Raw genomic sequence first — 54,635 nt, 5'->3', positions numbered from 1 at the left:
GGGCCAGTCGAGACGCTGGTGGTGATGGAGGCGCTCGGCAAGGGGCTGGCGCTGGAACCCTACCTTGCGAGCGTGGTGCTCGGCGGTGGCGCCCTGCGGCTCGCCGGCTCGGCCGAGCAGAAGCAGCGGCTGATCCCGGCCGTGGTCGACGGCTCGCTGCGGCTCGCGCTCGCCCAGACCGAGAAACAGGCGCGCTACGATCTCAACGACATCGCCATGAGGGCACGCAAGGCCGAGGGCGGCTATGTGCTGGACGGCGCCAAGAGCGTCGTGCTGGGCGGCGACAGTGCCGGGCTCCTGGTGGTCAGCGCCCGCACCTCCGGTGGGCGCCGCGATGCACAGGGCATCAGCCTGTTCCTGGTGCCGGCCGATGCGCCGGGCCTGCGGATCACGGGCTATCCGACGCAGGATGGCGGGCGGGCGGCCGAGATCGCCTTTTCCGGGGTGCGGGTCGCCGATGCCGATCTGCTCGGGGAGGAGGGCGAGGGCCTGCCCGTGCTGCAGCGCCTCTCCGAATACGCGATCGCGGCGCTTGCCGCCGAGGCTGTCGGCGCCATGGCGGCCCTGCACGCGCTGACCGTCGACTATCTCAAGACCCGCACGCAGTTCGGCACGCCGATCGGCAATTTCCAGGTACTGCAGCACCGGGCCGTCGACATGCTGATCGCGCTCGAACAGGCGCGTTCCATGGCTTTCTATGCGGCGATGATGGTCGAGCATCCCGAGGCGCAAGAGCGCGCCGCGGCGCTGTCGGCGGCCAAGGTCCAGATCAACCGCTCCTGCCGCCTCGTCGGGCAGGAGGCGGTGCAGCTTCATGGCGGTATCGGCATGACCATGGAGTATATCGGCGCTCATTACTTCAAGCGCCTGACCATGATCGAGAGCCTGTTCGGCGACACGCCGCACCATCTGCGCAGGGTCGTGGCGGCCGACGGGCTGGTGGCCTGAGCCGGGTTCAGCGTCCCTCGGCAGCAAAGCCGAGCGGGATCGCGCTGGTCGATTTCAGCTCCTCCATCGCGAACATCGAGGTGACGTCGCTGAGGTCGATGCGCGAGATCAGCTTCTTGTAGAGCGCGTCATAGGCGGCGATGTCCGAGACATAGGCCTTGAGCAGATAGTCGATCTCGCCGCTCATCCGGTAAAAGTCGACGATCTCGGGCAGATCGTGCACCGCCGTGTGGAAGCGCTCCAGCCATTCCATCGAATGCCTGGAGGTCTTGACGGCGATGAAAACGGTGACGCCGGCGCTGAGCTTGTCGCGGTCGAGCAGCGCGACCCGGCGCCTGATATAGCCGGCGGCTTCGAGCTTCTGGATGCGCCGCCAGCAGGGCGTCGAGGAAAGCCCCACGGCTTCGGCGATGTCGGCCAGTGGCAGGCTCGCATCCGCCTGCAGCAGCGCAAGGATGCGCAGATCGAAGCTGTCGAGCTTGGCCAAAGGGATTCTCCGAGGCTGGAATGAAAAGTGTCTGAAATTACCTGTGTGAGAATCTGATGCTCGTTGCAATTTGATTATTGGTATCAGTTTTTAATTTTCACGGATTTCGGCGTCAGGTAGCAAATCCTTCCCCATGAGCTCGACCTATCATGCCCCGGCGTTCGAGACCGGGGAGATCAGGACATGCAGGGTTACCTCAGCGAGGAGCGGCGCGGGGCGGTGCTACGCGATCTGCGGACCCATGAGGGCACCTGTTCGCGCGACTATCTGGCGGCGGCGCGCAATGTTCTGCGCGAGCTCGTCGCCATCCCCGATCTGGTCCAGCGCCTGCCGCTGGTGCGCAAGCCCGGCGGCTATGCCCGCAACCTTCTCGCCGGCAACGACGCCGTCAGCGTCTGGGCGATGGTCTGGGCCGAGGGCGCGACGACCTCGATCCATGATCATCACTGTTCCTGCTGCTTCGGCGTCGTCTCCGGCACGGTGTCGGAAACCTGGTATCGCGCCGTCGACGCGGCCCGTGCGGTGCCGACCGAGGAACATGACCGGCAGGCCGGCTATGTCGCCTGCATGCTGCCGACCGGCCCGAACATCCACCGCATGCAGAATCGCGGGCGGGGGGAGGCGATCTCGATCCACATCTACGGCTTCGACCACGAGGCGCACAGCTCCTCGATCGAGACAGAATACACCGCTGTCGCCGGCTGAGGGGCCGCTGGCGCCGAGGGTCAGTCCAGCCAGCTCGTAAAGCCTTCGACCGGTTCGCGCTCCGGCACCAGCCGGTTGGCGGGGGCGTCGGGATCGGCCTTGCCCAGGGCGATGCCGCAGACCACGACCTCGCTCTCGGGGATCGCGAGTTCACGCCGCACCACCGGGTGGAAGCGCGCGAAGATCGCCTGCGGGCAGGAATCGAGGCCATGCGCCTGCGCCGCGATCAGGAAGGTCTGCACGAACATGCCGAGGTCGAGCCAGGAGCCGATCTCGAGGTCACGGTCGATCGTCACCATCAGCGCCACCGGCGCCCCGAAGAAGCGCAGATTGGCCTGGGTTTGGCGCTTCATGCCTTCATGATCGCCGCGGACCACGCCGAGCAGCGAGTAGAGGTCCCAGCCGACCTTGCGGCGGCGCGAGAGATAGGGCTCGCGGAAGGTCTGCGGATAGTAGCGGTATTCTTCCTCGATCGGCAGGTCGGGGGAATCCAGCGCCGCGATCAGCCCCTGTTCCAGCCGGGCGCGCGCCTGCGGGCCGAGCACGCGCACGCGCCAGGGCTGCATGTTGGTGCCGCTCGGCGAGCAGGCGGCAAGTTCGAGCAGGCGACGGACCAGCGCCGGATCGACGGGATCGGGCAAGAAAGCGCGAATGGCGCGGCGGCTCTCGATGGCGTGTTCGACAGTCGCAGCGTCAGTCATGCGGGGTCCTCGACTTCCTGTCCTCAGCCCGCTTTGCGGGCCGCGACGAAGTCCTCATGCTCGCGCAGGAGATCGCCGGCGAGCGCCTTGGCGATCAGCTTGCGGGTGTTCTCCAGTCCGTAGATCGCCGCGAAGGAGCCGAAGCGCGGGCCCTGCTCCTCGCCGAACAGCACCTGATAGATCGCCTTCCACCATTCGCCGGTGACGGCGGGGCGCTCGGGCGTCGCGCTCTTGGCCTGGAAGTTCTGGTAGCGCGGGATGGTGCGGGCGATGTCGAGGGCGGTGTCCTGCACGGTTTCGGCCGAGGCGTCGGCCGGCAGGGCGGCGAGCGCGTCGGCGAGCGCAGCGAAGGCCTCGCGCTCGACCTCGTCAGGCAGACGGTAATGCTTCGCCGGCTTAACGAAGTCGCGGAAATAGGCGATGGCGTAGCCGACGAGCGCATCGAGGCGCGGATGGGTCTGCGCCGAGACATCCGGCGCATAGCGCTGCAGGAAGGCCCAGAGCACTGCCTTGTCCTCGGAATTGGCGACGGCGACGAGGTTGAGCAGCAGGCCGAAGGTGATCTGCGTGCGGGTGGCGTTCTCGCCCGAACCGGCCTGCGCCACCAGCTCCGGAGCCGGCGGATTGCCGGCATGGATGTGCCAGGCCGGGTTGCCGAGCCGGTTCTTCCAGTCCTGGCGCTCATAGCCGCCGAGGAACTGCAGATACTCGTCGACGGCGCGCGGGATCACGTCGAAATGCAGCTTCTTGGCTTCGCGCGGACGCGAATACATGAACAGCGCCAGGCTTTCCGGCGAGCCGTAGTCGAGCCATTCCTCGATGGTCAGGCCGTTACCCTTCGACTTCGAGATCTTCTGGCCCTGCTCGTCGAGGAAGAGCTCGTAGTTGAAGCCTTCAGGCGGCATGCCGTCGAGGGCGCGGGCGATCTGCGAGGAGACCTTGACGGAGTCGATCAGGTCCTTGCCGGCCATCTCGTAATCGACGCCGAGCGCGACCCAGCGCATCGCCCAGTCCGGCTTCCATTGCAGCTTGGCATGGCCGCCGGTGACCGGGGTGGTGAAACGCTCGCCGGTCGCGGGGTCGGTCCAGGTGATGGTGCCGGCCTCGACGTCGCGCGCCTCGATCGGCACCTGCATGACGATGCGGGTCTTCGGATGGATCGGCAGGAACGGCGAATAGGTCGCGGCGCGCTCCTCGCGCAGCGTCGCCAGCATGATCGACATGACCTTGTCGAAGCGCGCCAGCATCTTGAGCAGGGTCGCGTCGAACTCGCCGGCGCGATAGGCGTCGGTCGAGGATTTGAACTCGTAGTCGAAGCCGAACTGGTCGAGGAACGCGCAGAGGCGGGCGTTATTGTGCCGGCCGAAGGAGTCATGCGTGCCGAACGGGTCCGGCACCTCGGTCAGCGGCTTGCCGAGATGCTGCGCCAGCAGTTCCTTGTTCGGGACGTTGTCCGGGACCTTGCGCAGCCCGTCCATATCGTCCGAGAAGGCGATCAGCCTTGTCGGGATGGCGTCGTCCGTCAGCACGCGAAAAGCGTGGCGCACCATGGAGGTGCGGGCGACCTCGCCGAAGGTGCCGATATGCGGCAGGCCCGACGGGCCGTAGCCGGTCTCGAACAGCGCCTCCTTCTTGCCCGATTTCTGCAGCCGCGCGACGAGCTTCTTGGCTTCCTCGAACGGCCAGGCGGCCGAGACGCGGGCGGCTTCGATCAGCGCGGGTTCGAAAGCGGACATTTGGCCTGAGGTCCTCGCAAATGCGGCAGGGGAGCGGGCGGTTTCGCAGATATGCGTGGGCGGCGTCAATGCGCTGTCGCGCCTCGGCTGCCCCCGCAAGGACGCCTTGCCGGAGCAGGGGAGGGGTATAGGCTGTGCCGGCCCAAGCCTTACGGGCACAAGCCTGAAAGGATGCCGCATTGGACCGCGATCTGCACGACACACTCACCGCCTGGCGCCAGCACCTGCACGCCCATCCGGAACTGTCGCTGCACGAGCAGAAGACCAGCGCCTTCATCCAAGAGAAGCTCCGCGAGCTCGGCGTGCCCTTCACCGCCAATATCGGCGGGCACGGCGTGGTCGCGACGCTGAAACGCGGCAGCTCCGACCGCACCGTCGGGCTGCGCGCCGATATCGACGCCTTGCCGATCCAGGAGGCCAACGACCTGCCCTATGCCTCGAAGACCGCGCGGGTGATGCATGCCTGCGGCCATGACGGCCACGCGGTGTCGCTGCTCGGGGCGGCGGCGCTCCTGCTGCGCGACGAGAGCTGGAGCGGCACGGTGCAGCTGATCTTCCAGCCTTCCGAGGAGAACGGCGCCGGCGCGCGGGCGATGATCGCCGACGGGCTGCTGGAACGCTTTCCGATGGAGCGGGTCTTCGGCTTCCACAACTGGCCGGGGCTGGAGGCCGGAACGGTGCAGGTGCATCGCGGCCCGGTGATGTCCGATCCCGGCAAGTTCGAGATCACGCTGCATGGTACGGCCGGCCATGCGGCGAAGCCCGACCTGACGCGCGACCCGATCGTCGCTGCCGGCCATCTCATCGTCGCCTTGCAGACCATCGTCGCCCGCAATGTCGAGCCGATCGACAGCGCGGTCGTCTCGATCGGCGCGATCACGGGCGGCACGGTGCACAACCAGATCCCGGACAGCGTCACGCTGAAGGGTACGTTCCGGACCTATCGCCTGCCGGTGCGCGAGCGCGTGATGGCGCGGATCAGGCAGATCAGCGAGGGCATCGCCGAAACCTTCGAGATGCGGGCCGAGGTGCTGCTCACCGCGATGGGGGCGCCGACGGTCAACAGCGAGATCGAGGAGGAGCTGGCGATCGCGGCGGCGAAGAGCTCCGGGCTCTCGGTCCGGCGCGACCTGCCGCCGAGCACGGCGTCGGAGGATTTCCCGATGCTGACGCAGGATCGGCCGGGCGCCTATGTCTGGATCGGCAACGGCCCGGCTCAGGATGGCGGCGAGCTGCACAATGAGCGCTACAACTTCAACGACGCGATCCTGCCGGCGACGGCGGGCTGGATGGCGGCGGTGGCGCGCCAGGCTCTGCAGGGCGAACGGAGCAATGCTTCGGCCGCGACCGCCGGGGATTGATCAGAACGGGCTTACCGGAAAGAAGCGGATGAACAGGCGCGCATAGGTGCCGTCGTCCCAGAGCGATTGCAGCGCATAGTCGATGGCGCGCTTAAGCGGCAGCTCGTCCTTGCGCAGCAGGAAGCTGACACCCTCGCCGAAATAGCGGGACTCCAGATAGGGGCCACCGGCAAAGGCGAGCTCGTTGCCGCCGCGGCCGGCCAAAGCGAGGGCCAGGGCAAAGCCGTCGCCGAAGACATATTCGGCGTCGCCGCTGCGCAGCAGGGTCAGCCCGGCCAGCATGTCGGCGACCTCGCGGCGCTGCACGAAAGGCGCGAGCTGCTCGAGGAAAGCCTGATGGGCGGTGCCGGCGATCACGGCGACGCGCTTGCCCTGCAGGGCGACGAGGTCGAGATCGGCGCGCGCATTGCCGCGCGTCGTGACGAAGCGGGCGGGCGAGCGGTAATAGAGATGGCTCGCTGCGAAGCGCTCGCGCAATTCGCGGGTGACCGGGATGGCGGCGGCGAGCACATCGCCGCGGCCCTCGGCGAGCGAGTCGAGCAGGGTGTCGAAGCGCCGCGCCTGGACCGTGCAGGTCATTGCCAGCTTCTCGCAGACCGCGCGGGCGAGCTCGACCGAGAAGCCGGTGACGCCGCCTTCGGGCGTCGCGAAGTGCATCGGCGGGAAATCGTCGTCGGTGAGGAAGCGGATCACCCGCGGCGGGCCGGGATCGGGCCGCTCGAGCCGGACATTCGGATCCCAGAAGTTCGGCACGACATAGGAGGAGGCCGGCTGCGCCTGGGCCATCGCTCCGCCCGTGGGCAGGAGCAGCAGCGCGGCGAAAGCGCTCATGGCAAGTGCTTTGGTGAAGCGGGCGAACATCGCCTGTATCTGGCGTCAGGGTGAGGTGGGGATCAAGGGGCAGTTGCCGTCATAAAGGGCGCGGGATCCCCTCTCCTGTAAGGAGAGGGGTAGGGGTGAGGTGTTCGGGAGAGAAAACGCTCGCCGCAACGCAGCCGCGGTCAGCGCTCACGCAACTGGTCTTGCCGCCAACACCTCACCCTGCCCTCTCCTTACAGGAGAGGGTTCCCCGAGCTCGGCTCGGCAGCGTCGAGCGTTCATCCCAGCGCCGCGGCCGTCGCCTTCGCGCCCTTCTGGAACAGGCTGCCGAGATGCCCCGCCACGGCCTGCGTAAAGCGCTGCTCGCGCGGCAGGTCGTCGCCGAAGATCGCGCCGATGCCGAACAGGGCCGTGCTCAGCGCAGCGGCGTCACGGCCGGCGGCCTTGGCGCGCGTCGCGAACTCGGCGGCGAGGGGATCGCGCACGTCGATCGCGGCGCCCTTCTCGTCGGTGCCGGTGACATAGGACATCCAGGCGGCGACGCCGAGCGCGAGATGGTCGATCGGGGCGCCGGCCTTCAGCCGCTCGCGGATGGTGCCGAGCAGGCGCTGCGGCAGCTTCTGCGAGCCGTCCATGGCGATCTGCCAGGTGCGGTGGCGGATCGCAGGGTTCTGGAAGCGGGCGAGCAGATCGCGGGCATAGATCTTGAGATCGACGCCCTGCGGCGCCGGGACAGTCGGGATGATCTCGCCCCAGAGCCCCTGCAGGAAGTGCGCGAAGACCGGATCGCGGCTGGCATCGGCGACCGTCTCATGCCCGGCGAGGTAACCGAGATAGGCAAGGCTCGAATGCGCGCCGTTGAGCATGCGCAGCTTCATGAACTCGAAGGGCGCGACCTCCGAGACCATCTGCGCGCCGACCGCGTCCCAGCGCGGCCTTCCAGCGGCGAAGACGTCCTCGATCGCCCATTGCCGGAAGGGCTCGCCGATCACCGGTGCGGCATCGTCCAGGCCGAGCAGGCTCGCGACCTCGGCGATGTCGGCCTCGGTGGTCGCCGGGACGATCCGGTCGACCATGGTCGAGGGGAAGGCGCCGTTGGCCTCGATCCAGGCGGCGAGCTTGTCGTCGCGCAGCGCGGCGAAATCGCGGACGAGGCCGGCCAGCACATGGCCGTTGGACGGGAGGTTGTCGCAGCAGAGCGCGGTGAAGGGGCCGAGGCCCGCGGCCTTGCGGGCTGCGAGGCCGGCGACGATCAGGCCGATGGCCGAGCGCGGCGCGGCGGGATTGGCGAGATCGTGGACGATGTCGGGATGGTCGGCCTTGAGCCTGCCGGTCGCCGGGTCGTGGCAATAGCCCTTCTCGGTGACGGTGAGCGAGACGATCCTGGTCTCCGGCGCGGCGAGCTTCGCGACCAGTGCCTGCGGGTTCTCGGGCGCGACCAGGACGTCGAGCACCGAGCCGATGACGCGCAGTTCCGGCCCGGCGGGCGCGCGTTTCAGGAAGGTGTAGAGCCCGTCCTGCGGCTTCAGCCGGTCGCGCTGGTCGGGCCTTTGCAGGCTGGCGCCGGTGATGCCCCAGGCGCCGAAATCCTTCTCCAGCGCGTCGTCGGTGAACTCGCAGAGATGGGCGCGGGCGAAGGCGCCGAGCCCGAGATGGACGATGCCGGGCTCGAGCTTGCTGCGGTCATAGCCCGGCCTCCTGACGGCAGCAGGAAGGGAAGCGAGCGTGGCGGAGGACAGACGGGTCAATGGAACAGCCTCGGCAGCCAGAGGGAGATGCCGGGCACATAGGTCACCAGCAGGAGCACGGCAACCGATGCGCCGTAGAAGGGCCAGATCGTGCGCATGGATTCGCCGATCGAGATGCGGCCGATGGCACAGGCGACGAACTGCACCGAACCGACCGGCGGGGTGTTCAGCCCGATGCCGGCGTTGAGGATCAGGATCACGCCGAAATGGATCGGGTCGACGCCGAAGGCCTTGACCACCGGCAGGAAGATCGGCGTGCAGATGATGATCATCGGCGCCATGTCCATGAAGGTGCCGAGCACCAGCAGGATGATGTTGATCATCAGCAGGATGGTGAGCGGGTTGTCGGAGACTGCCTTCATCGCCGCGATCGTTGCCTGCGGGACCTGGAGAAAGGCCATCAGCCAGCCGAAGGCGCCTGCCGTGCCGATCACCAGCAGCACCATGGCGGTCGTGCGAACCGCGCCGAGCGTCGCCTCGACGAAGGCCGTCCAGGTCAATTGGCGGTAGACCAGGATGGTGACGAGGACGGCGTAGACCACGGCGACGCAGGAGGATTCGGTCGCGGTGAAAACGCCGGAGCGGACGCCGCCGAAGATGATGAAGATCAGCAGGATGCCGGGCGTGGCGACGACGACATAGCGACCGACGGCGGCGAAGCCGGGAAAGGCCTCGCGGGGGTAGCCGCGCTTCACCGCGACCGCCCAGGCCGCAACCATCAGTGCGCCGCAGAGCAGCAGACCGGGGACGATGCCGGCGGTGAACAGATCGGCGATCGAGAGATTGCCGCCGGCCGACAGCGAATAGATGATCATGTTGTGGGAGGGCGGGATCAGGAGCGCGATGATCGCCGCGTTCGCCGTGACGTTGACGGCGTAGTCGGCGTCGTAGCCGCGCTTCTTCATCTGCGGGATCATCAGGCCACCGACGGCCGAGGCGTCGGCGACGGCCGAGCCGGAGATGCCGCCGAAAAGCGTGCAGGTCACGACATTGACCTGGCCGAGGCCGCCGCGCAGATGGCCGACCAGGCTCGCTGCCATCTGGATCAGCCGTTCGGCGATGCCGCCGCGGATCATCAGGTCGCCGGCATAGATGAAGAACGGGATCGCCATCATGGCGAAGGCGTTCATGCCGGAATTCATCTGCTGGAAGACGACGACCGGCGGCAGGCCCATATAGGCGACGGTAGCGACCGAGGCGATGCCGAGGCAAAAGGCGACGGGCACGCCGATGAGGAGCAGCAGCGAAAAGGTGCCGAACAGGATCCAGAGTTCCATCGCTCAGACTTCCTGCTCGGAGCCGAAATGGCCGAAGCCGAGTGGAGCCTGCGTCAGGCCTGTCACGAAAATCAGCATCTTCTCGAGTGCGAACAGGGCGATCAGCGCGCCGCCGGCGGCAATCGGGACATAGTCCCAGCCGCGCGAGATGCCGATGATCGGCATGCGGTCGCTCCAGGTGCCGATGGCGAGCTGCGTGCCATAGACCAGCATGGCGAGGCCAAAGGCGCAGACCAGGCCCTCGCCGATCAGGATCAGCGCCGTGCGCAGCGGCGGCGGCGACATGACGAGCCCGACCTCGAAGCCGAGATGGTCGCTCTCGCGCACCCCGACCGCGGCGCCGAGCAGGATGAACCAGGACATCAGGAAGAGCGAGCCGGCCTCGACCCAGATCGGCGTGTCGTTGAGGACGTAGCGGCCGAACACCCCCCAGGCGACCATGATGGTCATCAGGACGAGGCCGGTTCCGGCGGTGAACAGCGCGTAGAGGCTGAGCTTGGCGCCGAGGCGCGTGAGAGACGCTGTGAAGGCGTGCATGGGATGTCCGAGAATGGGTGCCGGTCGTTCAGGCTCGGCCCTCATCCTGAGGAGCCGCGAAGCGGCGTCTCGAAGGATGGCTCCAGCGATCCCCGGATCATCCTAGCGGGGCGCGATCTGCGATCGCTCCTGAGGATGAGGGCCTGCTCGATAAAAGAACGGGGCAGCCCGGAGGCTGCCCCGCCATTCAGCTCACTTCACCGCCTGGATCGCGGTGACCATTTCCTTGAGCTTCGGGTCGGTGACGAACTTGTCGTAGACCGGCTTCATCGCGTCGATGAAGGGCTGCTTCTCGACCGCGTTGATCTGGGCACCGCCGGCCTTGACCTTGGCTTCCGAAGCCTTCTCGCGGGCGTCCCAGAGCTCGCGCATCTTGGCGACGGATTCCTTGGCGGCCGTCTTGATCAGCGCCTGGTCGGCGGCGTTGAACTTGTCGAAGGAGCGCTTCGACATCACCAGCACTTCCGGCGAGAGCGAGTGCTCGGTCTGCGAGTAGAACTTCGAGACCTCGAAGTGCCGGGTCGATTCATAGGACGGCCAGTTGTTCTCGGCGCCGTCGATGACGCCGGTCTGGAGCGCCGAATAGACCTCGCCGAAGGGCATCGGCGTCGCATTGGCGCCGAGCGCCGAGACGAGGGCGACGAACATGTCCGACTGCTGGACGCGGATCTTCATGCCCTTCATGTCGGCGGGCGTGTTGATCGCCTTCTTGGAGTTGTAGAAGGAGCGCGAGCCGGAATCGTAGAAGGCGAGGCCGATCAGGTCGTGCTTCTCGAAGTCCTTCAGCAGGTTGTCGCCGATCGGACCGTCCATGACCTTCCGCATGTGGTCGACCGAGCGGAAGATGAAGGGCAGCGACGGCACGTTCGTCGCCGGGATCAGATTGTTGAACGGCGCCATGTTGATGCGGTTCATGTCGATGACGCCGAAGCGCGTCTGGTCGATCGTGTCCTTCTCCTGGCCGAGCTGGGCCGAGTGGAAGACGTTGATCTTGATGCGGCCCTGGGTGCGCTCGTCGAGCAGCTTGCCCATGTGGCGGACGGCCTCGACCGTCGGATAATCTGTCGGATGGATGTCGGTGGAGCGTAGGGTGACGTTCTGCGCCTGCGCCGACAGGCTGAAGCTGGTGATGAAGGCCGCGCCCGCAAGCGCGGCGAAATGCCGTCTCGTGATCATGTTGAAGTCCCTCCCGTTGAAGTCCGCCGGATTTTCCGGTCGTTTTTGCCCGTGATGGGCGCCCTGCCGGCAGAGGCCGGCGCGGCGATGTCTAGAGAAATTCCTCCCGCATCGGCGTGAAGGAATCGACGAGCTGCCCGGCCTCGACGGCGACGACGCCATGGACGAGGTTTGCCGGCACGAAGAAGCTGTCGCCGGCGGAAAGCCGGCTGGACTTTCCATCGATGGTGACGTCGAAGACGCCGCTCTCGACGAAGCAGGCCTGGCGGTGCGGGTGCTGATGCGGCTTGCCGACCGCGCCCTTCTCGAAGGCGACGCGCACCACCATCAGATCGGGCCCATAGCCCATGATCTTGCGCTTGACGCCGGGATCGGTCGCCTGCCAGGCGATGTCCGCATCATGCTGGAAGAAGGAGTTGAGACGGTCGGTCATCGCGCGAGCCAGCCTCCGTCGACAGGAAGGATCGCGCCGTGGACATAGCAAGCGGCGTCGCTCGCCAGGAACACCGCCGCGCCGCCGATATCCGAGGGCCTGCCCCAGCGCCCGGCCGGAATCCGGCCGAGGATCGCGGCGTTGCGCTCGGGATCGGCACGCAGAGCTTCGGTGTTGTTGCTCTCGACATAGCCGGGGGCGATCGCATTCACATTGATGCCCTTGGCCGCCCATTCGCAGGCGAGCAGCCGGGTCAGGCCGGCCAGCCCGCTCTTGCTCGCCGTGTAGGAGGCGACGCGGATGCCGCCCTGGAAGGAGAGCAGCGAGGCGATGTTGACGATCCGCCCGGTGCGGCCGGCTGCGAGCGCTGCCTTGGCGAAGGCCTGGGCCAGGAAGAAATTGGCCTTGAGGTTGAGGTTCATCACCTCGTCCCAGTCGCTCTCGCTGAAGTCGAGCGCGTCCGCCCGGCGGATGATGCCGGCATTGTTGACGAGGATGTCGAGCGGGCCGGCGAGGGCCTGAGCCTCGTCGATGACGCGGGCGGCGATGCCGTTCTGCTGGAGATCGACCTGGAGCGGCAGGCAGGTTCCGCCGGCCTCGACGATCAGCTTCTGCGTTTCGGCCATGCTCGAGCGGCCGGCGGCGACCACGGTCGCGCCGGCTTCTGCCAGCGCCAGGGCGATGCCCTGGCCGATGCCGGTATTGGCGCCGGTGACCAGCGCCCGACGGCCTTCCAGCGAGAAGGGCGAGCGCGTCACCATCAGCGCAGGGTCTCCACCGGGGCGGCGTCCATGTCGGTGAACTCGACATTGTCGCCGGCCATGGCCCAGACGAACGAGTAGTTCGAGGTGCCGCAGCCGCAATGGATCGACCAGTTCGGCGAGATGATCGCCTGCTCGTTGGCGACGAGGAGGTGCCGGGTCTGCTGCGGCTCGCCCATGAAGTGGAAGACGCGGTGGGCCGGGTCGAGGTTGAAGTAGAGATAGGCCTCCATCCGCCGGGTATGGGTGTGGCAGGGCATGGAGTTCCAGACCGAGCCCGGCTCCAGCGCCGTCATGCCCATCACCAGCTGGTTGGTGCCGGTGGTGTTCGGCATGATGTATTGCCGGATAGTGCGCTTGTTGGAGGTCTCGGCCGAGCCGAGATGGATGGTGTTGGCGTCTTCCTTGCGGATGAGCTGGTGCTTCGCCTCGCGATGCGCCGGGGCGCTGGTGAGGTAGAACTTCGCCGGGTTCGCCGGATCGGCGCTGGCGAAGGAGATCTCCTTCGCGCCGAGCCCGACATAGAGCGCATCGAGGCTGGGCAGCTCGAAGCGCTCGCCATCGACGGTGACCGACCCCGCGCCGCCGAGATTGATCACGCCGAGCTCGCGGCGCGCCAGGAAGAAGGGCGTGCCGGTCGGCGGGAACGGATCGAGAGTCAGGGGCTTGGCCGCCGGCGTCGCGCCGCCGACGATCATGCGGTCATAATGGCTGTAGGTCAGCGCGACCTCGCCAGGCACGAAGATGCGCTCGATCAGGAAGTCCTGGCGCAGCGTCTCGGTGTCGTAGCCGCGCACATCACGGGGATGGGCGGCCTGGCGTTCGTCGATGGTCTTGGTAGCGCTGGTCACAGCCGGTAGGCCTCCTTGGCCAGGCGATAGGCGAGATCGTGGGCGACTTCGGCAGCCTCGTCCTCGTCGAGACGGTGCTCGGCGACGAGCTTGGCGAGGTAGTGACAGTCCATCCGGCGGGCGACGTCGTGGCGCGCGGGGATCGAGAGATAGGCGCGCGTGTCGTCGTTGAAGCCGACGGTGTTGTAGAAGCCGGCGGTCTCGGTGGTGAGCTCGCGGAAGCGCAGCATCGCCTCGGGGGCATCGAGGAACCACCAGCCCGGTCCGAGCTTCAGCGCTGGATAATGGCCGGCGAGCGGGGCGAGCTCGCGCGAATAGCTGGTCTCGTCGAGGGTGAAGGCGATGACGGTGAGGCCGCGCTCGTTACCGACCGCGTCGAGCAGCGGCTTCAGCGCCGAGACATAGTCCATGCCGCGCGGGATGTCGCAGCCCATGTCGCGGCCGAAATGCTCGAACAGATGCGGGTTGTGGTTGCGGTAGGAGCCGGGATGGATCTGCAGGACGAGCCCGTCATCGAGGCTCATCTTGGCCATTTCGGTCAGCATCTGGCCGCGGAAGAGGTCGGCATCCTCGGCCGAGAACTTGCCCTTCAGGATCTTGGCGAAGAGCTTCTCGCATTCGGCCTGGGTGAGGTTGGCGGTGCGGGCCGTGGCATGGCCATGGTCGGAGGAGGTCGCCCCGCGCGCGATGAAATAGGCGCGGCGCTTGCGATGGGCCTCGAGATAGCCGTTCCAGCTCACGGTATCCTCGCCGGTCAGCTCGCCGAACTGCTCGAGATTGCCCTTGAAGCCCTCGAATTCGGGATCGACGACGCTGTCGGGCCGATAGGCGGTGACGACCTTGCCGCCCCAGCCGGAGTCCCGGATCATGTCGTGCCATTTCAGCGGGTCGAGCGCGCCTTCGGTGGTCGAGATCGCCTCGATCTTGAAGCGCTCGAACAGGGCGCGCGGGCGGAACTCGTCCTGCTCCAGCTGCTCGGCGATGCGGTCATAGATCTTGTCGGCATTCTCGGCGCTGAGCCGCTCGCGGATGCCGAAGATCGTGTTGGCGGCGTGCTCGAACCAGAGCCTGGTCGGCGTGCCCCTGAACAGGTGCCAGTTGCTGGCGAAGAGCTTCCAGATCTTGCGCGGATCGCTCTCGACCTCGCCGCCATCCTTGCGGGCGATGCCGAGCTCTTCGAGCTTGATGCCCTGGGAATAGAGCATGCGGAAAATGTAGTGGTCGGGCTTGACGAACAGCGTCGCCGGATCGGGAAACGGCTTGTCCTCGGCGAACCAGCGCGGGTCGGTATGGCCATGCGGCGAGATGATCGGCAGGTCGCGAACGCCGGCATAGAGGCGGCGCGCAATGCCGCGCGTCACCGGTTCGGCGGGCAGAAGACGATCGTCGTGCAGCAGCATTGCTGGCGTTTCCTCTTATGGCCGTGACCATAGGCACGGCGCTGTGTCGTGGTCAATATACTAATATACTAGTACGTCAAACGGAGTCGTGTTAGTCGATGTCAACGACAGGCGTCGACTCGCGTCATGTCCTATTCGGGAGGCGACAATCATGGCCGGGGCGAGGCGATGTCGGAAGCCGTGAGCAGCCGCGAGACCGGTGCGGGTCGCCGCGAGCGGCGGCCGCAGCGCATGGCCGCCGTTCCCGGGGGGCGTGCGACCGCCGCCGCGATGGTGCAGGACGAACTTCGGCGCGAGATCCTCGACATGGAGCTGCGGCCGGGTGCGCCGCTCTCGGAGAAGGAGTTGACCGCCCGCTTCGGGATGAGCCGCACGCCGGTGCGCGAGGCGCTGATCCGGCTGAAGGAAGAAGGCCTCGTCGAAATCTTCCCGCAGGCCGGTACCTTCGTCGCGCGCATCCCGGTCGGTGCGATTCCCGAAGCGGTGTTCATCCGGCAGGCGCTGGAATGCGCCACGGTCGAATTGCTGGCCGAGCGGGCGAGCGCCGAGGACGTCGCCCGGCTCGACGCGACGATCGCGCGCCAGCACGAAGCTTTCGACGCCGGTGATCAGGAGAGCTTTCACCGTGCCGACGAGGCTTTCCACGAGGCGCTGGCGCAGGGCGCCGGCTATCCCGGCGTCTGGAAACTCGCCCAGGCTGCCAAGAGCCAGATCGACCGCTGCCGTCGCATGACCCTGCCGGTGCCCGGGCGCATGGAAATGGTGATCCGCGAGCATCTCGCCATCGTCGACGAGGTCCGGCGTCATGACACGCAGGCCGCGATCGCGGCGATGCGCCAGCATCTCGGAACGCTCCTGCCCGATCTCGTCCATCTGCAGGCCAGCAATCCGGATTATTTCGTCTAGAAGCCTCCGCGAGCCCTCATCCTGAGGAGCCGCGAAAGCGGCGTCTCGAAGGATGCTCCAGATGCCCCCGGCGCCTTATGTACCATCCTTCGAGACGCGGCCTTGCGGCCGCTCCTCAGGATGAGGGCTGATAGGTAACCCCGCTCTTGCCTCCCGCTTCGTTCCCGCGCCATCTTGCGCCGCCAAATCAGGGAGGCGGACGATGACGACGCGGCGCGATCTTCTGGCGGGGGCGGGTGTCGCCGCGCTCGCCACCCAGTTTCCGCTGCGGGCCTACGCGCAGGCGAAGGACAGCGTCGTGATCGGCATGACGCTGGAGCCGCCGACGCTCGATCCCACCTCCGGCGCGGCGCAGGCGATCCGCGAGGTCGTACTGCAGAACATCTTCGAGGGGCTGGTCGCGATGGACCGCACCGGCAAGATCGTGCCGGCGCTGGCCGAAAGCTGGACGGTTTCGCCTGACGGCCTGACCTATACCTTCAAGCTGCGCGGCAATGCCCGCTTCCATGACGGCACGCCCTTCTCGGCGCATGACGTCAAGTTCTCCTTCGAGCGCGCCGTCGCGCCCGACTCGACCAACGCCCAGCGCTGGATCTTCACGCCGATCGCCGCAATCGAGGCGCAAGATCCGGTGACGGTCGTGATCAGGCTGAAGCAGCCGACGGCGAATTTCGTCTACGGCCTCGCCTGGGGCGACGCGATCATCGTCTCGCCGGCGACCGCGGCGGACAACAAGACGAAGCCGGTCGGCACAGGACCGTTCAAATTCGCGCGCTGGAACCGCGGCGACCGGCTCGAATTCGAGCGCAATGCCGACTACTGGGGCCCGAAGCCGGCGCTGGCCAAGGCCGTGTTCCGCTTCATCGGCGATCCGCAGGCCCAGGTCGCGGCGCTTCGCGCCGGCGACATCGACGCCTTCACCAATCTCTCGGCGCCGGAGGCGATCCCGCAGCTCAAGGCCGATCCGAAGCTCAAGGTCACGCTCGGCAAGACCGAGGGCGAGACCATCCTCGCCATCAACAACGCCAAGGCGCCGTTCAGCGATGTCCGTGTCCGCCAGGCGATTGCGCATGTGCTGGACCGCAAGACCATCGCGCTCGGCGTCTACGGCTTCGATCTCGACTATATCGGCAGCCATTTCTCGCCGCTGCACCCGGCCTATGTCGACCTGACCGGCACCTACCCGGTCGATATCGCCAAGGCGAAGAGCCTGCTCGCGGCGGCGGGCTTCCCGAACGGCTTCTCCTGCACGCTGCGCCTGCCGCCCCCGGCCTATGCAAGGCGTGGCGGCGAGATCATCGCGGCCTTGCTGGCGCAGATCGGCATCAACGCCGCAATCGAGCCACTGGAATTCCCGCAATGGCTGGAGCGCGTGTTCCGGGGCCGGGATTTCGACCTCACGGTGATCGCCCATACCGAGCCGCTCGACATCGGCAACTACGCCCGCGACGACTACTACTTCCAGTACAGGAACCCCGAGTTCAAGGCGCTGATGGCCAGGATCGACACGACGCTCGACGAGGCCGAGCGCAACAAGCTCTATGGCGAGGCGCAGCGCATGCTGGCGCGCGATGCGGTCAACGGCTTCCTCTTCATCCTGCCGAAGCTGACGGTGACCAAGGCTGATCTGGAGGGCATGTGGACGGACTGGCCGCTGCCGCTGACGCCGCTGGCGGAGGTGCGTTGGCGCTGAACTCCTTGGCGCCCCGAGATGTCAGCCCTCATCCTGAGGAGCCATTCCGAACGGAATGGCGTCTCGAAGGATGCTTCAGGGTGCTCCGGAGCCTGCTGGAGCATCCTTCGAGACGCCGCTGCGCGGCTCCTCAGGATGAGGGCTGAGGGAATGTCGACTGGGAACGCCCTGTGACCGCCTATCTCCTGCGCCGGCTGCTCGCCCTGGCGGCGACGCTGCTCGGCGCTGCGCTGGTGATCTTCCTCGTGCTCGAAATCCTGCCGGGGGATCCGGCGGCGGTGACGCTCGGCCTCAACGCTGCGCCCGAAGCGCTGGCGGCGCTGCGCATGGAAATGGGCCTCGCCCGGCCGGCTCCGCTGCGTTTCCTCACCTGGATCGGCGGGCTCCTGACCGGCGATCTCGGCCTCAGCTACACCTATCGCGTGCCGGTGACGCAATTGATCGGCGAACGTATGGTGGTGACGCTGCCGCTCGCCGCGATGGCGATCGTGCTCGCAATGGCGATCGGTATTCCGCTCGGCGCTGTCGCGGCGGCGCATCACAATCGGCCGGGCGATGCGGCGGTGATGGTCTTCGCGCAGGCGGGCCTCGCGATTCCGAACTTCTGGTTCGGGCTCCTGCTGGTGCTGGTCTTTGCGGTCGGTGCCGGCTGGCTCCCGGCCGGCGGCTTCCCCGGCTGGAGCGCCGGGCTCGTGCCCGCCTTCAAGGCGCTGCTGCTGCCGGCGATCGCGCTCGCCTTGCCGCAGGCGGCGATCCTGGCGCGCGTCACCCGGGCGGCGATGCTGGAGACGATGCAGGAGGATTATGTCCGGACCGCCCGGGCCAAGGGGGTGAGCCGGCGCCGGACCATGCTGCGCCATGTGCTGCGCAATGCGCTGATCCCGGTCGTCACCATTCTGGGCTTGCAGTTCTCGGTGCTGATTGCCGGCGCGATCATCATCGAGAACGTCTTCGCCCTGCCGGGACTCGGGCGGCTGGTCTTCCAGTCGATCGCCCAGCACGACCTGATCGTCGTCAAGGACCTCGTCATGCTGTTCTGCACGCTGGTCGTGCTGGTCAATTTCCTGGTCGAGCTGCTCTACGGCGTCATCGATCCGCGCCTGCGGCAGGCGGATTGACGCGATGGCGCAGCTTTCAATGCCAGCCGAGACCGATGCGGGCGGCGCCAGCCGGGACGAAGGGGCGCGGCTCGATATCGGGCAGCTCTACCGGCACGATGCGGACCGCCTCGACGATATCCTCGGCGAAATCCGGATCGACGCGCAGTGCCGACAGAGGGCGCGGCTCGGGAACGGCAAGCCCGTCCTCGACCATCGCGGCGAGATGCCGGGACAGCGCGCGGCTGCCGCGGCGCACGGCTTCGTCGAGGCTGTCGGCGGAGCAGATGCAGCCCGGAAAATCCGGGAAGCTGATGCCGAAAACGCCGGCCGACTGGTGAATGAGCGCGATGACGCGCGGCATAGCCTGAACCTCCTCTCGAACGGACGAATGCTCAGCCCATTGGCTTGCCCGACCATAGCCCAGTTCGCCCGGCCGAGGGGGCGCAACTGCGGCAGGAGCCGTGCGACATGAGGCCGCCGCCGCTCGTTGTTGCGGGGCGTCCGCGGCGCTGGTGGGCCAGCCCATCCTTCCTTGTTGGTCTCGCCCTCGCCGGGCTCGTCGTCGCCGCGGCGCTGATTTCTTACGTCTGGACGCCCTATGATCCCAAGCAGATGGCGATCCTCAAGCGTCTGCGGCCGCCTTCGGCCGAGCACTGGTTCGGCACCGACCAGTTCGGCCGCGACATCTTCTCGATGATCATGGTCGGCGCGCGCAATTCGCTGGCGGTGGGGCTTGGTGCAGTGGGGCTCGGCCTGACCGTCGGCAGTGCGCTCGGCCTGCTCGCGGCGATGCGACGCGACGGGCTGCTCGACAATCTGATCATGCGCATGGCCGATTTCAGCCATGCCTTCCCGGCCGTGCTCTCGGCGATCATGATCAGTGCCGTCTGGGGGCCGGGCATGATGAACGCGGTGATCGCCATCGCGATCTACAGCCTGCCTTACTTCGCCCGGCTGGCGCGGGGAGCGGCGCTGCAATGCTGGGCGTTGGACTATGTGCTGGCGGCACGCGCTGCCGGGCTGAGGGAGATCACCATCACCCGGCTGCACATCCTGCCGAACATTGCGGGGGTGCTGGTGGTGCAGGCGACGATCCAGTTCGCGCTCGCCATTCTCGCCGAGGCCGGCCTGTCCTATCTCGGGCTCGGCACGCAGCCGCCGAACCCGTCCTGGGGGCGCATGCTCAACGAGGCGCAGACCTTCATGGCGGCGCAGCCCTGGCTCGCTATCTTCCCGGGCATGGCGATCGCGCTTTCGGTGCTGGCCTTCAATTTGCTCGGCGACGGCCTGCGCGACGCGGTCGACCCGCGCACGCGGCGCTCGCGGGATTAAGTTCGGACATGCTTGCGGAGGCTTTCCCATGATCGAGTTCGCCGAACTCAGTGCCGTCGACATGCTGAAAGCCTTCCGCTCGCGCGAGCTCTCGCCGGTCGAGGTCACCGAGGCGGTGATCGCGCGGATCGCGCAATGGGAGCCGTCGCTGAAGGCGCTCTACGCCTATGATCCCGACGGCGCGCGCTCTGCCGCGAAGGCGAGCGAGGCGCGCTGGCGCCGGGGCGAGGCACTGGCGCTCGACGGCGTGCCCTGCACGATCAAGGAGAACATCGCGACGAAGGGCACGGCGGTGCCGCTCGGCACGGCGGCGATGGAGCTTGCCCCCGCCGCAGCCGACGCGCCGCCGGCCCAGCGCCTGCGCGAGGCGGGCTGCGTCATTCTCGGCAAGACCACCATGCCGGACTACGGCATGCTCTCCTCGGGCCTGTCGAGCTTCCACGAACTCGCCCGCAACCCGTTCGACCTGTCGAAGAATCCGGGCGGTTCCTCGGCCGGAGCGGGCGCAGCGGGGGCCGCTGGCTACGGGCCCCTGCATGTCGGCACCGACATTGGCGGCTCGATCCGCCTGCCGGCCGGCTGGTGCGGGCTCGTCGGGCTGAAGCCGAGCTTCGGCCGCGTGCCGATCGACCCGACCTATTACGGCCGCGTCGCCGGGCCGATGACGCGCACCGTCGCCGACGCCGCGCTGATGATGCGCGAACTCTCCAAGCCGGATGAGCGCGACCCGATGAGCTTGCCGCCGCAGGAGATCGCCTGGCTCGACCTCGAGCGAGAGCCGCGCGGGCTAAAGGTCGGGCTCCAGCTGGAGGCGGGCATCGGCCTGCCGGTCGATCCGGAGGTGAGGGCGGCGATCGTTCGGGCGGCCGAGGCGTTTCGCCGGGCGGGAGCGATCGTCGAGATCGCGCCGCCGTTCCTGACGCAGGACATGCTCGACGGGCTCGACGATTTCTGGCGCCAGCGCGCCTGGGCCGAGATCGGGGCACTGCCGAAGGAGAGGCAGGACAAGGTGTTGCCCTATATCTACGCCTGGGCCGAGCGTGGCCGTTCGCTCACCGGCGCGCAGGTGCATCGCGGCATGAGCCAGATGCTGGCGATCCGCCATGCGGCGTTGAAGGCCGCCGCGCCCTTCGACTACGTGCTTTCGCCGGTCTCGCCGGTGCCGAGCTTTGCCGCCGAGCTGGCGTCGCCGATCCATGATCCCGAGCGGCCCTTCGAGCATATCGTCTTCACCGTCGCCGCCAACATGTCGGACCAGCCTTCGGTCTCGGTGCATGCCGGCATGACAGCATCAGGCCTGCCGATCGGCCTGCAGATCACCGGAAAGCGCTTCGACGATCTCGGCGTGCTGCAGATGGCGCGGGCCTGGGAGCAGCTGCGCGGACAGGGGCCGGAATGGCCGCGGGCTCCATCCCATTGAGCGAAGCCGGAACCCAGCCCTCATCCTGAGGAGCGCTCCGCAGGAGCGCGTCTCGAAGGATGCTTCAGGCGGTTCCGGCGCGGGCTGGAGCATCCTTCGAGACGCAGCCTTTTGGCTGCTCCTCAGGATGAGGGCTGCGGGGACGCGTGCCTCAGGCCTTCTTCGCTTTCTTCCCGGCCGTGTTCAGCGCCGCGGCTGCGCGGATCAGCGCAGCCAGCGCTGCCTCGTCGATCGCATCGCCCTCATGGATGTCGATGGCGCGGCGGGTGTTGCCGTCGAGGCTGGAATTGAACAGGCCTGTGGGATCGGGGAGCGAGGCGCCCTTGGCGAAGGTCAGTTTCACTGCGCTCTTATAGGTCTCGCCGGTGCAGAGGATGCCGGCATGCTCCCAGACCGGGACGCCGCGCCATTTCCAGGTCTCGACCACGTCGGGGGCGGCCTGCCGGATGATGGCGCGGACTTTTGCGAGTGCCGTGCCGCGCCAGTCGGTCAGTTCCGCGATCCTGGCATCGATCAGCGCGGAGGCGGAGGTTTCGGCTGCCTCGCCGGGCTTGTCCTCTGCCTGCTTCATCGGGCCGATCTCCTCGTCGCGCTTCACATCTTCTCGCCCGGCAGGGCGGCGGCCTGCTGCACCCAGGCGGTGAACTGCGCCTCGTCGAAGGCATCGTCCTCGTGGATGTCGAGATAACGCACCGCCTTCTGCTTGGACGGGCCGGGCGGCAGCGGGTCGAGCGAGGCGCCGCGGAAGAAGGACACCTTCACATAGCTCGTGAAGCAGTGCAGGCCGAGGAACCAATAATCGTCCTCGAGCCCGTAGAGCGGCGAATTCCACTTCACCGCCTTCCTGACGCCGGGGACGGCGGCGCTGATCAGCGCGTCGAGGCGAGTGCCGAGAGGGCTCTTCCAGCCCGGCATGGCGGCGATGTAGGCCTGGATCGGCGCCTCGCCATAGCCCTTGGGGATCTGCGGATTGCCGCCCGAGAGTAGCACGGGCTGCCCGCTCGCGCCGGCCTTCGGCCTCGGCGCCGCCTTCTTTGCCGCTTTCGGCGTTGCCTTGGGCATTTCGACCATGGTCCGGCTCCTAGCTGCCGATCCGTCGCCCGCTGCTCCGGCGGGCGGCATAGGGCAGCACGAACATGTAGAGGCCGGAGAACATCAGCAGGAAAAGCGGCAGCAAAGGGGAATAGACGATCCAGACCGGCGGCTCGCCCAACGCCATGGCGAGGAAACTGGCGATGACTGTCGCGGTGAAGATGATCGACAGCCAGCGATGGCCCTGCCGGATGATGCCATTCAAGGTCATGATTGCATCCTTACGATCATGAGAGCGGGCGTGCTCACTCGGCCCGCGCCAGCAGCTCTTCCAGCTTGCCGAAGAATTCCTGCCAGCCGGCCCGGGCGCCGCCGAAGGCCTGCTTCTGCTCGGGCCGGAAACCGGCCTGCTCCATGCGCAGCAGCGTGCCCTTGGGGGTTGGGGTGAGGGTAAAGGTCACCACGCTCTTCATGTCGAAGGCGGGGTCGTCATGGGCGAAGTCCCATGTGTAGGACAACGTCCGATTCGGCTCGATGGCGAGCACTTCGCAATCGAGCACGCCGCCCCAGTCGCCATGCAGCTTGAAGCGGTGGCCGAGGTTCGGCACGAAGTCGTTTCGCATCAGCCATTCCGCGATCAGGTGCGGCTGCGTCAGGGCGCGCCAGAGCTTTTCCGGCGGATGGGCGATCTCGCGCTCGACGATCACCGAGCGTGTCTGCGGGGCGGTGGTGCTCACTGGTCCATCCTGTCGAGCAAATTTTCCAGGTCGTCGAAGCGCGCCTCCCAGAAACCGGCCATCTGGCTGGCCCAGTCGATCAGGGGGCTGAGGGCTCCGAGCTGGGGGCTGTAATGGGTCTGGCGGCCCTGATGGCGGTCGCGCACCAGCCCGGCCTGCTTGAGCACGCCAAGATGCTTGGAGACGGCCGGCTGCGAGATCCCGGCCTGAACCGTCAGAGCGCCGACGGTCTGCTCCCCGTCGCGGCACAGGCGTTCGAAGATCGCCCGCCGGGTGGGGTCGGCGAGCGTCCTGAACAGCATATCGTGAGCAACTGGCGTCATGATCGATAACTCATCGGCTATGGATTTATTCATAACAATCGAGATATGAATTGGTCAAGCGCCCGCGTTCGGTGTGCAGGGCGGAGGCGCGTCGCAGGCGCTGGACCGCATCGCGACGGTCCAGCAGGATGCGCCGGAATACGCAGGGGCGGCGGCGATGCCGGCGCTGAGCTGCGATCCGCCTTTGGGGAACGTCACCATGGATCTGAAGCTGAGCGGCAAGCGCGCTCTCGTCACCGGGGGCAGCAAGGGGATCGGCCGTGCGATCGCACGGCAACTGGCGCTGGAGGGCGTCGACGTCGTCATCGCCGCGCGCAACCAGGCTGAGCTCGACGCCGCCGCGGCCGAGCTGGCTCGGGAGAGTGGGCGCAAGGTCGTCGGGCTCGCCGTCGACACGCAGCTCGATGCCTCGGTGAGGGCGCTCGTCGCCGGCACGGTCGCCGCGCTCGGCGGGCTCGACATCCTGGTCAATGCCGCGGCGCGGCCGGCGAGCCAGGCGGCGCCGCCCAAGCTCGCCGAGATCACCGACGCGCTGTTCTGGGACGACGTCAACGTCAAGGTGATGGGCTATCTGCGCACGGCCCGCGAGGCGGCGCCGATCATGGCCGCCAATGGCTGGGGCAGGATCATCAATATCAGCGGCCTCAATGCGCGGATGGCGGGCTCAGCCATCGGCTCGATCCGCAACGTCGCCGTCTCGGCCCTGACCAAGAACCTCGCCGACGAGCTCGGGCCGAAAGGTATCAACGTCACCGTCGTGCATCCCGGCGTGACGCGTACCGAGAAGACGGCCGATATGTTCGCGAAGCGCGCCGCCGATGCCGGCGTCGACCCGGCCGAGATGGAGCGCCGTGCGGTCGCCAATGTCTCGATCGGCCGCCTGGTCGACGCGGCGGAGATCGCCGATCTCGTCGCCTTCCTGGCCTCGCCGCGCAGCGTCGCGATCAATGGCGACGCCATCGCCGCCGGCGGCGGCGCGAAGGGAGCGATCCATTACTGAGCGGCGCGGTCACGCGCCGGATGAGTTCCCACAGTCCTCATCCTGAGGAGCGCTCGTCGGAGCGCGTCTCGAAGGATGCTCCAGCTGCCTCTGGAGCCTCCTGAAGCATCCTTCGAGACGCAGCCTTTGGCTGCTCCTCAGGATGAGGGCTGAGGAAGCCGGGACGCCTCACATAATCAGAACAGCGCGGTCGGCGCGAGCTCGGCCAGCACCATCAGCGCGAAGCCGAGCAGGCCGAGGCCGCCACCGGTCCAGGCCAGCACGCCGACGCCGGTGATGATCGCGGCCGAGGCGATCACGATAGCGATCTGCAGCAGGCCGGAGACGATGTCGTATTTGTCGTCGCGGGCGCTGGAGATGTCGCGGCGCGCTTCCGCCGCCTTGGCCCGGGCGATCAGCTCCTTGCGGCCTTCCTGGGTCTCCGGTTCGGTATCATAGCGGGCGATCGTCGCCTTCCAGCCGTCGATGCGTTTCTGCAGCCGCTCGCGGGTGGCCGGATCATCGGCTCCGGCGAGCTCGACCTCCATCGCCTCGGCGGCGGTGCGCAAGGTGGTACCGCGAATGGTCTTGGCCTGGAAGAAGGACCAGAGGTTCGAGGCCTCGATGTTCCTGGCGAGCGCATCCTGCTCGGCATTCTTGCCGCCGATCTCGGCGAAGGCCAGCATCAGCGCGAGGATGGCGATCAGCAGGGCGATGCGCTTGTTGACCTTGCTCCCGGTCGCGCCTTCTTCGGTGACGTCTTGTGCTGTTGCAGACATGGACCTGATTCCCTCGGGATCGCGCAGCGCAGATCATCCGGTTGCAGGCCGGAAGCAAGCGGGATTTCCGTAAGGGCAGGCGTTATCAACGGGCCCGGGGATGGGCGGCGTCATAGGCGGCGAGCAGCCGGCTGGAATCGATGCGGGTGTAGACCTGCGTCGTCGACAGCGAGGCGTGGCCGAGCAGCTCCTGGATGGCGCGCAGATCGCCGCCGCGGCCGAGCAGGTGCGTGGCGAAGGAGTGGCGCAGCGCATGCGGCGTCGCGCTGCCGGGCAGTCCGAGCGAGCCGCGCAAGCCCTCGACCGCGAGCTGGATGATGCGCGGCGAGAGCGAACCGCCCTTGACGCCGACGAAGAGCGGCCCGTCCGGCTCGAGCCGCCAGGGGCATTGCGCGAGATAGGCGGCGATCGCCTCGACCACGACCGGCAGCACCGGCACCATCCTGGTCTTGCCGCCCTTGCCGAGCACGGTGAGGGCATCGCCGGTGCTCGCCGGGGCCTGGGCGCGCTTCAGGCCGAGCGCCTCGGAAATGCGCAGGCCGCTGCCATAGAGCAGCGAGAGCACGGCGGAGTCGCGCGCCAGAACCCAGTCGGGCCGGTCCTCGCCGGCGCGGGAATCCGCCTTGGTCACGGCGGCGGCGGCCCTGGCATCGAGCGGGCGCGGCAGGCCCTTGCCGAGGCGCGGGCCGCGTGTCGCGGCGAAGGCGGCGGCGGTGAGCCTCCCGTCGCGCTCGCCGAAGCGGGCAAGCGAACGCAGGGCGGCGAGCTGGCGCATCAGGGTGCGGTTGCCGGCACCGTCGCGGCGGCGCTGGCCGAGAAAAGCGCGCAGGTCGGCGGGCTTCAGCGCCGCGACGGCCTTGAGATTGGGCGGCGCGCCGAGATGCTCGGTCAGGAAGGCGCGGAACTGGTTGAGATCGCGGCCATAGGCCTCGAGCGTCTTCGGCGAAAGCCGGCGCTCATGCCCGAGATGGGCGAGCCAGTCGCGTTGCAGGGTGTCGAAATCGCTCATCGCCTCTGTTCACATTTCGCTGTCATCCCGGGTGACCGAAGGGAGACCCGGGATCCATGCCGGAACGGTTCAGGCATGGCTCCCGGATCGGCGCCGCTGCGCGGCTTGTCCGGGACGACAAAACCCGACCTGTCACTCCGCTCGATGATGCCGGCGGAGCCTTAACAAGCGCTGTGCGTCAGTGCCGCTCGGACCTTGCGGTCGTCCTCATAACCGGGAGCGATGGCCGCCATCGTGTTTGCCGGCATTCCCGCGGCCTGCGACCGCTGCTATGAGCCAGAGCGGAGATTGTTCAGGGGTGACCATTTTGAACGCGATCGACAGCCACGGCCTGAGCTTTCCCTTTCCCGAACCGCCGGCTCCGGGGCAGGTGATCGAGGTCGCGCCCGGCGTGCTCTGGGCCCGCATCGCGCTGCCTTTCCGGCTCGACCACGTCAACATCTACCTGATCGAGGACGGCGATGGCTGGGCGGTGATCGACACCGGCATCGGCGATGCGGCGACCAAGGCCGCCTGGCTCGCCTTGACCTCCGGCCCGCTCGCCGGGCGCCGGCTGACGCGGCTCTTCGTGACGCATTACCATCCCGACCATATCGGCCTTGCCGGCTGGCTCCATGAGCAGTTCGGCACGCCGCTTCTGACCAGTCAGACCAGCTATCTCGGCTGCCTCAACATCTCGCTCAGCCCGGGGGCCTCGGAGGCGCCGGTCTATCGCGATTTCTATCAGCGCCACGGCCTGTCAGTTGAGGTCACCGAAGTCGTCTCGACGCTCGGCCATGGCTATCTGCGCATGGTGACGCCGCTGCCGCCGACCTTCACGCGGGTCGTCGCCGGCGACGTGCTGAGGATCGGCGGGCGCGACTTTTCCGTGCTTGCGGGCGACGGCCATGCGCCGGAGCAATTGATGTTCCATTGCGCCGAGGCCGGCATCTTTCTCGCCGCCGACCAGGTGCTGGCCAAGATCACCCCGAACATCAGCGTCTGGGCGGTCGATCCGGAGGGCGATCCGCTCGGGCTCTATCTGCGTTCGCTGCGCAGCATCGCCGCGGCGATCCCGCCGGAGACGCTGGTCCTGCCGGGGCATCAATTGCCATTCCGCGGCCTGCAGGCGCGCTGCGCCGAACTCGCCGAGCATCATGGCGAGCGCTGCCGGCTGATCGCCGAGGCGGTCGCCAAGGGGCCGCATTCGGTCGCCGAACTGGTGCCGGTGATGTTCACTCGCCCGCTCGATCCGCATCAGCTCAGCTTCGCCTTCAGCGAGGTCTTCGCGCATGTGAATGCGATGCTGCGGCTGGGCGAACTGCGCTGGGCGGAGCCGAAGGCCGGCATCATGCGGGTCGAACCCGGGCGCTGAGCCGCCTGCCCGGCATTTCGCGCAAACCGTTAAGCATGATGGCCAAAGTCTGGCCGCTGACGGTTGGTCACTACGCGGAATTAGGATTCTCCCGCCATCAATGCACGCCAATGGAGGCGTGATTTCGGTGGGTACTGACGCTGTTGGACCGTCGGAGGCGCGGAATGCCGCGAAAACGACGGGAAAAGACAGAGCCATGGCGATTCCGGCGATCATCCGGGCGATGCGACCGCATCACTGGCTCAAGAACGGACTCGTCTTCGTCCCGATCCTGCTCAATCACGACGTTTTCGACCCTCACGCCTTCGCCTATGGCGCGATCGCCTTCCTCTCGTTCTCGCTGCTGGCCTCGTCGATCTACCTTCTGAACGACATCGTCGATGTCGAGGCCGACCGGCGCCACCCGACCAAGTGCAAGCGGCCGCTGGCCGCCGGCGAGATCACCAAGGCGCAGGCCTATGCCATGGTGCCGGGCCTGATGATCGTCGCCTTCGGGCTTGCCTGGTTCCTGCCGCGCCCGGACCTCTATCTCGCTGCGCTCGGCGCCTATCTCGTCCTGGCGCTGGCCTATCTCTTCTTCCTCAAGCGCAAGCTGCTCGTCGACGTGCTCGGCCTCGCCGCGCTGCACACGCTGCGCATCCTCGCCGGCAATGCCGCGGCGGATATCCCGCTCTCATCCTGGCTGCTCGCCTTCTCCATGTTCCTGTTCCTCAGCCTCGCTTTGGTGAAGCGCTATGCGGAACTGCGCATCACCCAGGACCAGTCCGGGCTGAAGAAGGCCGGGCGCGGCTATCATGCCGAGGATATCGAGGCGCTCTCGCAGCTCGGCATGGCCTCGGGCTGCACCTGCGCGCTGATCATGGCGCTCTATGTCGACAGCGCCGCGGTCAAGGAGCTTTACCGCTATCCGCAACTGATCTGGCTGGTCTGCCCGATCGTACTCTACCAGATGGCGCGGATCTGGTTCCTGGCGCGTCGCGGCCAGATGCCGGACGATCCGCTGGTGTTCATGATCCGCGACTGGCGCAGCCAGCTGATGGGCGCCGTCGTCGTCGTCATCATGGTTTCCGCCTCGGTCCTTCCGTGAATGAGCGGGCTGCCGACGTGCGTTCCTGGGGTGGGCTGAGATCGCAGGGCAGCGTCCTGCTCGAGCCGGCCGACTGGCTCGCCGCTCCGGCTGCGCAGGATGCGCCGGTGCTCGCCTATGGCAATGGCCGCTCCTATGGCGATTCCTGCCTGAATGATGGCGGCGGGCTGATCGCGGCGCGCCGGCTCGGGCGCATCCTCTCCTTCGATGCCACGAGCGGCGTGATGGTCTGCGAGGCCGGTGTCCTGCTCGACGAGGTGCTGGCGCGCGCCGTTCCGCTCGGCTGGTTTCCGCCGGTGACGCCGGGCACCTGCTTCGTGACCATCGGCGGGGCGCTCGCCAACGATGTCCATGGTAAGAACCATCACCGCGCCGGCACCTTCGGCCGCCATGTCCTTGCCTTCGAACTCGCCCGCTCGGACGGGACGCGCCTGAGCTGCTCGCCTGCCGAGAATGCCGCGCTGTTTGCCGCGACCATCGGCGGGATGGGGCTGACCGGCCTCGTCACGCAGGTGACGCTGCAAATGATGAAGATCGAATCCGGCGAGATGCTGCAGGAGGCGGTCCGCTTCGAGGGGCTGGAGCGCTTCTTCGAGATCGCGGCGGAGTCGGATGCGACGCATGACTACACCGTCGCCTGGATCGACTCACTCGCCGGCGGCCGGAACTTTGGACGCGGCGTGTTCTTCCGGGCCAATCACGCCCCGGCCTCGTCGGCGCCGCCGGCCAAGGCCGCAAGGGCATTGCCTTTCCCGCTGACGCCGCCGGTCTCGCTGATCAACCGGCTGACGCTGAGCGCCTTCAACGCGCTCTACCGGGGAGCCCAGCCGAAGACGGCCGAGCCTCGGCGCATTCCCTATCGGCCGTTCTTCTACCCGCTCGACCGGGTGAACAACTGGAACCGCGCCTATGGGCCGAAGGGTCTGCGCCAGTTCCAATGCGCCGTGCCGATGGCCGATGCGCGCCCGGCCGTCGAGGAGATGCTGCGCCGGACGCTGGCGGCCGGCGAGAGTTCCTTCCTGACGGTACTGAAATTGTTCGGCGATGTGCCGTCGCCGGGGATGATGTCGTTCCCGATCCCCGGTGCGACGTTGACGCTCGACTTCCCGCATCGCGGCGAGCGCACGCTGAAGCTGCTCGACGAGCTCGACCGCATCGCGATCTCGGCCGGCGGGCGCGTCAACCCTTACAAGGATGCACGCATGTCGCCGGCCACTTTCGCGGCGTCCTTCCCGCACTGGCGGGACTTTTCCCGCCATATCGATCCTGCCTTCTCCTCCGACTTCTGGCGGCGGGTCATGGCCGGCTGAAGCATTTTCGAGCGAAGCGGGCACCGGTTCGCCTGAAGAAAATGCGATAAGGCAAGGAGCTGAGCGCCTCCGCGATTCAACGAAACGCGGAAGCGCTCTGGCGCTCAGGCCGAGGCCTTTTCCAGCGAAGGCGAGGGCTGCTCGACGGTCTTGACCGTCAGCGTGTGCTTCTTGCCGTCGCGGGCGGTCCAGGCGATCGACTGGCCGGCGGTGAGCCCGATCAGCGCCGTGCCGATCGGCGTCAGGATCGAGATCTTGCCCTGCTCGATATCGGCCTCGCCGGGGAAGACGAGCTGGACGCGGCGGTGCTGGGCGCTGTCGGAGTCGAACTCGACGATCGAGCCCATGCGCACGACATCGGCCGGCATCTGCTTGGGGCTGACGACCTTGGCGCGGTCCATCTCGTTGAGCAGCTCCTCCGCAACTTCGGGAATGCGCTCCAGCGCGGCAGTGGCGAGCCCGGTCAGGCGTTCGAGATCGCTTTCCGTGACGACGATCTTGGGCTTGCGGGGAGGCTTCTGGGTCATGATGACGCGGGTATCCTGTGGTGACGCGTGCAGGCGCGACGGCGCTGCTTCGGAAGACGAAAGACTGGGAGGTTGCGCCTGCTGGATCGTGCTGCGGACAGCGTCGACGGCCCCCCTGAACTCGGGGCGCGTTGGGCCGAGTCCGGGGCTAAAGGTCCGCGATCGGGTGGATCCGGAAAACAGTGCGGCGCAGAGCGGTCATGTACCTAAATTTGGTCCCTTCCTTGTTTCTGTCAAGCCTCGCCGGGCGAGCTCCGGCGCGGGTGCACGGGCAAAACGAAAGGGGCCGGCGTGAGCCGGCCCCTTCGCAAGCAGGTTGATGTGGTGGCGGCTCAGCCCTTGCTGACCGCGACCTTGCGCAGATAGTCGGTGACGATCCGGGTGATGCCGCGCGAGAGCAGGTCGTCGAGCGCGTTGACGAACTCGTCGCACTGCTCGCGGGTGACGATCAGCGGCGGCTCGAGCCGGATGACGTTGCGGTTGTACTCGGTGAAGGCGACGAGCACGTCGTAGTCCTTCAGCAAGAGCGCGCCGATGAAGCCGCAGAGCGAGCCCTTCAGCTTGTCGTCGAGCAGCGCCACCATGTGCTTCAGCCCAAAGGGCATGGTCTCGCTGATGTCCTGGAACTCGACGCCGATCATCAGCCCGCGGCCGCGGATCTCCTTGAGCAGGCTCGGATGCTTGGCGCGCAGCTGGTTCAGCCTCGCGATCAGATAGTCGCCCTGGCGCTTGGCGTTGCCCATGAGGTCTTCCTCATAGAGCACGTTCAGCCCCTCAATCGCGCTGATGCAGGCCTCGCCCATGCCGCCGAAGGTAGCCTGTGCGTGGATCAAAGCGGTCTTCGGCTTGCCATAGGCCTTCATGTAGAGCTCGCGGCGGGCGATCATCGCACCCATCGCCGCCTTGGAGCCGCCGAGCGCCTTGGCGAGGGCCGTCACGTCGGGCACGACGCCGTCGCGCTCGAAGGCGAAGAACTGGCCGGTCCGGCCGAGCCCGCACTGCACCTCGTCGGCGACCCAGAGCACGCCATGCTTGTCGCAGAGCGCGCGCAGCTCGCGCCAGAATCCCTCGGGCGCCTCGACGATGCCGCCGCCGCCCTGGATCGTCTCCATCACGACGATGCCGATGGCGGGGTCGCTCTCCAGCGCCTGGCGCACCGCCTCGATGTCGCCGAAGGGCACCTTGACCCGGTTCTCGACCAGCTTGAACTGCGACTGGTAGAGGTTGGAGTCGGTAACCGAGAGCACGCCCTTGGTCTTGCCGTGGAAGGAGTTGGCGGCGTGCAGGATCTTGGACTTGGCGGGTCCCTGCGCCTGCTCGGCGACCTTCAGCGCCGCCTCCATCGCCTCCGAGCCGGTCGAGCCGAGGAAGACCATGTCGAGGTCGCCGGGCGCGATCTGGGCGAGGTTGTGGGCGAGAGCCGAAGCGTATTGCGACATGAACGCCATGCAGATCTCATGGCGGTTCTCGTCCTGGAACTTCTGCCGCGCCGCGATGATGCGCGGGTGGTTGTGGCCGAAGGCGACCGAGCAGAAGCCGCCGAAGAAATCGAGGATCTTGCGGCCGTCCTTGGTGATGTAGTGCATGCCCTCGGCGCGATCGACGAGGATCTTGTCGAAGCCGAGCAGCTTCAGGAAATGCACCTGGCCGGGGTTGATATGGGCGGTGAAGAGGTCCTTCACCTGCTGGGTGTCGAGCTGCTTGGCGCCTTCGACGCTGATCAGCTTCGGGCGGGCGGGGTCGGTGGCGGCCACGGTGTCCTCGTTCCGGTAAGCGGGCATGCTCATGCTGCGAGGCTCCTCTGCGCCTTGTTCCCTGCGGTCCTGGCTTTGCGATATTCGGTGTAGGCGGCGAGCAGCATGTCCTCGTCGCGGTGCTTCGGCGTCCAGCCGAGCTCGCGCTTGGCCTTGCTGGTGTCGAGGATGCAGACCTCGTTGGCGATCTTGTACTGCTCGGGGTCCATGATCGGCAGGTTGACCGCGTCCAGCGTGTCGAGTGCGAGCTTGACCAGCGGCGCCGGGGTCGGCAGCAGGATCGACTTCGAGCCGGCATGTTTGATCAGGTCGCCGAGCAGCTTCTTCACAGGTGGCGGGTCGTCTGAGCCGAGATTATAGGCGCTGTTCGGGAAATCCGCCTTCCAGGCGGCGATGCAGGCGCTGGCGCAGTCGAACACCGAGATGAACTGGTAGGGGTTGCTTCCTGCGCCGATCATCGGCACCGGCAGGTTGAGGTCGATCAGGCGGAAGAGCTTGACCAGGATGCCGAGCCGCCCCGGCCCGATGATCAGGCGCGGCCGGAAGATCGGAATCTGGAAGCCCCTGTCGCGATAGCCCTGGGCCAGCTTCTCGGTGGCGAGCTTGCTCTCGCCATATTCGCCGAGCGGGTTAGCCGGATGGGTCTCGTCCTGCGGCACGGTCACGGCGTGGCCGTAGATCATGTCGGTGGTGAAGTGGACGAGCTTGCGCGCGCCGTTCTTCTCCATCCATTTCAGGATGTTCTCGGTGCCGTGATAGTTCACCGGCCAGAAGAAATCGTGGCGCTCCTTGCGGGTCACGATCGGCGACAGCATCTTGGCCGAGAGGTTGTAGACGAGGTCGTCCGGCGTCAGCGCGATGCTCTCGACGCTCCCGGCATCGGTGACGTCGATCTTCTGGAACGGCACCCGGTCGTAATGGGCGTGACCGCTCTTGTGGATGTCGCAGACGAGGACGTTCTCGCCCATGGCGGCGAGGTCGGCCGCCAGATGCGAGCCGACGAAGCCGTCGCCGCCGATGATGATGTGTTTCATGACTGGTGGGCCGCTGTTTCGAAGGGCGGGAGCTGCATCAACGCGGCGCGTCGGGCAGGCGGGGGCGGGTGCGTGCGGGAACCGGGATCGGCTTCAGCGTGGGCTCCGCCGGCGGGACGAGGAAGGTGCCGAGGCGCAGAATGAAACGGGCGATCAGGTCCATGGCTTTCCTCAGCTCTGTGCGATGAAGACCGTGCCCAGGACGATGAAGCCGATGCCGGCGATGCGGGCCGGGCTCAGATCCTCCTGGAAGACGAAATAGGCGTAGACCGCGACCACGACGTAGGCGAGGCTCAGGAACGGGTAGGCGTAGCTGATCTGCACCTTCGACAGCACGATCAGATGCGAGGCCATGCTGACCACGAAGGTGCACAGGCCTGCGAAGACGAAAGGGTTGAAGACGACGCGAAAGACGGTCGCGATCAGTCCATCGCCGCCGACATCGAGATGCCCGACGCCGGTCATGCCGCGCTTCAGCATCAGTTGCGCGGCAGCATTGGTCAGCACCGTGAACAGGATCAAAGGCAGGTAGGCATTCATCGGCGCTGGATTTTCCGCGTGGCTGATGCGGCCTTGAATGGCGCGGAAAATACTTCGAATGCCTTACGCTACGGGACCTTATCGGCCCGTAACCTTAAAAGTGTACTGCGCCGACCGCGGAAAGACCGCGGCTTCCCTTCAGCCATGCCGCATTGCCTCGGCTTCCAGCCGAGGCAATGCGGAACGGGCACGCGAAATTGTGGCGGGAATGTGCAGCCGATTGATCCCGGAGCCCCGCTGCTCTAAGGTTAATCATTCCTTAACCTGGATTTTCAACCCGCCATGGCCGACCTGCTCCGGCTCGCGTCCCGTACTCGCTCCGAGCTCCTGCAGGCCAGCCCCTGGGCGTGGCCGCACGAGGCCGCGCTCACCTCGGCCGAGGGTCCGCCGCAGCACGGCTCGGACGAGCTTCGCGCGATCCACGCGGCGCGGCGCGAGGCGACCTTGCGCCGCCTTGGAGCCGGGGGCGCGGCCTGGAACGCCTGGGCGGCGACCATGACGAGCCTGCGTCGCAAGGCGGGCGACGATCCGGCCCTGGCCCGGCTCTGGCAGCTGCTCGCCGGTGTCGAGCTGGTCGACGAGACCTTCGACGGTGAATTCGACGTCGCCGGCTTCCACTTCCCGGGTGCGGCACGCTTCGCCGGCTCCGCCTTTGCCAGCGATGCCTGGTTCACCGATGCCAGGTTCTCCGGGCCCGTCGATTTCCGCGACGCGACTTTCGGGCGCGATGCCTTCTTCGAGCGTGCGCGGTTCGCGGCGGGGGCCGATTTCGGCGGGGTGCATTTCAAGCGCAGCGCGGAGTTTCGCGAACTCTCCTGCGCCGGAACGCTCGGCTTCGTCGAGGCCGAGTTCTCCGGCAGCGTCTGGTTCCGCAGCTCTTTCTTCGAGGGGCCGGTGCGCTTCCGCGGCGCGCGGTTCGGCTGGGAGGCGGGGCTGGGCGATTGCCGCTATCGCGGTCCGGCGGATTTCGCCGAAGTCGACTTCGCCGACAATGCCGGCTTCGAGAACGCGATCTTCGAGCAGAGCGCGACCTTCGCAGATACGCGCTTCTGCCAGGCGGCCTGGTTCAGCGGGGTGCAGTTCCGCGGCGAGGCGGTGTTCGACCGCACCCGCTTCCTCGGCCGCCGGCATTTCGACGGCATCGCTGTGTCAGTGCCCCAGACCCCGGTGGCGACGCAGGCCGCGGTCCTCGAAAGGCTGCGCGCCGCCTTTTCAGGCTGAGCAGGCGCTGCCGGTCAGACCGGCAGCGCATCGTCCTTGGCGATGGTCTGCTGCAAGGCGGGCCGTGCCAGCATCCGCTCCATATAGGCCTCGAAGACGGGCAGGCGCGGCAGGGCGCCGATGATGTTCATGCCGAAATGGATGCCGCTGCCGAGCTGGGTGTCGGCGGCTGTGAAACGCTCGCCGGCGGCATAGGGGTGGGCGGTCAGCCGCTTCTCGAGATTGGCGACGGTGTCGGCGTGCGAGCCGAAGGAGAAGCCGCGCGCCTCATAGGCGAAGTTGTGCACCTTGGCGGCGATGATCGGGTCGAGCACCGCGTCGGTGTAGACCAGCGCGGTCAGGAAGGCGGCGCGGTCGGCATCGCCGATCGCGGGGGCGAGCCCGGCCTCGGGAAACCGCTCGGCGAGATAGAGGCAGATCGCGGCGCGCTCGGTGACGACCGTGCCGTCATGGACGATCGCCGGCACCTTCTTGTGCGGCTGGATGCTGCGGTAGCTTTCCGGCGCGCCATCCTTCGCGCGAATGTCGACCAGTTTCATCTCATAGGGCTGGCCGAGTTCCTCGAGCAGCCAGAGGATGGAGAAGGAGCGCGACTGCGGCGAATGATAGAAGGTCAGCATGGCGATGTCCTTTTTGGCGTTTCCTCAAGCCGTGGACGCGCTGATAGGATTGCCATGTGTCAGTAGTTGTCAGGATCGACCCCGCCCCGCCAAAGCGTCGGAGCCGAAACGCGAGCGGGCGGGGGCTCCCTTCACTGTCGGCTGCCGGGGCTATTTCCTGCGCGCCACGATGAAGGGGCGGCTGTCCTTCCCCTTGCTCGCATGGCGTTCCACGCTCAGCACTTCGAAGCCTGCGGCCGCGATGCGAGCGCTCAGGTCCTGTGCGCTGAAGATACCGGCGTAGGGCGCCTTTCCGATCATCTGCATGAGGGGCAGGACAAGTCGGATCAGCGGGTTCATGTCGCCGAGGCTGGGAGTTTTGGAGACGAACAGCCCGCCCGGCGCGAGCAGCGCATGGATGCTGCGCAGCGTGCCGCCGAGGTCGCGGACCAGATGGAGGTAATTGAAGGCAAGGACGGCATCGAAGCGAGCGCCCTCGGATGCAACGGCCTCCGCCGTCGCTGCGCGGAAGGCGAGACCGGGAACCGGGCCGGCCGTGCGCTTCTCTTCGGCGATCGCGATCATCCCGGAGGATATGTCCGTCGCGAGGTAGGATCCGACACCGTCGGCCAGTCGCAGCGCCGTCGTTCCGGTTCCGCAACCGAGTTCCAGCACCGTGTCGCCGGGCTTCAACAGGGCGCGAACCTGCTCCAGCGTGCGCTCATAGCCGGCCTGATCCGAAATGCGCGACCTCGCATAGCGTCTTGAAGATCGGTCCCAGAAGCGGGCATCGCTCGCCGTGCTCATGCGTCTCTCCCTCGCGATGCGGGCTTAGCACAGCTGCCGCTAAAGGCTCATGGTTTCCGGCGGCGCTATCCTGTCGTCGCACGCTGCCGTCGGCGTTTGGAGGGAGCCAGGGTTGACCCGGCTTTCCCAAGTCCGGTTAAATCGCGGCGGGGGGCGTTGCAGGGATGATCATGCTGCGCGCCATTGTCTTGACTGCCGCCGCTCTCGCTTTCGCTACGCCTGCGTCGGCCTATTCCAACCCGATCAGCCGCGGGCTCGCGGACTTCCTCAACATCTTCAGCGAGCAGCCGGTGCTGCGCCAGGTCGTCCCCTGGAACGGCAAGCAGGCGCCCGGCACGGTCGTGGTCTCGACCAGCCAGCGGCGGCTCTACTACGTGCTCGGCCGGGGGCAGGCGATCCGCTATGGCGTCGGCGTCGGCCGGCAGGGTTTCAGCTGGTCGGGCACGAAGACCGTTTCGCGCAAGCGCGAATGGCCGGACTGGCGTCCGCCCGCGGCGATGCTGAAGCGCCGGCCCGACCTGCCGCGCTACATGGCGGGCGGGATGGAGAACCCGCTCGGTGCGCGGGCGATCTATCTGGGATCGAGCCTCTATCGGATCCACGGCTCGAACGAGCCTGATACGATCGGAGCTGCGGTCTCCTCGGGCTGCATCCGGATGACCAATCGCGACGTGATGGACCTCTATGATCGCGTCAGGCCGGGGACCAAGGTCATCGTACAGCGCTAGAGCATCTTCGAGCGAAGCGGGTACCGGTTCGCATGAAGGAAATGCGCTAGCCGTCGCTATGGCCGCGCCTGATGCGGCGGACCATGGTCCAGACCCCGAGCAGAGCGAAGGGGACGAAGAGCGCGGTGGCGATGCCGACATCGACCGGCAGATAGCCGGCATCCTTGGCGCCCTTGGCGAGGTAGCCGAACAGGCTGACGACGTAATAGCCGATGGCGGCGACGGAGAGCCCCTCGACCGTCTGCTGCAGGCGCAGCTGCATGCGGGCGCGCTCGTTCATCGCCGCCAACAGGTCGCGGTTCTGCTGCTCGAGCGCGACGTCGACGCGGGTGCGCAGCAGGTTGGCGGCGCGGGCGAGCTTGCGCGACAGGTCGGCCTGGCGCTCCTGCAGCATCTGGCAGGTGCGCATCGCCGGCGCCATGCGCCGGGACAGGAAGGCGGCGATGGTCGGCCAGCCGCCATAGGCGACCTCGTCGATCGCCGCCAGGCGCTGGTGGACGATGTTGTCATAGGCGCGGCTGGCGCCGAAGCGGTAGTTCGAGGAGGCGGCCTCCGACTCCATCGGCGCGGCGAGCGCCGTCATCTCGTCTAGCAGGGCATTGTCGGCCGCGAGCCCGTCGGTCTGCGTCATCGTGCCGGCGATGCGCACCAGCGCCTCCTCCGTCGCGCGCACGGAAGGGGCGAGGCGCTGCGCCTCGGGCAGGCCGAGCAGGGCCAGCACGCGATAGGTCTCGATTTCGAGCAGGCGCTGCGCCAATGCACCGGCACGCGAGGGCGTCAGCGCCCGGTCGAGCACGAGGATGCGCACGAACCCGTCCGGGCAGGGCCGGAAATCGGTCGCGGCGAGCGCGGCCTCGCCATCGACGAGCGAGGCGGCGAGGCTCGCCGGGTCGAAGATCTCTTCGAGCGGCGGAGCCGCTCGTTGCGGCAGGAGATGCAGGTCGACGGCGACGAGATGCGGCCCCGGCTGCGGCAGCTCCAGCATCTGATGCGGCAGCGCGTTGCTGCCCGGCGCGAAGGGCGTGCTGCCATTGCCCGGCAGCTCCCAGCTATAGGTGGTGAACTCGCTGTGCTGCTCCCAGCGCAGGCCGATCTCGCCGAGCCGGGCGCGGTGATGCTTGGCGCCGTCGGCAGGCCCTGCGACGCCGCGCCCCTCGCAGAAGCGGGCGAGTGCCTCGCGATCGGCATTCGCCTGGGCCTGATCGGTCATGAAGGCGAAGTGTAGCAGGCGCCGAGGCGTCTCCAGCGGCGCGAAGGGGCGGGCATGGATCTCGGCGAGGATCGCAGCACGGGAAGGGTGCGCGCTCAGCGTCGGGGCCGGCCTTGCGTCGGTGCGATCCATGCGATGTGCCCCCGCCGCGGCGGCTCTGCGGCCGAACTCCGCTTCCGTGGTCGAGCTTGCCGCAAAGCCCCGGGGACGAAAAGATCGCCATGGCGTCGCATGCCCGGCCGGGCTGGCATGGGAAATGGCCGCGCGGTATCGTCCCGCAGCCAGCTGGGGATGTCCGCCATGACCTCGCGAATCCGACCTTCGGGCATGCGCACTTTTCGCGCGCTCATGGTCCTTGCCGCCGCCGCGACGGCGCTGCTGATCGGTGCCGGCTTTGGGGGCATCGCCAGCGCCGAGGTCGCCGACGGTCCGGCCAAGCGCGACATCGAGCGCCATCTCGGCCGCAAGGCCGCCAGGGTCGTCGAAGGACCGGTGTTCTACGGCGATTTCAACGGCGACGGCCGGCGCGACGCGGTCGCCTTCATCTATGCGGAGACCGGCGGCAACAGCACGAGTCTCGACGTGCTGCTGTTCACCGGCGGGCCGGACGGTTTTCGCTTCTTCCGCAAGGCGGAGGGCGTGTTCGGCGAGGGACCGCGCAATGTCGCGATCAGGCCGGGCGCGATCGACGTGACCGTGACGACGCTCGGCCCCAACGATGCGCGCTGCTGCCCGACGCTGGAGAAGAACCTGACGATCGAGATTTCGGGCGTCAGGCGCGGGCGGCGCTAGGCGGCGGCCGCGCTGCTGCTGACGCGATCCGGCGGCGACCGGAATAGGTTCGCAGGCATCACCTTCGCCCGCTCATCCATCAGGAGCGCCCGTGCCCCTGCCAAACCGCATCCGCCCCGATGGTTCGCTGTTCGCCGATCCGGCGCGCGGCACGCTGTTCGGCAATCGCGGCGGCAAGTTCCACGATCAGGCAACGCAGGCGCTGCCGAAGCGGCTTTTCGCGACGAAGCAGTGGATTTGCTGCGTGCTTTCCTTCAAGGGCCGGCAGCGCGACGTCTGGGGCCGCTACTACACCGAGCTGTTCTTCTGCGACGAGGTCACTGCTCTGGCGGCCGGGCACCGGCCCTGCATGGAGTGCCGGCGCAAGGATGCGCTCGCCTATCGCGACGCCCTGGTCGCCGGGCTCGGCTTGAAGGAAACGCCGCTCTTTCCCGAGATCGACGAGCGGCTCGACAGCGAAAGGCGCGACGGCCGGAAGAAGCGTCTGCACGAATTGCCGGCCGAGGGGCTTCCGGACGGGGCGATGCTCGTCTCGGCCGAGGGCGAGTTCCTCGCCTTGCGCGGCTCCAAGGCGCTGCTCTGGTCGCCGGCAGGTTATCTCGCGGCGCGGCCGTGGCCGGCTGGGCCGGTCGCCGTCCTGACGCCGCCTGCGTCGCTGGCGGCGCTTGTGAACGGCTATCAACCTCTCTGGCACCCGAGCGCCGCCAAACTGGCCTGAAACGCCGCCTCCCTCCCTTGTCATTCGCCTCCGTTGCCGCAACGTCGCGCCCGTGGACCGCCGACAGCGAAGGCGCGTGCTCGGTCGATCCGGGGGAGGAGATATCCATGTTGCGCAAGACCGTTTGGGCGCTCGCATTCCTGCTCGCCGGCTTCGGCGGGGAGCCGGCCATGGCCGGGGCGCTCTCGATCACCGATGCCGATCCGGTGGCGGTCGTGACCATTCCCGATGCCTGGACGAGCAGCAAGATCGCCCGCGGGGTCGAGATCAAGACGCCGGACGACGAAATCTATCTCTGGTTCGAGCTGGTCGCGCCGGGCGAGATCGACACGGTCCAGAAGGAGCACAACGGCTATTTCGACAAGGAGGGCGTCACCATCACCGGCGCCTCCGAGACGATGAAGCAGGAGGTCAACGGCAAGGCCTGGTCCTTCACCGAGCTCAAGGCCAAGAGCAAGGATGGCGACTCGATCATCCGCTACATCGCGATCAACCCGAACGTGCCGAGCGGCAAGATCATCATGATGACCTATTGGGCTTCGCTCGACGGCCACAAGGAGCACGACGCGGCGATGAAGAAGCTGATCGACAGTCTCGCCTTCAAATAGGCGCCAGGCCGCACTCGCGTGCAACGCAGCTTCGGCGCGGCCCGCGGTTCCTGACGGGCCGGGAACCTTCCGGGGGCCTGCGACGTTGTCCCGCCATCATCACCGATGGCAATCAAGGGGGCAAATCATGCGCTCGATCGCATTGTGGCTGCTTGGGATTCCGATCCCGATCATCATCCTGATCTGGCTCTTCGTCCGCTGACCTTGGTCCGCTGACAGGAACTGACAGAATAAATTGCTATGGCCGGGCGCGTCCCGGCCATATTCTTTTGCGGTGGGGAGTCGCGCAGGCTGGGCGGAGCTGCGCGGCGTCGCCTTCATCAGATCGCCTCATCCCTCCAGCAGCGTTCCGCCATGCAGCCAATCATCCAGATTTCCGGTCTCTCGAAGACCTATGCCTCGGGCTTCCAGGCGCTGAAGAGCGTCACGCTCGACATCAGGCGCGGCGAGATCTTCGCCCTGCTCGGGCCGAACGGAGCCGGCAAGACGACGCTGATCAGCATCGTCTGCGGCATCGTCAATCCGAGCACCGGGACGGTGCTCGCCGACGGCCACGACATCATCGCCGACTACCGGGCCGCGCGCAGCCGCATCGGCCTCGTGCCGCAGGAACTGACCACCGACGCCTTCGAGACCGTCTGGGCGACGGTGTCGTTCAGCCGCGGCCTGTTCGGCAAGCCGAAGAACCCTGAGATCGTCGAGCAGGTGCTGCGCGACCTCTCGCTCTGGGACAAGCGCGACAACAAGATCATGACGCTGTCCGGCGGCATGAAGCGGCGCGTGCTGATCGCCAAGGCGCTGGCGCACGAGCCGCAGATCCTGTTCCTCGACGAGCCGACGGCGGGCGTCGACGTCGAGCTGCGCCAGGACATGTGGAAGCTGGTGCGGCGGCTGCGCGACAGCGGCGTCACCATTATCCTGACCACGCACTACATCGAGGAGGCCGAGGAGATGGCCGACCGGGTCGGGGTGATCAGCAAGGGCGAGATCATACTGGTCGAGGACAAGGCCGAGCTGATGCGCAAGCTCGGCCAGAAGCAGCTCACCCTGCATCTTCAGACGCCGCTCGCCGAGGTGCCGGAGGCGCTCGCGGGCCATGGGCTGACCTTGCGCGCCGATGGCACGGAACTGGTCTACAGCTACGACACCAAGGCCGAGCGCACCGGAATCACGGCACTGCTCAGCGATCTTGGTGCGGCCGGCATCCGCTTCAACGACCTGCAGACCAGCCAGTCCTCGCTCGAGGACATCTTCGTCGGCCTTCTGAGGGCGAACGCATGAGCGCCGCGACCATGAACCTGCACGCGATCAAGGCGATCTACCTGTTCGAGATGGCGCGGACCTGGCGCACGCCCCTGCAGAGCATCCTCTCGCCGGTGATCTCGACCTCGCTCTATTTCGTCGTCTTCGGCGCGGCGATCGGCTCGCGCATGCAGGCGATCGACGGGGTGCCCTACGGCGCCTTCATCGTGCCTGGCCTGATCATGCTCTCGCTGCTGACGCAGAGCATCGCCAACGCCTCCTTCGCAATCTATTTCCCGAAGTTCACCGGCACGATCTTCGAGCTGCTTTCGGCGCCGGTCGCCTGGTGGGAGGCGGTCTTCGCCTATGTCGCTGCGGCGGCGACGAAATCGGTGATGCTCGGCCTGATCATCCTCGTCACCGCCTTCCTGTTCGTGCCCCTGAAGATCGAGCACCCGCTCTGGATGCTGCTCTTCCTGGTGCTGACCGCGACGACCTTCAGCCTGTTCGGCTTCATCATCGGCGTCTGGGCCGATGGTTTCGAGAAGCTGCAGGTCGTGCCGCTCCTGATCGTGACGCCGCTCGCCTTTCTCGGCGGCTCGTTCTACTCGATCGACATGCTGCCGCCCTTCTGGCGGGCGGTGACGCTGTTCAACCCGGTCGTCTACCTGATCAGCGGCTTCCGCTGGAGCTTCTTCGGCTTCGCCGATGTCGGCATCGCCGTCAGCCTGACCATGACGCTGGTCTTCCTCTGCGCCTGCATCGCGGTCATCGCCTGGATCTTCAAGACCGGCTACCGGCTGAAGAACTAGGGTCGGATCCCGAGGGCGTCACATTCGTTCTTGCCGGACGGCGAGCGAAGCGCGGAGTAGGGTTGGCCTCGGTCCTGTGCCGTTTCTTCGAGCGAACCCCGGCTGATGATCAGCGAAAGCAGGTCGGGGCGGGAATAGTGGCCGCCGGCATCGACTGCGGACTTGGCGGCGAGAACGGCCTCCATCGAGCCTTCGGCGAGCAGGATGGTCTCGCCTTCGGCCGGGCCGGCGATGATCTCGCCGCGGGGATCGATGATGCAGCTCTGGCCCGTGTGCTCGTAGGTGGCGAGTTCCCGATAGCGCTCCGGCACGTCCTCGGTCATCCGGATGCCGGCGGCGCAGATGACATAGCAGGCCGCTTTCGAGGCGAAGGCACGCGAGAGCAGGTGCTGGCGCGGCCAGATGATGTCCGGATAGGGCGGCGCATTGGCGGGCTCCCGGCCCGGCCACGCCGCGACGTGGATTTGGGTGCCCTGCGCCGCGAGGGCCTGCCCCGGCAGGAAGAGATTGTGCTCCCAGCAGTTCAGACCGCTGATCCGGCCATAGGAGCGCTGGTGCACCCTCAGGCCTTCGGCGTCGCCATCGCCCCAGATGGCGCGCTCGACATGCGTAGCCTTCAGTTTGCGGTGCCGCCCGAGGATTCGCCCCTCCCGTCCGATGAAGAGCAGCGTGCAATAGACGGTGCCGAGCGTCGCCGTGTCGCGTTCCACCACGCCGATCACCACGTCGATGCCGCCCTCCCTGGCGGCCGCACAAAGCCGATCCGTCGTCGGCCCGGGAATCTCGACGGCGTTGGCCTGATACTCAGCCATCGCCTGCCAGCTCAGCGGGCGGAATTCTGCGTCGGCGAAGAACGGATAGCCGTGGAGCCAGGCCTCGCCGAAGGCTGCGATCGTGGCCCCTGCCGCCGCGGCCTCGGCGATCAGCCGGCAGGCCTTCTCCGTCGCGGCGTCGCGGTCGAACAGGATCTGGCGCGCCTGGATCGCCGCGAGCGTGAACCGCCCTTCGACTGCCATGACCGTCTCCCATTGCGCTACCTGGAACACGTTTCCGAAGCGATGTTAGCTGCCTGCTGACATAACGAAATCAAAACTGCATTATTCCCGGCATAAGCGACCGTTATCGAGGCGGAGATGCCGCGAAACCTCGACATCGCCTTGCTGCGTGCCTTCGATGCCGTCGTCGCAGCCGGCGGCATCACAGCGGCTGCGCGGCTTCTCAACCTGACGCAGGCTGCGGTCAGCCTTCAGCTGAAACGGCTCGAGGACAGCTTCGGCTGTCGCCTCGTCGAGCGGGGCCGCGCCGGCATCCACCTGACCCCGCAGGGAGAGCGCCTGATCGGGCAGGCGCGTCGGCTGCTGCGCCAGAACGACGAGGTCTGGGCGGCGATCGGCAGGCCTGCCTTCGCCGGCGAGGTTAGGCTCGGCATGCCGTCTGATCTCGTGCGGCCGTTCGGAACGCCGATCCTGCGGCGTTTCGATCGGGCCTGGCCGCAGGTGCGTGTCGTCATCGTTTGCGACAGCAGCGGTCGCTTGCTCGAACAGCTCGATCGTAGGGACATCGATCTCGCGATCGTCGTCCAGAGCGCCGACACGACGGGCGGCGAGACGTTGCGGGTCGAGCCTCTGAGCTGGGTCGGCGCGCGCAATGGAACGGCCCATCTGCGCGAGCCGCTGCCGCTTTCGACAGGCGACGATACCTGCCCGCATCGCCCGATCGCGCTGAAGGCGCTCGCTGCCGCTGGGCGGGACTGGCGCTTCGTCTGTGAGGTCGCGAGCTTCGAAGCGATCTGCGCTCCGGTCGAGGCCGATATCGCCGTCTCGCCGATGCTGCCTTCGACGGTACCGGAATCGCTGGCCGTTCTGAAGGAGTCGGTCGGCCTTCCGCCACTGACCGACTTCCTCATCAATCTTTACCTACCGCGTGCCGGCGCAAGCGATGCAGCTCTGGAGCTGGCCCGCAACATTCGCGAGCTGCACGGCGGGTAGCCTGACCCGGTCCGCTCAGGCTGCCTTGATCTGCTTGAAGAAGGTGTCGACCTCGCCGCGCAGCGTCGCCGCCTCGCGGGCGAGGTTCTCGGCGGTGCGCAGCACCTCGGCGGCAGAGTGCATCGCGTCGTCGGAGGCGGCGGTGACGCCGGCGAGGCGCTGCGCCACGGTCGCTGCGCCATGGGCGGTCGCCTGGGCGTTGCGGGCGATCTCGGAGGTCGTCGCGCGCTGCTCCTCGGTCGCGTCGGCGATGGCGCCGGTCTGGTGCGAGACGTCGCTCATCGTGCGGGTGATGGTGCCGATGGCGCTGACGGCGCCCTCGGCCTCGCCATGGAAGGCCTCGATCTGGCTGGCGATGCCATTGGTCGCCTCGGCGGTGCGGTTGGCCAGCGTCTTCACCTCGGCGGCGACCACGGCGAAGCCGCGCCCGGCCTCGCCGGCACGCGCGGCCTCGATGGTGGCGTTGAGGGCGAGCAGATTGGTCTGCTCGGCGATGTCGCGGATCAGGTCGATGACGGTGACGATCTGCTCGGAGGCGCGGGCGAGATTGCCGACATGGCGGCTGGCGCCGAGCGCCTCCTCGCTGGCGCCGCCGACCATCGCATTGGCGCGGGCGACGCGGGCCGAGATCTCGCTGATCGAATCCGACAGGTTCTCGGCAGCGGTCGCGACCTGCTGGACATTGCCCGAGGCCTCCTGCGATGCCGACTGGGCACGGCCAATCTCGGAGGTCGCGGCGACGGCGAGGCCGTTCAGCATGCGTGCCGCGCTCTCCAGCGACTGGACGCCGCCGCCCACGGTCTGGAGCGCGCCCGCGAGCCTGGCATCGAAGGCCGCGACGATCTCGTCTATGCGCCGCTGGCGCGCGATCCTTGCCTCCTCGTCGCCGGCAGCGGCGGTTTCTAGCAGGGCGCGGGCGCGCGCATTGTCGCGGAAGACTGCGACCGAGCGCGCCATGTCGCCGATCTCGTCGCCGCGCTCGACCAGCGGAATCTCGTCCACCGGCTCGGCCGCCGCCAGCGCCCGCATCGTCGCCGCAAGCCGCAGCAGCGGCCCAGCGATACGGCGCTGGACGATGAGCAGGGCAAGCGCCAGGCCCGCCGCGATGGCGAAGGCGCCGGTGCCAATCAGCAGGCGCGAGCTGCTCTGCTGCATGTGCACGAGTTCGGTATCGAGGGAGGCGCTGTGGGCATCGTTGCTGCCGGCGAAGCGTTTGAGCGTTTCGTTGAGCGCCTTGCGATTGTTGCGATTGGCCTCGTCGTCGCCCTTCGCCCGGGCCGCCGCGATCGAGCCTGCGCGCGCAAGGCGCACGATCTCGCGACGGAAGGTGATGAACTCCTCGACGCTCTTGGCCACGGCCGTGAAGCTGTCGCGATCACCGGGGCCGATCAGCGGCTGCCAGTCCTGCATCAGCACGTCGATCTCGCGCAGCCCCTGCAGCAGCAAAGGAATGAAGCGTTCGGCGTCGGCAGCGTCCGCGCTCATGTAGATGCCGCGCGATTCCATCACGGCGCCGTTGACCAGGCCGTTGATGCGCTCTGCGATGGCGGCGCGCTGCGAGGCAGCCTGCATCTCCCGCGTCATCATCGCATAGCGTTCGAGCGTCTGGACGCCGACGGCGATCGCGAGTGCCGCCGCCAGGGCGAGCAGCAGCACGGCCGCGAGGATCTGGCTCGATATCGTGCGCAGCATGGCCATCGGTTCTTGGGCGCGCCTGCCGCGACTTTCCCCCTGGCGCGCGGCGTGAAACCGTCGAGCAGTCAAGCCGGGTTTGGTTAATATTACGTTCGAGCGACCTGAAATCGCCTGATCGGGCAGGTGCGTGGCGATTGACTCAGGCGCCGCCATCCTGTCTCAACCACGCCATGACCGATCTTCAGACCATCGACGGCGCCGTGGCCGCCGCCGCGCCGCATGCGCGCCGCCGTACCTTCGCGATCATCTCGCACCCGGACGCGGGCAAGACCACGCTGACCGAGAAGCTTCTGTATTTCGGCGGCGCGATCCAGCTCGCCGGCGAAGTCAGGGCCAAGGCCGGCCGCCGCCAGACCTCGTCCGACTGGATGAAGATCGAGCGCCAGCGTGGCATCTCGGTCGTGACCTCGGTGATGACCTTCGAGTATGGCGGGCATGTCTTCAACCTGCTCGACACGCCGGGCCACGAGGACTTCTCGGAGGATACCTATCGGACCCTTACGGCGGTCGACAGTGCCGTCATGGTGATCGACGCCGCCAAGGGCATCGAGGCGCGTACCAAGAAGCTGTTCGAGGTCTGCCGCCTGCGCGACATCCCGATCGTGACCTTCATCAACAAGGTCGATCGCGAGACGCGCGATCCCTTCGACCTGATCAACGAGATCGAGACGACGCTGGCGCTCGACGTCGCGCCAATGACCTGGCCGGTCGGGCGCGGGCGCGAGTTCGTCGGCACGCTGGATTTCGCCTCGAACACCTTCCGCCGCAACCAGAAGGGCGACGAGACCGATGCCGGCACGCCAGTCGCAGGCGAGGACGACAAGCTGTTCGACGAGCTCCTGCCGAACGGCGCGGTCGACAGCTGGCGCGAGGAGGTCTTCCTGGCGCGCGAGGGCCTGAAGCCGTTCGATCTCGCGGCCTTCCGCGAGGGCCATCTGACGCCGCTCTATTTCGGCGCCGCGCTGCGCGACTATGGCGTGCGCGACCTGATCGACGCCCTCGGCCGCCATGCGCCGAGTCCGCGTGCCCAAGTCGCCGACAAGCGCGCGGTCGAGGCGGACGAGCCGAAGATGACCGGCTTCGTCTTCAAGATCCAGGCGAACATGGATCCGAACCATCGCGACCGCATCGCCTTCATGCGTGTCTGCTCGGGCAAGCTCTCGCGCGGCATGAAGGCGAAGCTGGTGCGCACCGGCAAGCCGATGCCGCTCAACGCGCCGCAGTTCTTCTTCGCCCGCGACCGCTCGATCGCCGAGGAGGCCTATGCCGGCGACATCGTCGGCCTGCCCAACCACGGCACGCTGCGCATCGGCGATACGCTGACCGAGGGCGAGGAGATCATCTTCAAGGGCGTGCCCTCCTTCGCGCCGGAAATCCTGCGCCGCGTCAAGCTGAAGGACGCGATGAAGGCCAAGAAGCTGCGCGAGGCGCTGCAGCAGATGGCCGAGGAGGGCGTCGTCCAGCTCTTCCTGCCGCATGACGGGGCGCCCGCCATCGTCGGCGTCGTCGGCGCGCTGCAGCTCGACGTGCTGAAGGAACGCATGGACGTCGAGTACTCGCTGCCGGTCGATTTCGAGCCCTGCCAGTTCTCGATCGCCCGCTGGGTCTCGAGCGAGGACAAGGCGGCGCTGCAGAAATTCGTCGCGCTGAAGCCGTCCTCTATGGCCGATGATCTCGACGGCGACCCGGTGTTCATGGCCTCGTCGCAGTTCACGCTGAAATACGACGCCGAGCGTGCGCCCGACATCAGCTTCTCCGATGTGAAGGACTACCAGAAGGTCGCCGGCGGCTGAGGCCGCGACCCGACGGGCGCAGCTGCAGGCATGGATTATAGCATCATCTGATGCTATAAATGATGCCGGTGGAGAAGGCGATGCGAACGACCGTCACTCTGGACGATGAGCTCGTCGAAAGGGCTCAGGCCTATACGGGGATCACTGAACGCTCGATGCTGCTGCGCGAGGCGCTCACCGCGCTCATCCAGCGTGAGGCGGCGAGGCGAGCGATAAAGCTGGGAGGCTCGGACCCGGATGCGAGCGCGGCGCAGCGCCGCCGCCTGCCTGCGGCGTGATCCTCGCCGACACTTCGATCTGGATCGACCATCTGCGGCGTAGCGAGGCGCGGCTCGTCGCGCTGCTCTCGGACAATCAGATCCTCATGCATCCCTTCGTCTTGGGAGAGATCGCGCTCGGTTCGCTGGCAAGGCGCGGCGCGGTCATCGAGATCTTGGAGGAGCTGCCCCAGGCTGCCATCGCGACACATGGCGAGGTCATGGCTCTGGTCGAGCGGGAGCGCCTGAACGGGCTCGGGATCGGCTATGTCGACGTCCACCTCCTGGCCTCGGCGCGACTGGCCGGGGCCGGCCTCTGGACGCGTGACCAGAGGCTGCTTTCGGCCGCGGAGAAGCTCGGCCTGGCGACCGGGTAGACGCCCGAGCCGGGCCTCAGCCGCGCCAGCGGGCGAGCGCGTCGGCGATGGTCTGGTTGCCGGAGACGCCCTTCTCGAAGGTGATGATGCCGCGCCGGCCCGAGGCGAAGCGCACCGGCAGGTCGATCCAGGACCTGGACTGCAGCAGATCGAGATTGCGGTCGGATTCGATCTGGACGTTCGACAGCGCCGCCACGAACAGGTTCTCGCCGAGCGCAGAGGCGATGGCCGAGAGCGGCGCGCCGCGCTCGCTCTCATCGGTCTTGAACTGCGGCACGCCGACCTCGCGGATCGCGTCGCTCGCCGCCTCGCCGGTGGTGGTGAAGCGCATGCCGATGATGTGCGAGGCCGGGAAGGCCTGGTCGGTGTTGCGCCGGATGGTGAAGTCCAGTGCGAGCCCCGCATCGGGAACCTCGACGGTCGCGCGCACGATGGTCTCGACCGGCTGGCCCTGGCCGACCGTGTCGCTGTCGAGCCGCCAGAAGACGCGGCCGGGCACCGTGCGCGGCTGCTGCGGCGCCTCGGGCACTTCGATATAGAGCACGGCGCGCTGGGCGACGGCGATGTCGCTGGTCTGGCCTGGCGTGCCCGGGGCGCTGCGGGCGTTTCCGGGCTGCGATGCCGGCGTCTCGGGCGTGCCGGCGCGTTCGCTGATCTTGCCGGAATGCTCGGGCTGGGCCGGCTGGGCCGGAGCCTCGGGGCGTGGCCTTGCGGCCTGCTCCGGCTGCGGACTGATCTTGTTGACGTAGTAGGCGGCGCCCGCGATCACCGCGACGGCGAGCGCGACGCCGACGCCGACGACCGCCGTGCGGACATGGCCCGGATTGACGCTGCGCCCGCGCGGAGGGGCGACGCGGGGACGGATCGGCGCCGTGTCCTCGCGCAGCGGCGGCTCGTCGAAGCGAGCGTTGTCTGCTGCAGGGGCGGGCGGAGCGGGGCGTTCCGCCGGTGACTCCGGCCTTGCGGGCGGCGTCGGCTCAGCGCTGCGCCGCTCGCCCGACGGCTGCGGCGGGAAGCTCGGCTCGATCGCTTCGGCGAGCGCGATCTCGGCCTCGATGCGCGAGACCGCTTCGTCCAGTGACAGCCGCTCGCGGGTGATGTCGGCTTCCGAGAGCGGCGGGTCGAGGCTGCGCAGCTGGGCGAGCAGGGCGGCGCGGGCACGGTCATAGACCGCCCGGCGCGCCTCGGGCGACTTGTCGGTCAGCCCGGCGATCGCCCGCGCCAGAATGGGGTGAAAATCGGCCATTGGCCTCAAATGTCCGTGTTGTCCCGGTCCGTCAACCCTCGAACGGGTTCTGGACCAGGATCGTATCGTCGCGCTCCGGGCTGGTCGAAAGCACGGAGACCGAGGCGCCGATCAGCTCCTCGATGCGCCGGACATACTTGATCGCCTGAGCCGGCAGCTCGGCCCAGGAGCGGGCCCCGGCGGTGGAGCCTTCCCAGCCGGGAATGGTCTCGTAGATCGGCTCGACGCGGGCCTGGTCGCTCTGGCCGGCCGGCAGATGCTCGAGAATCTGGCCGTCGAGGCGGTAGCCGGTGCAGACCTTGATCTCCTTGAAGCCGTCGAGGATGTCGAGCTTGGTCAGCGCGATGCCGTCGATGCCGGAGGTCTTGACGGTCTGGCGGACGAGGCAGGCGTCGAACCAGCCGCAGCGACGCTTGCGGCCGGTGACGACGCCGAATTCCTTGCCCTTCTGGCCGATCAACTCGCCGATCTCGTCGAAGAGCTCGGTGGGGAAGGGGCCTTCGCCGACGCGGGTGGTGTAGGCCTTGGCGATGCCCAGCACATAGCCGACGGCGGAGGGGCCGAGGCCGGAGCCGGTCGCAGCCTGGCCGGCGACGATGTTGGAGGAGGTCACGAAGGGGTAAGTGCCGTGGTCGACGTCGAGCAGGGCGCCCTGCGCGCCCTCGAACAGGATGCGCTTGCCGGCGCGGCGCTCGGCGTCCAGCAGGGCCCAGACCGTGTCGGCATAGGGCAGGATCTGCGCGGAGATCTCGGTCAGCTGGGCGAGCAGCTCGGTGCCGTCGACCTCGGCGATGCCGAGACCGCGGCGCAGCGCGTTGTGGTGGGCCAGCAAACGCTCGATCTTGGCTTCGAGGACGGTGCGGTCCTTGAGGTCGATGACGCGGATCGCCCGGCGGCCGGCCTTGTCCTCATAGGCCGGGCCGATGCCGCGCTTGGTCGTGCCGATCTTCAGCGTGGTGTTCGAGGTCTCGCGGAAATGGTCGAGCTCGCGGTGCAGCGGCAGGATCAGGGTCGCATTGTCGGCGACGCGCAGATTCGCAGGCGAGATCTCGACGCCCTGGGCGCGCAGCCGGGCGATCTCCTCGACGAGGTGCCAGGGGTCGACGACGACGCCGTTGCCGATCACCGAAAGCTTGCCCGGGCGCACGATGCCGGACGGCAGCAAGGAGAGCTTGTAGACGACGCCGTCGATGACGAGCGTATGGCCGGCGTTATGGCCGCCCTGGAACCTGACGACCACATCGGCCTGGCTCGACAGCCAGTCGACGATCTTGCCCTTGCCCTCGTCGCCCCACTGGGCGCCGACCACGACCACGTTCGCCATGGTGGTGACCTTTCTCTCGCTGCCGAAGCCCGTCCGCGGAAGTGGGATCACTTCCGCAACCGGACCATGCTCCAGGTTGGGCCGGCGCGAAATCCCATCGTCCGGCCGATTCGGGCCAAAGCGAAAGCACACCGGCGCAAAGCGCCCGCACAAACGAAAACCCCGGCGCAAGGCCGGGGTTTCGGGGAGGTCCTTGCAACCCCTCTTCCTCCAAGAGCATGGCGAGGTCAAGGCGCAGGCCCGCAAAGCCGGGGGACGAGTAGGCCAGGCATCCGCAGATTTTGCCTGCGGCTGCGCGGTGGCTGGCCATATGAGGGCGACGTTTGGTCGCCAGCCGCGACAGCGGTTCACGATGCGGCTTCATCTTCTGACGGTGCTCGCGTCGGCTGGTGAAGGGCAGCTCTGCGATTATCGTTGTTGCGGGGGCGGGCAGTCAGGACTAACCCGGCGCCATCCGTCACCTTGGGGCCCGCCACGATGCAACCGATCGCCATTTCGACGCTGACCATCTGCGGGATCGAGGAGCTGCCGGCGCAGAGCGCCCGCAAGGTCAGCCATGTGCTCTCGCTGCTCGATCCGGATCTGCCGGAGCTGCAGTCCTTCGTGGCCTATGACGCGCATGAGCGCACGACATTGCGCTTCCACGACATCATCACGCCGCAGGAAGGCCGCGTGCATCCGACAGAGGCGCATGTCGACGAAATCCTCGACTTCGGCGCCAAGCTGCGCGAGTCGGCTTTGAAGCGGCAGGAGGGGCACCTGCTCGTCCATTGCCATATGGGCATCTCGCGCTCGACCGCGGCGATGCTGTCGCTGATCGCGCAGGTCCATGCCGATGAGGGCGAGGACGCGCTGTTCGCGCGGCTGCGGGCGATCCGGCCTCAGGCCTGGCCGAACTCGGTGATGATCGGCTTCGCCGACCAGGCGCTGAAGCGCGGCGGCCGGCTCACCGATGCGCTGCGCCGGCATTATGCCCACCAGCTCGAGGCCCAGCCGCGCTACCGCCAGTGGATGGCCGATCTCGGCCGCAGCGCCGAGATCGAGATGGCGGGCTGAGTACGCTCGTTCCCGGCCCGCGCCGGCAGAGTTCTCCGGCTTCGGCCGCTGGCCAGTCGCGAGAAGCATGGCGGTTTTGCCGTTGCCGCAGAGGGAGACGGCGGCGATCGGCCCTATGAATTCAAGGGACGGTGGCTGGCGATGGCATGAGCCATGCCTGCAGAAGAACGCCGCCGGCAAGGGGAACGCGACCATGACGAAGCTCGACGACTGGCTCGGCCAAAACCATGCCGAGTTCACGGCGATCCGCCGCGACATCCACGCCCATCCCGAGCTCGGCCTGGAAGAGCATCGCACGGCCAAGCTCGTCGCCGACAAGCTGCGCGAATGGGGCGTCGAGGTCACCGAGAATATCGGCCAGACCGGTGTCGTCGGCGTCATCCGCGGCAAGGGGCCGGGCCAGCGCGCCATCGGCCTGCGGGCCGACATGGACTGCCTCGCCCTCGAGGAGCTGACCGGGCTGCCGCACGCCTCGAAGTTTCCGGGCCGGATGCATGCCTGCGGCCATGATGGCCACACGACCATGCTGCTCGCGGCCGGGCGCTATCTCGCCGAGAACCGGGATTTCGGCGGCACGGTCAACCTGATCTTCCAGCCGGCCGAGGAGGGCCGCGGCGGCGCCAATGCCATGCTCGCGGACGGGCTGTTCGAGCGTTTCCCCTGCGACGCCATCTACGGCCTGCACAATACGCCGGGCGTGCCGGCATCGCATTTCGGCACGGCGGTCGGCCCCTTCCTGGCGGCGGCCGATTCGTGGCGGGTGACCTTCCGCGGGGTCGGCGGCCATGGCGGCTCGCAGCCGCATCGCTCGACCGACATCACCTATGCGCAGGCACATTTCGTGCTCGGCCTGCAGGGCATCATCGGCCGCAATGTCGCGCCGCTCGACACGGCTGTGATCAGCGTCGGCTTCATCCATGGCGGCGATGAGAACGCCTCGAACGTCATCCCGTCCGAACTGGTCATCGGCGGCACGGCGCGGACCTATTCGCAGGATGTGCGGGCTCTGGTGGAGCGGCGCATCGCCGAGCTTGCGGCTGCGACGGCGCAGGCCTGGGGCTGCGAAGCGGACGCCCATTACCATCGCGGCACCAGCCCGCTGGTCAACGCGGCCGAGCAGGTGAAGGTCGCGGTCGCAGCGGCCTCGTCCGCCGTCGATCCCGCGCATGTCAACGGCCAGATGCTGCGCGGCACGGGCGGCGAGGACTTCGCCGAGATGATGCTGGTCTGCCCCGGCGCCTTCATGCGCATCGGCAACGGCGTCGAGGCGGACGGCTCCTTCAAGGGCCTGCACACCCCGCTCTACGACTTCAACGACGCGATCATCCCGACCGGCGTGCGCTACTGGGTCGGCCTCGTCGAGCAGGAGCTCGGCCAGGGCTGGCAGGCCGTCGCTGCGGAGTGACACCGTCATGGTCGGGCTTGTCCCGACCATCCACGTCTTCCTTCAAGCAATGCGGTGTTCAAGACGTGGATGCTCGCCACAAGGGCGAGAATGACGGGTAGACCTGCGCGACCCCTCATCCGCCCCTTCGGGGCACCTTCTCCCGCAAGGGGAGAAGGGAGCGAGCTACCGCCGCGTCTGGTCGAAGACGACCTCGCGGTCGCCGGGATACTTGATCCGGTAGGCGAGGCGGATCTCCTTCTGCGCGCCGGGAGCGAGCTCAAAGCTCCAGGCCGAGACGCCGCGCTTGTCGCCGACCTGCTTCTCGGTCGGCGGCGTGCTCTGCGACAGCAATTCCACTGTGATGGCGCTGTTCTCCGAGAATGGCACCCGCTCGGTCACGGTGAGCTTGACCGGCTGGGCGTGCAGGCTCTTCACCACCGTCTTGAATTCGCGCTGGTCGGTGCGGGTCGCGCCGAGCCAGCCGGAATCGTTCTCGCGCCGGCGCACCGGCACGCGCGTCACCTTGAGGCGGTCATCGGCGCCGAAGCCGAGCTCGACCTTGTCGCCCGGCGCGACCTGCCGGAGGCGCCCCTTGCCGATATAGGCGCCGTCGCGGTGGAGATAGACCTCGCCGGCGAGCAGCGGCGCCTCATCCTCATGGCTGAAGCTGGCTTCGAGATAGGCCTTCTCCTCCAGCTCCGGCGTGGCGCGGGCCGAGAGCTCCGGCCTGACCTTGCCTTGCGTCAGCACGACTGCCTTGCTGGAGCCGTCCGGCGGGATGGAGACCCGGCCCGGGACGATGAAGCTCGCCTGATAGGCACCGGCGCTGACGCTGGCGGTCTGGACCTCGGCCTGCTGCTTCTGGAAGGCGTCGGCGGCGGGCTCCGGCGCGGCGGGGGCGGGGGCGATCGCCAGAGCG

The 54,635-nt window shown here is 67.5% G+C and carries 58 protein-coding genes (1 of these 58 running past the window's edge); 25 read left to right on the top strand and 33 right to left on the bottom strand.

From position 1 onward, the window contains the following. On the top strand, positions 1 to 948 hold the 3' portion of the coding sequence (locus tag RKE40_RS16815; RefSeq protein ID WP_316019379.1) for an acyl-CoA dehydrogenase family protein. 201 nt of this gene lie to the left of the window's left edge; the window shows 948 of its 1,149 coding nt (coding positions 202–1,149); the start codon falls outside the window, past its left edge; its stop codon occupies positions 946 to 948. A 7-nt stretch (positions 949 to 955) separates the two neighbouring features. Here the strand turns inward: RKE40_RS16815 and RKE40_RS16810 are convergent, their stop codons facing one another. Beyond that, positions 956 to 1,435, bottom strand: coding sequence for an Lrp/AsnC family transcriptional regulator (locus tag RKE40_RS16810; protein ID WP_066477611.1), 480 nt, complete (start codon positions 1,433 to 1,435; stop codon positions 956 to 958). Positions 1,436 to 1,618: 183 nt separating this feature from the next. Here RKE40_RS16810 and RKE40_RS16805 point away from each other — a divergent pair, with 183 nt between their 5' ends. Then, positions 1,619 to 2,140, top strand: coding sequence for a cysteine dioxygenase (locus tag RKE40_RS16805; protein ID WP_316019378.1), 522 nt, complete (start codon positions 1,619 to 1,621; stop codon positions 2,138 to 2,140). A 20-nt stretch (positions 2,141 to 2,160) separates the two neighbouring features. Here RKE40_RS16805 and RKE40_RS16800 read toward each other — a convergent pair whose 3' ends face one another. Both RKE40_RS16800 and RKE40_RS16795 read right to left on the bottom strand, forming a co-directional pair. Beyond that, positions 2,161 to 2,841 (bottom strand): nitroreductase, encoded by a 681-nt coding sequence (locus tag RKE40_RS16800; protein ID WP_316019377.1) that lies wholly within the window; start codon positions 2,839 to 2,841, stop codon positions 2,161 to 2,163. 23 nt (positions 2,842 to 2,864) lie between these two features. Then, positions 2,865 to 4,577 carry a lysine--tRNA ligase gene (locus RKE40_RS16795; RefSeq protein ID WP_316019376.1) on the bottom strand — a complete coding sequence of 571 codons (1,713 nt, stop codon included), beginning with the start codon at positions 4,575 to 4,577 and terminating at the stop codon, positions 2,865 to 2,867. A gap of 179 nt (positions 4,578 to 4,756) precedes the next feature. Between RKE40_RS16795 and RKE40_RS16790 the strand changes: the two genes are divergently transcribed. After that, entirely contained in the window at positions 4,757 to 5,938 is a 1,182-nt protein-coding gene (locus RKE40_RS16790) for an amidohydrolase (RefSeq protein WP_316019375.1), read from the top strand. Here RKE40_RS16790 and RKE40_RS16785 read toward each other — a convergent pair whose 3' ends face one another. From RKE40_RS16785 to uxaC, 9 genes are all read right to left on the bottom strand, one after another. Beyond that, on the bottom strand, positions 5,939 to 6,769 hold the full coding sequence (locus RKE40_RS16785; RefSeq protein ID WP_316019374.1) for a transporter substrate-binding domain-containing protein: 831 nt from the start codon (positions 6,767 to 6,769) through the stop codon (positions 5,939 to 5,941). Between the two features lie 266 nt (positions 6,770 to 7,035). Then, positions 7,036 to 8,505, bottom strand: a complete 1,470-nt coding sequence (locus tag RKE40_RS16780) for a mannitol dehydrogenase family protein (RefSeq protein ID WP_316019373.1) — start codon at positions 8,503 to 8,505, stop codon at positions 7,036 to 7,038. Then, a complete protein-coding gene (locus RKE40_RS16775; protein ID WP_316019372.1) occupies positions 8,502 to 9,782 on the bottom strand; it encodes a TRAP transporter large permease in 1,281 nt (426 codons plus the stop codon). Before RKE40_RS16775 ends, RKE40_RS16780 begins: the two co-directional genes overlap by 4 nt. A gap of 3 nt (positions 9,783 to 9,785) precedes the next feature. Continuing rightward, positions 9,786 to 10,319 carry a TRAP transporter small permease gene (locus RKE40_RS16770; RefSeq protein ID WP_316019371.1) on the bottom strand — a complete coding sequence of 178 codons (534 nt, stop codon included), beginning with the start codon at positions 10,317 to 10,319 and terminating at the stop codon, positions 9,786 to 9,788. 192 nt (positions 10,320 to 10,511) lie between these two features. Then, positions 10,512 to 11,495 carry a TRAP transporter substrate-binding protein gene (locus tag RKE40_RS16765; protein ID WP_316019370.1) on the bottom strand — a complete coding sequence of 328 codons (984 nt, stop codon included), beginning with the start codon at positions 11,493 to 11,495 and terminating at the stop codon, positions 10,512 to 10,514. A gap of 91 nt (positions 11,496 to 11,586) precedes the next feature. Continuing rightward, entirely contained in the window at positions 11,587 to 11,928 is a 342-nt protein-coding gene (locus tag RKE40_RS16760) for a cupin domain-containing protein (RefSeq protein ID WP_316019369.1), read from the bottom strand. Then, positions 11,925 to 12,689, bottom strand: a complete 765-nt coding sequence (gene kduD / locus RKE40_RS16755) for a 2-dehydro-3-deoxy-D-gluconate 5-dehydrogenase KduD (protein ID WP_316019368.1) — start codon at positions 12,687 to 12,689, stop codon at positions 11,925 to 11,927. The genes RKE40_RS16760 and kduD overlap by 4 nt, the downstream gene beginning before the upstream one ends. Next, entirely contained in the window at positions 12,689 to 13,540 is an 852-nt protein-coding gene (gene kduI, locus RKE40_RS16750) for a 5-dehydro-4-deoxy-D-glucuronate isomerase (RefSeq protein WP_316019367.1), read from the bottom strand. Before kduI ends, kduD begins: the two co-directional genes overlap by 1 nt. Further along, the gene (gene uxaC / locus RKE40_RS16745; protein ID WP_316019366.1) at positions 13,537 to 14,940 is read right to left on the bottom strand and encodes a glucuronate isomerase; all 1,404 of its coding nucleotides are present in this window, start codon (positions 14,938 to 14,940) and stop codon (positions 13,537 to 13,539) included. The genes kduI and uxaC overlap by 4 nt, the downstream gene beginning before the upstream one ends. Before the next feature lie 126 nt (positions 14,941 to 15,066). Between uxaC and RKE40_RS16740 the strand changes: the two genes are divergently transcribed. The 3 genes from RKE40_RS16740 (at position 15,067) to RKE40_RS16730 (ending at position 18,657) form a co-directional block, all read left to right on the top strand. Then, entirely contained in the window at positions 15,067 to 15,846 is a 780-nt protein-coding gene (locus tag RKE40_RS16740; RefSeq protein ID WP_316019365.1) for a GntR family transcriptional regulator, read from the top strand. Positions 15,847 to 16,048: 202 nt separating this feature from the next. Beyond that, on the top strand, positions 16,049 to 17,539 hold the full coding sequence (locus RKE40_RS16735; protein WP_316019364.1) for an ABC transporter substrate-binding protein: 1,491 nt from the start codon (positions 16,049 to 16,051) through the stop codon (positions 17,537 to 17,539). A 170-nt stretch (positions 17,540 to 17,709) separates the two neighbouring features. Beyond that, positions 17,710 to 18,657, top strand: coding sequence for an ABC transporter permease (locus tag RKE40_RS16730; protein ID WP_316019363.1), 948 nt, complete (start codon positions 17,710 to 17,712; stop codon positions 18,655 to 18,657). 16 nt (positions 18,658 to 18,673) lie between these two features. On the opposite strand, the gene RKE40_RS16725 is transcribed toward RKE40_RS16730, so the two are convergent. Beyond that, entirely contained in the window at positions 18,674 to 19,000 is a 327-nt protein-coding gene (locus RKE40_RS16725) for a type II toxin-antitoxin system HicB family antitoxin (protein ID WP_316019362.1), read from the bottom strand. 107 nt (positions 19,001 to 19,107) lie between these two features. On the opposite strand from RKE40_RS16725, the gene RKE40_RS16720 reads away from it, so the two are divergent. Further along, positions 19,108 to 19,971 carry an ABC transporter permease gene (locus tag RKE40_RS16720; protein WP_316019361.1) on the top strand — a complete coding sequence of 288 codons (864 nt, stop codon included), beginning with the start codon at positions 19,108 to 19,110 and terminating at the stop codon, positions 19,969 to 19,971. Between the two features lie 28 nt (positions 19,972 to 19,999). After that, positions 20,000 to 21,391: an amidase gene (locus RKE40_RS16715; protein WP_316019360.1), complete on the top strand. Its 1,392-nt coding sequence runs from the start codon at positions 20,000 to 20,002 to the stop codon at positions 21,389 to 21,391. 151 nt (positions 21,392 to 21,542) lie between these two features. On the opposite strand, the gene RKE40_RS16710 is transcribed toward RKE40_RS16715, so the two are convergent. Genes RKE40_RS16710 through RKE40_RS16690 form a run of 5 tightly spaced genes read right to left on the bottom strand, consistent with a single transcriptional unit; the run spans position 21,543 to position 23,483 of the window. Then, complete coding sequence (locus tag RKE40_RS16710) at positions 21,543 to 21,962, bottom strand: DUF1801 domain-containing protein (protein ID WP_316019359.1); 420 nt, start codon at positions 21,960 to 21,962, stop codon at positions 21,543 to 21,545. Positions 21,963 to 21,985: 23 nt separating this feature from the next. Further along, on the bottom strand, positions 21,986 to 22,462 hold the full coding sequence (locus RKE40_RS16705; RefSeq protein WP_390893406.1) for a DUF1801 domain-containing protein: 477 nt from the start codon (positions 22,460 to 22,462) through the stop codon (positions 21,986 to 21,988). 10 nt (positions 22,463 to 22,472) lie between these two features. Next, positions 22,473 to 22,694: a hypothetical protein gene (locus tag RKE40_RS16700; RefSeq protein ID WP_316019358.1), complete on the bottom strand. Its 222-nt coding sequence runs from the start codon at positions 22,692 to 22,694 to the stop codon at positions 22,473 to 22,475. A gap of 34 nt (positions 22,695 to 22,728) precedes the next feature. Next, entirely contained in the window at positions 22,729 to 23,160 is a 432-nt protein-coding gene (locus RKE40_RS16695) for an SRPBCC family protein (RefSeq protein WP_316019357.1), read from the bottom strand. Beyond that, positions 23,157 to 23,483 (bottom strand): ArsR/SmtB family transcription factor, encoded by a 327-nt coding sequence (locus RKE40_RS16690; protein WP_316019403.1) that lies wholly within the window; start codon positions 23,481 to 23,483, stop codon positions 23,157 to 23,159. The genes RKE40_RS16695 and RKE40_RS16690 overlap by 4 nt, the downstream gene beginning before the upstream one ends. A gap of 199 nt (positions 23,484 to 23,682) precedes the next feature. On the opposite strand from RKE40_RS16690, the gene RKE40_RS16685 reads away from it, so the two are divergent. Then, on the top strand, positions 23,683 to 24,483 hold the full coding sequence (locus RKE40_RS16685; RefSeq protein ID WP_316019356.1) for an SDR family NAD(P)-dependent oxidoreductase: 801 nt from the start codon (positions 23,683 to 23,685) through the stop codon (positions 24,481 to 24,483). Positions 24,484 to 24,659: 176 nt separating this feature from the next. Here RKE40_RS16685 and RKE40_RS16680 read toward each other — a convergent pair whose 3' ends face one another. Further along, positions 24,660 to 25,241, bottom strand: a complete 582-nt coding sequence (locus tag RKE40_RS16680) for a DUF4337 family protein (protein ID WP_316019355.1) — start codon at positions 25,239 to 25,241, stop codon at positions 24,660 to 24,662. A gap of 85 nt (positions 25,242 to 25,326) precedes the next feature. After that, complete coding sequence (locus tag RKE40_RS16675) at positions 25,327 to 26,250, bottom strand: tyrosine recombinase XerC (RefSeq protein WP_316019354.1); 924 nt, start codon at positions 26,248 to 26,250, stop codon at positions 25,327 to 25,329. A gap of 298 nt (positions 26,251 to 26,548) precedes the next feature. Here RKE40_RS16675 and RKE40_RS16670 point away from each other — a divergent pair, with 298 nt between their 5' ends. From RKE40_RS16670 to RKE40_RS16660, 3 genes are read left to right on the top strand one after another with little or no spacing between them, the layout of a single operon-like run. Further along, on the top strand, positions 26,549 to 27,604 hold the full coding sequence (locus RKE40_RS16670; protein ID WP_316019353.1) for an MBL fold metallo-hydrolase: 1,056 nt from the start codon (positions 26,549 to 26,551) through the stop codon (positions 27,602 to 27,604). Next, entirely contained in the window at positions 27,528 to 28,691 is a 1,164-nt protein-coding gene (locus tag RKE40_RS16665) for a UbiA family prenyltransferase (RefSeq protein ID WP_316019352.1), read from the top strand. The genes RKE40_RS16670 and RKE40_RS16665 overlap by 77 nt, the downstream gene beginning before the upstream one ends. A gap of 17 nt (positions 28,692 to 28,708) precedes the next feature. Continuing rightward, positions 28,709 to 30,001, top strand: a complete 1,293-nt coding sequence (locus tag RKE40_RS16660) for an FAD-binding oxidoreductase (protein ID WP_316019351.1) — start codon at positions 28,709 to 28,711, stop codon at positions 29,999 to 30,001. A 104-nt stretch (positions 30,002 to 30,105) separates the two neighbouring features. On the opposite strand, the gene rnk is transcribed toward RKE40_RS16660, so the two are convergent. The 5 genes from rnk to RKE40_RS16635 all read right to left on the bottom strand — a co-directional run bounded on the left by rnk (position 30,106) and on the right by RKE40_RS16635 (position 33,856). Next, positions 30,106 to 30,528, bottom strand: coding sequence for a nucleoside diphosphate kinase regulator (rnk, locus tag RKE40_RS16655; RefSeq protein ID WP_316019350.1), 423 nt, complete (start codon positions 30,526 to 30,528; stop codon positions 30,106 to 30,108). 332 nt (positions 30,529 to 30,860) lie between these two features. Continuing rightward, positions 30,861 to 32,315, bottom strand: a complete 1,455-nt coding sequence (locus RKE40_RS16650; protein ID WP_316019349.1) for an aspartate aminotransferase family protein — start codon at positions 32,313 to 32,315, stop codon at positions 30,861 to 30,863. Then, complete coding sequence (locus RKE40_RS16645; RefSeq protein WP_316019348.1) at positions 32,312 to 33,316, bottom strand: NAD-dependent epimerase/dehydratase family protein; 1,005 nt, start codon at positions 33,314 to 33,316, stop codon at positions 32,312 to 32,314. The genes RKE40_RS16650 and RKE40_RS16645 overlap by 4 nt, the downstream gene beginning before the upstream one ends. 37 nt (positions 33,317 to 33,353) lie before the next feature. Next, entirely contained in the window at positions 33,354 to 33,479 is a 126-nt protein-coding gene (locus RKE40_RS16640; RefSeq protein WP_316019347.1) for a hypothetical protein, read from the bottom strand. Positions 33,480 to 33,487: 8 nt separating this feature from the next. Further along, positions 33,488 to 33,856, bottom strand: a complete 369-nt coding sequence (locus RKE40_RS16635) for a DMT family transporter (protein WP_316019346.1) — start codon at positions 33,854 to 33,856, stop codon at positions 33,488 to 33,490. A gap of 282 nt (positions 33,857 to 34,138) precedes the next feature. Here RKE40_RS16635 and RKE40_RS16630 point away from each other — a divergent pair, with 282 nt between their 5' ends. Then, on the top strand, positions 34,139 to 35,077 hold the full coding sequence (locus RKE40_RS16630) for a pentapeptide repeat-containing protein (protein ID WP_316019345.1): 939 nt from the start codon (positions 34,139 to 34,141) through the stop codon (positions 35,075 to 35,077). A gap of 14 nt (positions 35,078 to 35,091) precedes the next feature. Here RKE40_RS16630 and RKE40_RS16625 read toward each other — a convergent pair whose 3' ends face one another. Next, the gene (locus tag RKE40_RS16625; RefSeq protein WP_316019344.1) at positions 35,092 to 35,697 is read right to left on the bottom strand and encodes a glutathione S-transferase family protein; all 606 of its coding nucleotides are present in this window, start codon (positions 35,695 to 35,697) and stop codon (positions 35,092 to 35,094) included. Positions 35,698 to 35,847: 150 nt separating this feature from the next. Next, positions 35,848 to 36,483 carry a class I SAM-dependent methyltransferase gene (locus RKE40_RS16620; protein WP_316019343.1) on the bottom strand — a complete coding sequence of 212 codons (636 nt, stop codon included), beginning with the start codon at positions 36,481 to 36,483 and terminating at the stop codon, positions 35,848 to 35,850. Positions 36,484 to 36,653: 170 nt separating this feature from the next. On the opposite strand from RKE40_RS16620, the gene RKE40_RS16615 reads away from it, so the two are divergent. After that, positions 36,654 to 37,211, top strand: coding sequence for a L,D-transpeptidase (locus RKE40_RS16615; protein WP_316019342.1), 558 nt, complete (start codon positions 36,654 to 36,656; stop codon positions 37,209 to 37,211). Positions 37,212 to 37,257: 46 nt separating this feature from the next. On the opposite strand, the gene RKE40_RS16610 is transcribed toward RKE40_RS16615, so the two are convergent. Next, entirely contained in the window at positions 37,258 to 38,553 is a 1,296-nt protein-coding gene (locus RKE40_RS16610; protein ID WP_316019341.1) for a DUF3422 family protein, read from the bottom strand. A 195-nt stretch (positions 38,554 to 38,748) separates the two neighbouring features. On the opposite strand from RKE40_RS16610, the gene RKE40_RS16605 reads away from it, so the two are divergent. From RKE40_RS16605 to RKE40_RS16585, 5 genes are all read left to right on the top strand, one after another. Next, positions 38,749 to 39,213 (top strand): hypothetical protein, encoded by a 465-nt coding sequence (locus RKE40_RS16605; protein ID WP_316019340.1) that lies wholly within the window; start codon positions 38,749 to 38,751, stop codon positions 39,211 to 39,213. Positions 39,214 to 39,304: 91 nt separating this feature from the next. Next, a complete protein-coding gene (locus RKE40_RS16600; RefSeq protein WP_316019339.1) occupies positions 39,305 to 39,931 on the top strand; it encodes a hypothetical protein in 627 nt (208 codons plus the stop codon). Positions 39,932 to 40,038: 107 nt separating this feature from the next. Further along, positions 40,039 to 40,539, top strand: a complete 501-nt coding sequence (locus RKE40_RS16595) for a hypothetical protein (protein WP_316019338.1) — start codon at positions 40,039 to 40,041, stop codon at positions 40,537 to 40,539. A 354-nt stretch (positions 40,540 to 40,893) separates the two neighbouring features. Further along, a complete protein-coding gene (locus tag RKE40_RS16590; protein WP_316019337.1) occupies positions 40,894 to 41,820 on the top strand; it encodes an ABC transporter ATP-binding protein in 927 nt (308 codons plus the stop codon). 11 nt (positions 41,821 to 41,831) lie between these two features. Beyond that, entirely contained in the window at positions 41,832 to 42,593 is a 762-nt protein-coding gene (locus tag RKE40_RS16585; protein ID WP_066478225.1) for an ABC transporter permease, read from the top strand. On the opposite strand, the gene RKE40_RS16580 is transcribed toward RKE40_RS16585, so the two are convergent. Beyond that, entirely contained in the window at positions 42,590 to 43,609 is a 1,020-nt protein-coding gene (locus tag RKE40_RS16580) for a carbon-nitrogen hydrolase family protein (RefSeq protein WP_316019336.1), read from the bottom strand. The genes RKE40_RS16585 and RKE40_RS16580 overlap by 4 nt on opposite strands. A gap of 117 nt (positions 43,610 to 43,726) precedes the next feature. Here RKE40_RS16580 and RKE40_RS16575 point away from each other — a divergent pair, with 117 nt between their 5' ends. Next, positions 43,727 to 44,581 (top strand): LysR family transcriptional regulator, encoded by an 855-nt coding sequence (locus RKE40_RS16575; RefSeq protein WP_316019335.1) that lies wholly within the window; start codon positions 43,727 to 43,729, stop codon positions 44,579 to 44,581. A gap of 15 nt (positions 44,582 to 44,596) precedes the next feature. Here RKE40_RS16575 and RKE40_RS16570 read toward each other — a convergent pair whose 3' ends face one another. Continuing rightward, positions 44,597 to 46,273 carry a methyl-accepting chemotaxis protein gene (locus RKE40_RS16570; RefSeq protein WP_316019334.1) on the bottom strand — a complete coding sequence of 559 codons (1,677 nt, stop codon included), beginning with the start codon at positions 46,271 to 46,273 and terminating at the stop codon, positions 44,597 to 44,599. Positions 46,274 to 46,446: 173 nt separating this feature from the next. Here RKE40_RS16570 and RKE40_RS16565 point away from each other — a divergent pair, with 173 nt between their 5' ends. From RKE40_RS16565 to RKE40_RS16555, 3 genes are all read left to right on the top strand, one after another. Beyond that, entirely contained in the window at positions 46,447 to 48,069 is a 1,623-nt protein-coding gene (locus tag RKE40_RS16565) for a peptide chain release factor 3 (RefSeq protein ID WP_316019333.1), read from the top strand. Positions 48,070 to 48,149: 80 nt separating this feature from the next. Next, positions 48,150 to 48,347 (top strand): type II toxin-antitoxin system VapB family antitoxin, encoded by a 198-nt coding sequence (locus tag RKE40_RS16560; protein ID WP_316019332.1) that lies wholly within the window; start codon positions 48,150 to 48,152, stop codon positions 48,345 to 48,347. Further along, a complete protein-coding gene (locus RKE40_RS16555) occupies positions 48,344 to 48,703 on the top strand; it encodes a type II toxin-antitoxin system VapC family toxin (protein ID WP_316019331.1) in 360 nt (119 codons plus the stop codon). Before RKE40_RS16560 ends, RKE40_RS16555 begins: the two co-directional genes overlap by 4 nt. 16 nt (positions 48,704 to 48,719) lie before the next feature. On the opposite strand, the gene RKE40_RS16550 is transcribed toward RKE40_RS16555, so the two are convergent. Both RKE40_RS16550 and RKE40_RS16545 read right to left on the bottom strand, forming a co-directional pair. Further along, complete coding sequence (locus tag RKE40_RS16550) at positions 48,720 to 49,949, bottom strand: serine/threonine-protein kinase (protein ID WP_316019330.1); 1,230 nt, start codon at positions 49,947 to 49,949, stop codon at positions 48,720 to 48,722. A 31-nt stretch (positions 49,950 to 49,980) separates the two neighbouring features. After that, the gene (locus tag RKE40_RS16545; protein ID WP_316019329.1) at positions 49,981 to 51,273 is read right to left on the bottom strand and encodes an adenylosuccinate synthase; all 1,293 of its coding nucleotides are present in this window, start codon (positions 51,271 to 51,273) and stop codon (positions 49,981 to 49,983) included. Positions 51,274 to 51,750: 477 nt separating this feature from the next. On the opposite strand from RKE40_RS16545, the gene RKE40_RS16540 reads away from it, so the two are divergent. Together RKE40_RS16540 and RKE40_RS16535 are read left to right on the top strand one after the other, a co-directional pair. After that, entirely contained in the window at positions 51,751 to 52,329 is a 579-nt protein-coding gene (locus RKE40_RS16540) for a tyrosine phosphatase family protein (protein WP_316019328.1), read from the top strand. Between the two features lie 193 nt (positions 52,330 to 52,522). Further along, a complete protein-coding gene (locus RKE40_RS16535) occupies positions 52,523 to 53,734 on the top strand; it encodes an amidohydrolase (protein ID WP_316019327.1) in 1,212 nt (403 codons plus the stop codon). A 165-nt stretch (positions 53,735 to 53,899) separates the two neighbouring features. Here RKE40_RS16535 and RKE40_RS16530 read toward each other — a convergent pair. Then, a partial coding sequence (locus tag RKE40_RS16530; protein ID WP_316019326.1) for a DUF4139 domain-containing protein occupies positions 53,900 to 54,635 on the bottom strand: 736 nt, incomplete at its 5' end.

The sequence above is a fragment of the Allobosea rubneri genome (assembly GCF_032464875.1).
GTDB classification, from domain to species: Bacteria; Pseudomonadota; Alphaproteobacteria; order Rhizobiales; family Beijerinckiaceae; genus Allobosea; species Allobosea rubneri.
The sequence above is the reverse complement of the archived record's forward strand: the minus strand, read 5'-3'. Positions and strand labels throughout refer to the sequence as shown.

Coding starts and splice junctions, on each gene's coding strand:
- RKE40_RS16805 (WP_316019378.1), top strand. CDS start 1,619: ATGCAGGGTTACCTCAGCGAGGAGCGGCGCGGGGCGGTGCTACGCGAT.
- RKE40_RS16800 (WP_316019377.1), bottom strand. CDS start 2,841: ATGACTGACGCTGCGACTGTCGAACACGCCATCGAGAGCCGCCGCGCC.
- RKE40_RS16795 (WP_316019376.1), bottom strand. CDS start 4,577: ATGTCCGCTTTCGAACCCGCGCTGATCGAAGCCGCCCGCGTCTCGGCC.
- RKE40_RS16785 (WP_316019374.1), bottom strand. CDS start 6,769: ATGAGCGCTTTCGCCGCGCTGCTGCTCCTGCCCACGGGCGGAGCGATG.
- RKE40_RS16775 (WP_316019372.1), bottom strand. CDS start 9,782: ATGGAACTCTGGATCCTGTTCGGCACCTTTTCGCTGCTGCTCCTCATC.
- RKE40_RS16770 (WP_316019371.1), bottom strand. CDS start 10,319: ATGCACGCCTTCACAGCGTCTCTCACGCGCCTCGGCGCCAAGCTCAGC.
- RKE40_RS16765 (WP_316019370.1), bottom strand. CDS start 11,495: ATGATCACGAGACGGCATTTCGCCGCGCTTGCGGGCGCGGCCTTCATC.
- RKE40_RS16760 (WP_316019369.1), bottom strand. CDS start 11,928: ATGACCGACCGTCTCAACTCCTTCTTCCAGCATGATGCGGACATCGCC.
- kduD (WP_316019368.1), bottom strand. CDS start 12,689: ATGGTGACGCGCTCGCCCTTCTCGCTGGAAGGCCGTCGGGCGCTGGTC.
- uxaC (WP_316019366.1), bottom strand. CDS start 14,940: ATGCTGCTGCACGACGATCGTCTTCTGCCCGCCGAACCGGTGACGCGC.
- RKE40_RS16740 (WP_316019365.1), top strand. CDS start 15,067: ATGTCCTATTCGGGAGGCGACAATCATGGCCGGGGCGAGGCGATGTCG.
- RKE40_RS16735 (WP_316019364.1), top strand. CDS start 16,049: ATGACGACGCGGCGCGATCTTCTGGCGGGGGCGGGTGTCGCCGCGCTC.
- RKE40_RS16725 (WP_316019362.1), bottom strand. CDS start 19,000: ATGCCGCGCGTCATCGCGCTCATTCACCAGTCGGCCGGCGTTTTCGGC.
- RKE40_RS16720 (WP_316019361.1), top strand. CDS start 19,108: ATGAGGCCGCCGCCGCTCGTTGTTGCGGGGCGTCCGCGGCGCTGGTGG.
- RKE40_RS16715 (WP_316019360.1), top strand. CDS start 20,000: ATGATCGAGTTCGCCGAACTCAGTGCCGTCGACATGCTGAAAGCCTTC.
- RKE40_RS16710 (WP_316019359.1), bottom strand. CDS start 21,962: ATGAAGCAGGCAGAGGACAAGCCCGGCGAGGCAGCCGAAACCTCCGCC.
- RKE40_RS16705 (WP_390893406.1), bottom strand. CDS start 22,462: ATGGTCGAAATGCCCAAGGCAACGCCGAAAGCGGCAAAGAAGGCGGCG.
- RKE40_RS16700 (WP_316019358.1), bottom strand. CDS start 22,694: ATGACCTTGAATGGCATCATCCGGCAGGGCCATCGCTGGCTGTCGATC.
- RKE40_RS16690 (WP_316019403.1), bottom strand. CDS start 23,483: ATGACGCCAGTTGCTCACGATATGCTGTTCAGGACGCTCGCCGACCCC.
- RKE40_RS16685 (WP_316019356.1), top strand. CDS start 23,683: ATGGATCTGAAGCTGAGCGGCAAGCGCGCTCTCGTCACCGGGGGCAGC.
- RKE40_RS16680 (WP_316019355.1), bottom strand. CDS start 25,241: ATGTCTGCAACAGCACAAGACGTCACCGAAGAAGGCGCGACCGGGAGC.
- RKE40_RS16675 (WP_316019354.1), bottom strand. CDS start 26,250: ATGAGCGATTTCGACACCCTGCAACGCGACTGGCTCGCCCATCTCGGG.
- RKE40_RS16665 (WP_316019352.1), top strand. CDS start 27,528: ATGCGATGCTGCGGCTGGGCGAACTGCGCTGGGCGGAGCCGAAGGCCG.
- rnk (WP_316019350.1), bottom strand. CDS start 30,528: ATGACCCAGAAGCCTCCCCGCAAGCCCAAGATCGTCGTCACGGAAAGC.
- RKE40_RS16650 (WP_316019349.1), bottom strand. CDS start 32,315: ATGAGCATGCCCGCTTACCGGAACGAGGACACCGTGGCCGCCACCGAC.
- RKE40_RS16645 (WP_316019348.1), bottom strand. CDS start 33,316: ATGAAACACATCATCATCGGCGGCGACGGCTTCGTCGGCTCGCATCTG.
- RKE40_RS16640 (WP_316019347.1), bottom strand. CDS start 33,479: ATGGACCTGATCGCCCGTTTCATTCTGCGCCTCGGCACCTTCCTCGTC.
- RKE40_RS16635 (WP_316019346.1), bottom strand. CDS start 33,856: ATGAATGCCTACCTGCCTTTGATCCTGTTCACGGTGCTGACCAATGCT.
- RKE40_RS16630 (WP_316019345.1), top strand. CDS start 34,139: ATGGCCGACCTGCTCCGGCTCGCGTCCCGTACTCGCTCCGAGCTCCTG.
- RKE40_RS16625 (WP_316019344.1), bottom strand. CDS start 35,697: ATGCTGACCTTCTATCATTCGCCGCAGTCGCGCTCCTTCTCCATCCTC.
- RKE40_RS16620 (WP_316019343.1), bottom strand. CDS start 36,483: ATGAGCACGGCGAGCGATGCCCGCTTCTGGGACCGATCTTCAAGACGC.
- RKE40_RS16615 (WP_316019342.1), top strand. CDS start 36,654: ATGCTGCGCGCCATTGTCTTGACTGCCGCCGCTCTCGCTTTCGCTACG.
- RKE40_RS16610 (WP_316019341.1), bottom strand. CDS start 38,553: ATGGATCGCACCGACGCAAGGCCGGCCCCGACGCTGAGCGCGCACCCT.
- RKE40_RS16605 (WP_316019340.1), top strand. CDS start 38,749: ATGCGCACTTTTCGCGCGCTCATGGTCCTTGCCGCCGCCGCGACGGCG.
- RKE40_RS16595 (WP_316019338.1), top strand. CDS start 40,039: ATGTTGCGCAAGACCGTTTGGGCGCTCGCATTCCTGCTCGCCGGCTTC.
- RKE40_RS16590 (WP_316019337.1), top strand. CDS start 40,894: ATGCAGCCAATCATCCAGATTTCCGGTCTCTCGAAGACCTATGCCTCG.
- RKE40_RS16585 (WP_066478225.1), top strand. CDS start 41,832: ATGAACCTGCACGCGATCAAGGCGATCTACCTGTTCGAGATGGCGCGG.
- RKE40_RS16580 (WP_316019336.1), bottom strand. CDS start 43,609: ATGGCAGTCGAAGGGCGGTTCACGCTCGCGGCGATCCAGGCGCGCCAG.
- RKE40_RS16575 (WP_316019335.1), top strand. CDS start 43,727: ATGCCGCGAAACCTCGACATCGCCTTGCTGCGTGCCTTCGATGCCGTC.
- RKE40_RS16570 (WP_316019334.1), bottom strand. CDS start 46,273: ATGCTGCGCACGATATCGAGCCAGATCCTCGCGGCCGTGCTGCTGCTC.
- RKE40_RS16565 (WP_316019333.1), top strand. CDS start 46,447: ATGACCGATCTTCAGACCATCGACGGCGCCGTGGCCGCCGCCGCGCCG.
- RKE40_RS16560 (WP_316019332.1), top strand. CDS start 48,150: ATGCGAACGACCGTCACTCTGGACGATGAGCTCGTCGAAAGGGCTCAG.
- RKE40_RS16550 (WP_316019330.1), bottom strand. CDS start 49,949: ATGGCCGATTTTCACCCCATTCTGGCGCGGGCGATCGCCGGGCTGACC.
- RKE40_RS16545 (WP_316019329.1), bottom strand. CDS start 51,273: ATGGCGAACGTGGTCGTGGTCGGCGCCCAGTGGGGCGACGAGGGCAAG.
- RKE40_RS16540 (WP_316019328.1), top strand. CDS start 51,751: ATGCAACCGATCGCCATTTCGACGCTGACCATCTGCGGGATCGAGGAG.
- RKE40_RS16535 (WP_316019327.1), top strand. CDS start 52,523: ATGACGAAGCTCGACGACTGGCTCGGCCAAAACCATGCCGAGTTCACG.